The following is a 56,849-nucleotide window of genomic DNA, read 5'->3' as shown; positions in this document are numbered from 1 at the left end:
GGCCGAAGCCAATCTCCAGGTGCCCTTCCTCGGCAGCCTTGTCGTAAAAGGTGCCGACAATCCGACCCTTGAGAGCGGACCACTGGAATTCCTTGTCCGAGATTGGGTCGATATTGGCCTGACTTCTATGTAACTCGAAAACAGTCTGCTTGATGTCGCTATCTATCGGCGTCGGGATTGAGTCTGTGATGCGCACCATGATCAGGCGGTCGCAGGCCTTTCCTTCCGCCCTTGAAACCCGTGTCGGGGCTAGCCGCACTACCACGAGGGTGTTGCGGGGCACACCGCCGCAGTTGCGTTTCCACGCATCGCAGGTCACGATGGTAACATCGTCGTAAGAGAGGTTTAGGATAAAACCGAGAAGGTTTTCGTGATGTCCTGGCTGTGATCGTTCAGGTTGGTAGCTTCTGGCGATCTCGGCCACCGGACCCGCTTCACTTGTTGTCTCTTGCCCCGGCACATCCATTCCTTCAACGAGCTCCGCCTCGAAATCGCGTAGTTCTGTAAATCCTGGCATCTAGTCGTCTCCGAGCGGGCTGGCCCTCATAAAGAGTGCCTATGAAAAACAAAGCCCCCTCATCATCCGCAATGTCGTCCTGCTCTGCAATGCCAAGTAGTAAAAGTTTCCTAAGATCCTTTCGCATGTGGTTTAACGGCGGATGCTAACTGTAGCTGTTTGACCCATTTGGGCCCAGGCTTCATGCCGCCGCCTGCGATCATCACGGTCCGACAAACCCTAAGGAGCAGTGCCAAATTTAGTACTGGAAACTGTGTCCACGAGAGGCGCGAAAGATGGAGAGCGGTCGGTCCATTTCCTCTGCACCTTTTATCAGTATTCCTGAAATCGCTCACTTCGAATGAGGCAGGCCCAGAGTTGTCAACATTTTTTTGGGAATGACGGCGTTTTCTGGAAGGCCAACAAAGATTCTTTAACGAAAATTGCCGTCCTGATCCGGGCGGTTCGCCTGCCGCCCCTTCCTAGCTAACAGCCCTATGGGCTTTATAGGAAGGGGATTCTACAACCTGTTGATTGAAGGGTGCGCTTAAATAAATATCTTAAGTTGTAAAAATATCACAATCTTCCTGAGGCAAGGGCTTTCCCCACACTGCGCGGATTGCTCTTCGCAGCAGCAGCTGGGTAATCTCCGCCTATGATGCTGAACACTATCTCTCATATCACCCTCGCCGCCTGCGGACACATACGCTGATCCATCCAGGATCAGCGTGAGGGCACGTTCAGCCGTGCGGTTCCTCTGACAGCTTATTACCTCTCGAATCGTCTGCCGAAAAACGGCCGCCGGTCTGGGAATCTTGGGGGCCAGAAGCTCCCTGGTCATTGTACAAACGGAAACTTTGTGAAGGCGGCATCCGCTGTGGAGCCGTTTTCGCAAGTTTCCTGCACAGCAGCGAGGGAGCGCCAAGACCTGTAATTTGTGGGGGAATTGCAGCGAAGCACAATGTCTTCGTGTGCAGCGGGTGCGTTCTCCGAGACTATCGAAGCTGCAGTCCAATTTTCGCACAAGGCATTGATTTAAGTGAAATTATTCCATCTTCGCCCGAACCGGTGTAAACAGCCTCGCCACGAAGATCAGCAGAAGGAGAGACCAGAATGAAGACCTGAACTTCTTTAGAAACGAAAACACCGGAATGTTGGCGCATTCCGGCGTGATCGTTCGAGGCAGACCGAAACCCGCCAGCGTTGACACTGGTCCCTTAGCAAATCCTGCGATCCGTCGCAAGGCTTCTGCGTGGGCGACGGCCTTCCTCACCCAATAGGCACACTTCCCCAAATGGAAAGATGAGCGAACCGGCCCTGACCGTAAACGGCAGGGCGGGACGGACTGTCTTTGCCTGTCTTCACGGAATGGTGCCTCAGCGGGGCCAGCTTCGCGCAGCCCCGGTGTGTGACTCCCTGCGTCCGGTTGGCGGGCGGAGGCCGATACCCCATGAGGAAAATTTGCAATGACCATTCAAGAGCCCGGCTGGCTGCCGGGTCAGCAGGAAACGGATGCTGGCGAGCTGAGCCCTATTGGCTTTCTTTGCGACGGCATTCTCAGCGCTGTTCGCCAGCTTCCCAGCAGCCCTGAGGAAGCCACGGTTGAGATCGGCACACGGATCAGCAGCATTCTGTCGCTGTTCTCCGAGACTGAAGGCGAAGTCCAGTCTGCAAAACGGCGGATCTCTGCGCTCAAGAGCGATCTGCGCCGGGTGACGGAGCAATTGGCGGTGCTGCGCCAGGAGCATTTCGGGCAGAGCTCGGAAAAAGACCTCGGCGATCCCGCGGAAGATGACCTTGGCCTCGCGCTTGACGATGACCTTGACGATGAACCGAAGGAAAAACCCAAGGGTAAGCGCTCGCGCAAAGTGCCCAAGGATATCAAGGTCATCACCGTTGATCATTTCCCCGACGATATGAGCTGCGGCACATGCGGGCATGATCTCAAGACGATCAAGCGTGAGGAACGTGCCGGGAGCTTCCGGATCGTGCCGGAGCATGTGGTTCTGGTGAAAGACGTATATCACACCTGCGCGTGTAACCACGGGATCTGCAAGGAGAACAAACCCGTGGCTGCGAAATCCAAAAACTACATCATGAAGGGACGTAGTCTGGAGCCGGGATTTGCGGCCGAAGTTGCATGTCAGAAGTTTTTCGAGCATATCCCGCCCTATCGGCTGGAGCGGCGGTTCAGGAACGCCAACATCAACCTGGCCCGCCAAACGATCGACAAGGTTGTTGCTCACTTGGCAAAACATCTGGTGCCGGTCCAGGACGAGCTTCATGCGCATGTGCTTGCTGGTCATACCGCACAAATGGATGAGACCCCGGTGAAGGTTCAGGCGCCTGGAAAGGGAAAGTGCGACACCGGGTATTTTTGGGTGATCAACCGCGATGAACGCGATTGGAACTCGGAAGCCCGGCCTGCTGTGGTGTATCGCTATGCCCATTCCCGTGCCGGCGCAGTTGCAGAGGAATTGCTTTCTGGCGCGTCGCTCCGTTTCCTGCAGACTGACGGCTACTCGGGTTACAACTGTCTCTTTAAAGACAGCCGGGAGAATGACGGTCTGATGCCGGTGCGCTGCAATGCCCATGCACGGCGCAAGTTCTTCGAAGCCCATCTGGCAACCAAGAGCAAGCTGGCAGCCAAGGTCGTGCAGATGTACCGCAAAATGTATGCTGTCGAAAAGGCGGCCAAAGGCCTGCCCCCGGAGGCGCGCGAACAGTTGCGCCTCGAGAAAACCCTGCCCATCCTGACCGAGCTCAAAGCCATCCTGACGAAACATCAGGAAGACGCCACCGGGAAACTGAAAACGGCCATCAACTACACGCTCAACGCCTTTGACGGGCTGCCGCGGTTCGTGTTCGATGGCCGGCTTGAGATCGATAACAACGCAGTCGAACGCTGCATCCGCGGCATTGCTCTAACGAAGAAGAACTCGCTTTTCGCCGGGAACCATGAGGCGGCTGAAGTCTGGGCAACCTACTATTCGCTCATCGAAAGCGCGCGCCTGAACAAGGTCAACCCCCGCAGCTACCTGAACTGGGTGGTGCAGGAAATCGAGCGCAACCGCGGTGAGTTGGACTATGGCCAGCTGATGCCCTGGCACTGCCCGGTCGGCCGGATCGACGACTGACAGGCTATCACCGCCCTGCCTACAGGGCGGTGACGCATTCTCACACAGCCGGATCCCCATGCGGGGTTCCGGCCCAAAGCCGTGTCTGGACGGCTTCCCGGTGATACTTGCAAGTCTTCATAGCCTTAATCCGTTTAGCACTGCGCCCCCTTGTTCGAGCTTAGGCAGAAACTGGAACGAGTTCAGCGGCAAGCTCCAGTACAAGGCAGCTCACCGCCTCCCAGGCTTGATCCTGCGATTTCTTCCCGCGCAACTTGCGGGCCAGCGCGGACCCGCGGGCGGAGGCTTCCTGTGCCAGCAGCAGAAGGGCGATTTCCCGCATCTGATGCATGGCCAGATCGGCCTCGTTTTGCCCTAGCAGCCTTTTTAGTTCAGCCGGTGCCGCGCAGTCGAACAGCAGGCGCTTCAGGGCGGGCCCGTGTTTTGACGCCTCGGCCCAGGCAATACAGATGTCGGTCATACCCGCCATCTCGGAGTGAAAATCCTCAACCGGCATGCTTGCTGTCTGCCTGGAATAACCGGCCTGCCGCTCGACAAGGAGCTCCCGCTGGGCCGGGTCATAGGACATCACAAGCCCATCGAGCGACACGTCCGATGTAATGGGGGTTCCGAAGCGCTTGCGCAGGCTGAGCGCTTCCGCAAAGAGCACCAGCTGCAAAAGACCGGCCTGCGGCAGATCGCAGGAAATACGCTGGATGCCACTGCGGCCAGTGTGCTTGTAGTTGAGCGCGAGCCGGGCACCGCCGTCCTCCCGCGCCTCCATCGAAAATATCTTTGCAGCCATGGCGCGGGTTATATGGAAGGCTGCCGGACCTTCAAGCTGCGGCCGACAAGGTTCTGCGGTGCTAGGCAATCATGCGCCCAAGGTCCGGCAGAAAATGGAAGGGACGTGTTGCAAGAGCACCCTTGGCCATTCCGGATTCTTTCAGGCCACGCGGAAATACGGTGTTCAGCGAAGGGGAATCGCTTGGTCCGTCTTTGATTGGAGCGATAGTCTTGTGAATGCATGCCTGCAAAAAATTCGGCGGCGGCGGCAATTTCCGGGGCGGATACACCGCTTACCTTTTACCAGCAAAGCGAGGATGTGCGGATCCGTTACCAGGAAATCCGCGCTTTCGCGTCCGGCTCCGGCGGGATGTCCGGACAGGCGGCGGCAGGCCGGCATCAATACGCCCCGAGCCCGGCTCACGGCAGTTTATTTACCTATGAAAGAAAGAGACCGTTATGAATAAGAACCTTGCCATCCTGGCGGCCGCAGCCATGGCACCTGCGGCGGCCTATTTTGTCTACAGCAGCGCCGGGAGAAAAGTTGCATCCACGCAGCGCACCGTTCTGGAGTCCGGTGCCCCGCTCACCGAGGTCCAACTCCCGCCGGAGTTAAGCGAAACCGCCCCCATGAGCAGCGGCAGCATCATAGATGCTGCCTGGCGGCGGATTTCCCGGCCGAGACCGGCAGTGGACAGGGCGCAAAGGGCAGAACGGGCCAGCAGTGGGGCCCCAAGGGTGGGCAGGCGCAGGGCGATGCGCAGTGCCACGCGTGCGTTTGCACCGCGACCATAAACCGCCCATGCTGCCAGGCAGGCCAGACCGCCAAGGCTAAACATAAAGGACAGGAATTGCAGCTCGACGGCAGCAGGCAGGTTGCTTAGCAGTGCGACGGCGGCCGCTCCCGCCCATTCCCTGGCGCTTGGCCGCCGGGGCTTCATGGCCATGATCGCCGCCGAGAGTACCAGGGCAAAGACTGCAACTGAAATGCCGGGGAGCTGCTCCCAGAACAGCCAGTCGGCAATCGCAACCAATGACGCAAGAATGGGGATCGCGTGGCGCATCCGCAGCGAGGCCAGCAGCGCGCCGGCCCCATGAACTCTGTCAGACCGCCGTTGCGGCGGCCCGGCTGTTGTCTCCAGCCACCAGGCGTCGAGCCTGATGCTGTCGGGCACGCCGTGAATGATTATTTCCTGCCTCATGTCCTGTCTCCTGCTTGCAGTCTTCTTTGCCCGGCAGGATGCCTGCCCCCCTTGCAGCTTTGCCGCGCCGTCTCCGCAGGTTTCAGGGGGCTTTTGTGCAGGTTTCGTGCAGCGGCTCAGTGACCGCGCAGGTCTGGCCCGGGGCGGCAAGCTGCGCAGCCCCCGGTGGCTGGGTCCGGCCATTTACGGCCGCGACTGAGCACCCCGCCGCTCACCATTGCTGGCGCCGCACACCATGCTTGAAAGTCCGGCGGAATTCCCTGTAACTCGCGCCATGCCAGCAAAGATTTTCTCGATTGAAGCGCGGGAAGACGGCGGTGCCCGGCTCGCGCTCAACTACAAACACGCCGGGCGCAGCGGCATACAGCGTATCTCCTGCGATCTTTCGCAGGCCGGTTTGTTGCAGCTGGTGCTTTTTGCGGAAGCGCTCAGCCTGCACCAACGCTTTGGGCGCCCGGGGGCGCCGGATCTGTCCACTGACGGGTTGATCATCTCCTTTGACGCAGCGCGGGGGGATCTCAATGTTCAGCGGCAGGCCGGCTATTCCAAACAGACTGCGCGGTTGGCGGTTGAAGTCTTTCTTTCGGGAATGGCGGAGATGACTGACCTTTGCATTACCAGGGCGGAGACGTCAAAGCACGGGCCCGCTTTAAAGCGTTTGCTGGCGGACACCGCCGCGCCGGAAGGACTTGCACAGGATCTGGGGCAGGACGAGGCCGATCTGGCCATGCATCAGCTGCGCGAAATTGCGTTCCTGCTGCTGGTGCAGGACACCTCCGCCCGCAAGTCTGGCCTTGCCCGCAAGCTGCGAGGGAAGAAATCGCAGGATCAGGCGCGGTCAGCGGTCAATGCTCTGGTACTTGAGCTTGCGGCTGAACTTGTGGCGGTGTCTGCATGTGTTCCGTCAGGTGACCCGGGGACACCGCTGGAACGCCGTGCCGGCTGCTAGCGCCGCGAATTAGGGTGTTAAAGTTTTCGCGCGTCAACTAATGTGTCTGGAAGGGAGCGGCACGGCCGCACTGGCTGGGACACATCTTGTGCAATCGAAGCGAGCAACTTCATGGGTGACAAGAAGATCAAAAACATGGAGGAATTTGCGGCGGTCAGCGGCATTTCACGTCCAACGCTGTCGAAATTCTTCAATGACCCGTCCAGTGTGAGGGCGTCGACGCGGCAACGCATTGAAGCAGCGCTTGACTGCTACGATTACCGGCCCAACCTCTATGCCATCAACCAGAACCGGCGGCTGACCAAGAATATCGGGATCATTGTTCCCTACCTGGCTGACCCGTTCTTTGCGGAGATCGCGCGCAACATCGAGGAGCACATTCTGGGCACCGGATACCGGCCGGTACTGCTGGGCTCACACGGCAGCCCCGAGCAGGAGATCGAAAACCTGGAGAACCTGCGGCTGCTGAAGCCTGCCGGAGTACTTCTCGCGCCCCTGGGCCGGGCGTCGGACCAGGCGCGCATAGCTACTTTTTGCGAAGAAGTCCCCACGGTGCTGTTTGACGCCAGTGCCGGGACTTCGGGGGACGCATTCGTCGGGTCAAACAACGATCAAAGTGTTGGATTGATTGTGGATTACCTGTGCAGAACGGGAGAGCCGCCCGCATTCTTCGAGATGCAGACCCCCACGAACCCGAACGCCTACAAGCGGCGCCATGCTTATCTTGCGGCCATGGAGCGGCTGAACCACACACCGCATTTGATTCAGGCCGCAGGAGAAGGCTGGGAATTCGAAGAGATCGGTTTCCGGGAAGGAACCCGGGTGGTGCGCGACAGGAACTTGCCTACCAATACGATCCTTTGCAGCAATGACCGCTTGGCGATCGGCTTTCTGTCGGCGGCCTATGAGGCCGGAATACGGGTTGGCCTGGATGAAGACTGCAGCATGCGGGTTGCCGGGCATGATGACCATCCGTTCTCCCGATACACCTGCCCGACGCTGACGACCGTGTCACAGGATTACGAAGCCATTGCCCGCAAAAGCGCCGAGGCCTTGATGGCCCTCATTGAGGCCGGACAGGTGCCCGATTCGCGGGAGGTGACCCTGTTTGACGGCCGTCTGGTCATGCGCGGGTCCGCCTAAGCCGCTGATCTTCCCGGCAGGCATTAAAACTTTACGCGCGTAAAAAATAAATTGACGCCGGGGCACTGCTGCCGGTAACCTTGAAGGCGACATCTGAACAGGGAGGTAGAGGATGTTTGCAAAATACGCATTGAGTGCGGCAACGGCCATATCACTGATCGCGGCGGGCAACGCTTCTGCCGAGACCATCACTATCGCCACTGTCAACAATGGCGACATGATCCGGATGCAGGGTCTGACGGATGATTTCACCGAGAAGACTGGCCACGACGTCGAATGGGTGACACTGGAGGAAAACGTGCTGCGCCAGCGTGTGACCACCGACATCACCACCAAGGGCGGCCAGTTCGACATCATGACCATCGGCATGTACGAAACCCCGATCTGGGGCAAGAACGGCTGGCTGGTGCCGCTGGATGACTTACCTGCTGAATATGACGCCGATGATATCCTGCCGGCCATGCGCGGCGGCCTAAGCGTCGATGGCACGCTTTATGCCGCGCCGTTTTATGGCGAAAGCTCCATGATCATGTACCGGACCGACCTGATGGAGAAGGCGGGCCTTGAGATGCCAGACGCCCCGACCTGGGAGTTCGTCGCCGAGGCCGCCCGCGCCATGACCGACAAGGACAACGGGATCTATGGCATCTGCCTGCGCGGCAAGGCCGGCTGGGGCGAGAACATGGCCTTTTTGACCGCCACCGCCAACGCCTTTGGTGCGCGCTGGTTCGACGAGAACTGGCAAGCCCAGTTTGATCAGCCGGAGTGGAAGGAAACCCTGGAGTTCTACGTGAACCTGATGAACGACGCGGGCCCTCCGGGTGCGTCGAACAACGGCTTCAACGAGAACCTGTCGCTGTTCCAGCAGGGCAAATGCGGCATGTGGATCGACGCCACCGTGGCGGCGTCCTTCGTGACCAACCCCAACGACTCGACAGTCGCCGACAAGGTCGGTTTTGCGCTGGCGCCGGACACCGGCAAGGGCAAACGCGGTAACTGGCTCTGGGCCTGGGCGCTGGGTATCCCTGCAGGCACCCAGAAAACGGATGCTGCCAAGGAGTTCATACAGTGGGCCACCTCCAAGGAATACATTGAGCTGGTGGCCGCGAAAGAAGGCTGGGCCAACGTGCCGCCAGGTGCGCGCACCTCCCTGTATGAAGACCCCAACTACAAGGACGTGCCATTTGCCCGGATGACGCTGGAAAGCATCCTGTCGGCCGACCCCACCAATCCGACGGTAGACCCGGTTCCCTATGTCGGCATCCAGTTCGCAGCGATCCCCGAATTCGCCGGCATCGCAGGCCAGGTAGGCCAGGAATTTGCAGCTGCGCTGGCTGGTCAGCAAAGCGTCGATGAAGCCCTGGCCAAGGCTCAGGCACTGACCACCGACGAGATGGAAGCCGCAGGCTACTGATCTCCCGCACGGATACCCGGGGGCGGCCAGGCCGCCGCCCTCTGGCCCCAGCGATCCCCCAGAGCGCATAATCGTCCAAGGCGGCACGCGTGCCGTCAACGGAGGAGGTACACCAAATGGCAACGCAACACTCCCAACCCGCGGACCGGCTGACGATGGCCCCGCCCGCACCCGAGCCGGCAAGCCAGCCCGCTGCGGCGGACCACCAGAGCGGCACGAAACACGCCCGCACCGCAGCCCGGCTGATGATGGCGCCGGCCGTGATCCTGCTTCTGGGCTGGATGCTGGTGCCACTGACGATGACGCTCTATTTCTCGTTCAAGAAGTTCCTGCCGCTGCGGGGCGGCGACCTGGGCTGGGTCGGCTTTGACAACTACGTCCGCTTCGTTTCCTCCAGTGCCTTCTGGCCCAGCGTCCAGGCGACATTGGTGATCGTCGGCGGTGTTCTGGCGATTACCGTGGTCCTTGGCGTGCTGCTGGCGATCCTGCTCAATCAGCCGATGTGGGGCCGCGGTGTCGTCCGCATCCTTGTGATCGCGCCCTTCTTCGTGATGCCCACCGTATCGGCGCTGGTGTGGAAGAACATGTTCATGGACCCGGTCAACGGTCTGCTGGCGCATGTATGGCGGGCCTTCGGCGCCGAGCCGCTGGTCTGGCTGACCGAGGCGTCGACGCAGTCGATCATCCTGATCGTCAGCTGGCAGTGGCTGCCGTTCGCAACGCTGATCCTGCTGACCGCCATCCAGTCGCTGGACAGCGAACAGCTGGAAGCGGCAGAGATGGACGGCGCGCCGCCGGTGAAGCGCTTTGCCTACATCACCCTGCCGCACCTGTCGCGCGCCATCACCGTGGTGGTGCTGATCCAGACGATCTTCCTGCTTTCGATCTTCGCAGAAATCTTTGTCACCACCCAGGGCGCCTTTGGCACCAAGACCCTGACCTACCTGATCTTCCAGCGCGTGCTGGAGAGCCAGAACATCGGGCTCGGCTCGGCCGGCGGTGTCTACGCCATCATCCTCGCCAACATCGTTGCCATCTTCCTGATGCGCATCGTCGGCAAGAACCTGGACGCGTAAGGAGGCCCTCATGGCACGTGCAATCACATCGCAACGCAAAGCCCTGAATACTGCCCTGGCATGGGGTGTGGGCCTCTTGATCTTCTTCCCGATCCTCTGGACCATCCTGACCAGCTTCAAGACCGAAGCCCAGGCTATCAGCGACCCGCCGGTCTTCCTGTTCTTTGACTGGACGCTGGAGAACTACTCGGTGGTGCAGGAGCGCTCCGACTACGGCCGGTTCTTGTGGAATTCAATCATCATCGCCGGGGGCTCCACCATCCTGGGTATCATCATCGCGGTGCCCGCCGCCTGGTCGATGGCCTTTGTGCCCTCGAAGCGGACCAAAGACATCCTGTTGTGGATGCTGTCCACCAAGATGCTGCCAGCAGTTGGCGTTCTTTACCCGATCTACCTGCTGTTCATCAAACTGGGCTTGCTGGACACCAAGATTGGCCTCGTGATCGTGCTGATGCTGATCAACCTGCCGATCATCGTTTGGATGCTCTACACCTACTTCAAGGAAATCCCCGGGGAGATCCTCGAAGCGGCCCGGATGGATGGTGCCACCCTGCGCGAAGAGGTGCTGTATATCCTGACGCCAATGGCCATTCCCGGCATCGCCTCGACGCTGTTGCTGAATGTGATCCTGGCCTGGAACGAAGCCTTCTGGACGCTCAACCTGACTGCGGCCACGGCAGCACCGCTCACCGCCTTCATCGCCAGCTATTCCAGCCCTGAAGGTCTTTTCTACGCCAAGCTGAGCGCGGCCTCCACCATGGCCATTGCCCCGATCCTGATCCTCGGCTGGTTCAGCCAGAAGCAACTTGTCAGCGGCCTGACCTTCGGCGCTGTGAAATAAGGAGACGAAATCATGGGACGCATTACTCTGGACAAAGTCTCCAAAAGCTTTGGCGACGTGCAAGTCATCCCACCCCTGGACCTGACCATCGACGACGGCGAATTCACGGTCTTCGTTGGCCCTTCTGGATGCGGCAAGTCCACCCTGCTGCGGCTGATCGCCGGTTTGGAGGACGTATCCTCCGGCCAGATCCGCATCGACAAGCAGGACGCCACCCATGTTCCGCCCGCCAAGCGCGGCCTGGCGATGGTGTTTCAGTCCTACGCGCTCTATCCGCATATGTCGGTGCGCAAGAACATCGCTTTCCCGATGAAGATGGCCAAGGTCCCGGTTGAAGAACAGAACCGCCGCATCGAAGCCGCCGCCAATGCGCTGAACCTCACCGATTACCTGGACCGCCGTCCCGGCCAGCTGTCTGGCGGGCAGCGCCAGCGGGTGGCCATCGGGCGCGCCATCGTGCGGGAACCTTCGGCCTTTCTCTTCGACGAGCCGCTGTCGAACCTTGATGCGGCCCTGCGCGTGGGAATGCGGCTGGAGATCTCCGAACTGCATGAACGGCTGGAAACCACGATGATCTACGTGACCCATGACCAGGTCGAAGCCATGACCATGGCCGACAAAATCGTAGTGCTGCAAGCCGGGGTGATCGAACAGGTCGGCTCGCCGCTCGAGCTTTACCACACACCGCGCAATAAGTTCGTGGCCGGCTTCATCGGCTCACCCAAGATGAACTTCATCGAGGGCAAAGAAGCCGCTAAACACGGCGCCCACACCATTGGCATCCGTCCCGAGCATATCGAGGTGTCCGGCGAGGCAGGCACCTGGTCGGGTGTGGTCAGCGTCTCAGAACATCTGGGCTCGGACACATTCTTTCACGTCCACGGCACCGGTCTGGCAGAAACCATCACCGTGCGCGCTGACGGCGAAGTCGGGTTCCGCCACGGAGACCGCATCTTCATGACCCCGCGCGCCGATGTGATTCACAAATTTGACGCTGAAGGGCTGCGGATCGCATGAAACGGCTGGCAGGCAAAACAGCGCTGATCACCGGCAGCGCCCGCGGGATCGGCCGCGCCTTCGCGGAGGCTTATGTCCGCGAAGGGGCCCGTGTAGCCATTGCTGATATTGATTTCGACGGCGCGCAGACAGCAGCTGAGGAACTGGGTGGCGGGTCGATTGCCGTCCGGCTGGATGTCACCGATCAGACCAGTATCGAACAGGCCGTTGCCGAAACGGTCTCAGAGCTGGGGCGGATTGACATCCTGATCAACAACGCGGCCGTCTTCACCGCCGCTCCGGTTAGTGAAATCACACGCCAAGACTATGAGCGCACCTTTGCGGTCAATGTCGCCGGAACTCTGTTCACTCTGCAGGCAGTGGCCCGGCACATGATTGAACGCGGCGAGGGCGGCACGATCATCAACATGGCCAGCCAGGCGGGCCGGCGCGGAGAACCGCTGGTTGCCGTCTATTGCGCCACCAAGGCTGCCATCATCAGCCTGACCCAATCCGCCGGCCTCAATCTGATCCGGCACGGGATCAACGTGAACGCCATCTCTCCCGGCGTGGTGGAGGGTGAGCACTGGGACGGCGTCGATGCGCTCTTTGCAAAATATGAGGGCAAGGCGCCGGGTCAGAAGAAGCAAGAGGTGGCGCAGGCGGTGCCCTATGGGCGCATGGGGCGGGCGGACGATCTCACCGGCATGGCCGTTTTTCTGGCTTCTGACGAGGCCAGCTACGTCGTCGCCCAAACCTACAACGTGGACGGTGGACAATGGATGAGCTGATGGAACGCGAAACAGCACAACTTACTCCGGTTAAACTGAGCCAGGAGGCGCTGAAGGATCTGCCCGAAGGTATTGCAGGTCCCGGATACGACCGCGCCTCACTGAAGCCGGGGATCATCCACATCGGCCTCGGCAATTTCCACCGTGCGCACCAGGCCTGGTATCTGCACCGGCTGATGCAGAAGGGCCTGGCAAAGGATTGGGCCATCATCGGCGCCGGGGTACGCCCGTATGATGCCGCGATGCGGCAGAAACTGCTGGCGCAGGATTGCCTGACCACCCTGATTGAACTAGCGCCTGGCAGCGTTTCGGCCGAGATCACTGGATCGATGATCGATTACCTGCCGATAGAAGACGGGAACGGCGCGCTGATCCGCGCCATGGCCGATCCCGCAATTCGTATCGTGTCGCTGACCGTGACCGAAGGCGGTTATTTCTTGGACCCGGCAACCGGCGGGCTGGATGTGCGGCACCCCGACATTCGTCATGACGTGGAGAATCCAACCCGTCCCTGCACTGTTTTCGGAGCCATTGCAGCTGCGCTGAAAACCAGGCGCGATGCCGGAGCCGGCCCATTTACCGTTCAAAGTTGCGACAACCTCCGCGGCAATGGCAACGCCACCCGGCAAGCGGTGGTCTCGCTGGCAAGGCTCACCGACCCGAAGCTGGCGGATTGGATCGATCAGACCTGCAGTTTCCCGAATTCGATGGTCGACTGCATTGTGCCCGCAACCGGTCCCGTCGAAATTGCCCTTGCCCGTAAACTGGGCATCGAAGATGCCGTCCCCGTCACCCATGAAAACTACCGCCAATGGGTGATTGAGGATGACTTCTGCGCGGGTCGGCCCGACTGGAATAAGGCCGGGGCAGTGTTCACACCCTCTGTGCATGACTACGAGGTGATGAAAATCCGCATTTTGAATGCGGGCCACCAGGTTTTGGCCAATGCCGGAGAGATGCTGTCGGTAGAGACCATCGCCGATTGTATGGAGCATCCGCTGATTGCCGCGTTGTTCCAAAAGGTCCAGCAAGAGGAGATTGCCCCTTACGTTGCAGCGGTTCCGGGAATGAACCCGCAAGACTATGCCGAACTGATCGAGCGGCGGTTTTCCAACGCCGCCATCCGCGACACGGTCCGGCGGGTAGCCTTTGACGGCTCCTCCCGGCACCCGGGATTTGTCCATCCCATTCTGCGGGATGCGCTGGCAGCAGGCGGCCCGATCGCAGGCCTGAGCCTCGTCGAGGCGCTTTGGGCGCGCATGTGTGCAGGCACCCGGGAGGACAGCACCGGGATTGAGGCCAACGACCCCCATTGGGAAGCGCTGGCTGAGGCTGCAATGGCCGCAAGGCTGCGTCCGCAAGCCTGGCTCGAACAGCATGATATCTACGGTGATCTGGCCGGCAACCAATGGTTCGCTGTGGAGTTTTCGCGCTGGCTCAGCCTGATCTGGTCGGAAGGATGCGAAGCTGCTTTACGCGCCTATACCGGGCATGAGCAGGCCCAGGGGAGCTTGGACACATGATCCTATGCAGCGGAGAAGCCCTGATTGACATGGTCCCCGCGCCAACTGGGGACGGACCGGACGGGTTTGTGCCTCATCCCGGAGGGGCGGTGTTCAATACAGCAATTGCGTTGGGGCGGCTTGGGGTGCGGGCCGGGATGCTGACCGGCCTGTCTACCGACATGTTCGGGCGGCAGCTGGCCGAGTCGCTGAAGGCCAGTCATGTTGACACTTCGCTGGTGATCCAGTCCGGCCGCCCCACCACACTGGCCTTTGTCCGCCTGGTGGATGGCCATGCCACCTATTGCTTCTTCGACGAGAACTCAGCCGGGCGCATGCTTGAGTCTGGCGACATGCCCAAGCTCCCTCAGGAGGTCTCGGCCCTGTTTTTCGGTGGGATCAGCCTGGCCTCTGAGCCTTGCGCCGATGCCTATGCCGCGCTGCTGGATCGCGAAGCCACGGATCGCGCAGTGATGATTGACCCGAACATCCGCCCCAGGTTCATCAAGGACATCGCGAGGTACCGCGCAAGGCTGGACCGCATGGTGGCGCAGGCGGATATCGTGAAGGTTTCCGACGAAGACCTGAACTGGCTGCTGCCGGACCCGCTGTCGCTGAGCGAGAAAGTGTCCATCCTTCTGGAACGGGGGCCATCCGCTCTGATCCTGACCCGCGGCGGCGAAGGGGCGACCGGGTATCTTGCGAACGGCGGCGAAGTGCGTGTGCCTGCTGTTCGGGCCAAAATATCCGACACCGTCGGGGCCGGCGACACCTTCAATGCGGGCGTTCTTGCCAAACTGTCCGAGCTTGGCCGGCTAACGAAACCGGAGCTGGCTGCTTTGCCGCCTGACGTTCTGCAGCAGGCAATGGAGCAGGGTGCGAAAGTGGCGGCGATTACCGTGTCGCGCGCCGGCGCCAACCCACCCTGGGCCGGAGAGCTGTAAATGCACACTTTCTTGTCCTCTTTTTCGCTCAGAAATGTTAGCGCTACCGACGAGGATTCAATTTATGAACCCGCAGCAAAGCCGTCAGGAGAAAACGCCATGACCATCCAGTTCGCCGCCATTGGCCGCAAGCCGCGGGCCGGGGCGCCCTTCAAGCGGGTGGGCTAAGCTGATGGTGTCCCGTGTCATCCCCGTCGATCCCTTTGACCTGATCCTGTTCGGTGCCACCGGCGATCTTGCACGCCGCAAAATTCTGCCTGGCCTATTTCACCGGTTTGCGGTGGGGCAGATGCCGGAGGGGGCACGCATCATCGGTACTGCCCGCTCAGCGATGAACCGGGCGGAGTTCACCGAGGCGGTGCATGCCAGCCTGCTGGAATTTGCGCCGCAGGCGGCCAAACAGTCAGCCCTGCTGGAAAAGTTCCTTGCCAGCGTGGAGTACGTTCGTGTCGATGCCGGAGGCGAGGACGATTGGGACACACTTGCCGAGGCAATCAGGCCAGATGTGGTGCAGGCGTTCTATCTCTCGGTCTCGCCTGCGCTGTTCGGCTCCATCGCGTCCAATCTGAAAAGCCGGGGCATCGCATCGGCAAACAGCCGGGTTGTGGTGGAAAAGCCCTTCGGTCACGATCTGGCTTCGGCGCGGGATTTGAATGCGGATCTGCGCCGCAACTTCGACGAGCATCAGATCTACCGGATCGACCACTATCTGGGCAAAGAAACCGTGCAGAACCTGATGGCGCTGCGCTTTGCCAACGCCCTGTGGGAGCCTTTGTGGAACTCCACCCATGTGGACCATGTGCAAATCACCGTGGCCGAAAGCCTCGGCGTCGAGGGGCGCGGCGAATATTACGACCGCTCCGGTGCGATGCGGGACATGGTGCAGAACCACCTGATGCAGCTCTTGTGTCTGACCGCGATGGAGCCGCCGTCGCGCTTTACCTCCGACGCGGTGCGCGATGAGAAGGTCAAGGTGATCGAGGCGCTGGAACCGGTGGCGCCATCGGACATCGTGCGCGGCCAGTACCGCGCCCAAGGCAGCGCGGGCAGCTACTGCGACCATGCCGGCAACCCGCACAGCAGCACCGAAAGCTTCATCGCCATGAAAGTGAATATCGGTAACTGGCGGTGGGCGGGCACGCCGTTCTACCTGCGCACGGGCAAAAAACTGCGGGCGCGCTGTTCCGAAATTGCGGTGGTGTTCCGCGACCCGCCGCACATGATCTTTCCGGACATGGACGGGCGGCGCAGCAACGCAATGATTATTCGCCTGCAGCCGGATGAAGGCATCACCCTGCGCAACACGATCAAGGAGCCGGGTCCGGGCGGTTTCCGTCTGGCGGAGGTGTCGCTGGACATGACCTTTGCCGAGGCGCTGGGGGGACGCGCTGAACCCCAAGATGCCTATGAACGTCTGATCATGGACGTGATCCGCGGCGACCAGACCCTGTTCATGCGCGGCGATGAGGTCGAGGCAGCCTGGACCTGGGCGGATCCCATCATTGCCGCTTGGGAAGACGCCGGGCCTGCCCCGTCTCCGTACGATCCGGGAGGGGCTGGCCCCGAGGACGCCCTGATGCTGCTGCACCGCGAGGACCGGCGGTGGCGCGAGATCGGGGGTTGAGCAATGCATCAGGATTGCACGAGCCCCGCCCCGGCCAAACCTCACCTCCTCTGTAACGTCCCGCCAATCCGTTTTCCCAAGGGAGCGCACCAATGAGCCAGCTCAACGACATTCTTCTGCGCGTGACCGATCGCATCATTGCCCGCAGCGAAACCACCCGGGCCGCGTATCTGGATCAAATGAAGCGCGCCGCGGCAAAGGGCCCTGCCAGGGGGCATCTGTCCTGCAGCGGCCAGGCCCATGCCTACGCCGCTTCGGGTGGTGACAAAGCGCATTTGGTCGAGCGCAAGGCAGGCAACCTCGGCATCGTCACCGCCTATAACGACATGCTGTCGGCACATCAGCCCTTTGAACATTATCCGGCCCTGATCAAGCAGGCAGCCCGCGAGGCGGGCGGCACCGCGCAGGTGGCGGGCGGGGTGCCTGCCATGTGCGATGGCGTCACCCAGGGGGAGGCGGGCATGGAGTTGAGCCTGTTTTCCCGCGATGTGATTGCGCTGGCGGCCTCAGTTGCGCTCAGCCACGCGACATTCGACGCTGCGGTCTATCTGGGGGTTTGCGACAAGATCGTGCCCGGGCTGGTCATTGCCGCCCAGGCCTTCGGCCATCTTCCCACTGTCTTCCTGCCCGCGGGGCCCATGACCAGCGGATTGGCCAATGACGAAAAGGCCAAAGTCCGCCAGCAGTTTGCAGCGGGTGAAGTTGAACGGGATACGCTGCTGGCTGCTGAGATGGCCGCCTATCACGGGCCGGGCACCTGCACCTTTTACGGCACAGCCAACACCAACCAAATGCTGATGGAATTCATGGGGCTGCACCTGCCAGGCGCCAGCTTCGTGCCGCCGGACAGCGCGCTGCGCGATGCCCTGACCCAGGAAGGCGCCAAACGCGCCTTGTCGCTCAGTGCGCTTGGCAATCACTACACGCCAGTCTGCAGCATTCTTGATGAAAGGGCCTTTGTGAACGGGATCGTCGGGCTGAATGCCACTGGCGGTTCGACCAACCTTCTAATCCACCTGGTGGCCATGGCACGTGCGGGCGGGATCGTGCTCGACTGGCAAGATTTCTCGGATCTCTCCGAAGTCACCCCGCTAATGGCACGGGTCTATCCCAACGGGCTTGCGGATGTGAACCATTTCCATGCCGCAGGCGGCCTTGGTTACATGATCGGCCGCTTGCTGGAAGCCGGGCAGCTGCATCCGGACACCATGACCGTGGCAGGCGAGGGGCTGGAGATTTACACTCAGGAGCCTGTGCTGGACGATGGCGTCCTGGCCTGGCGCAAGGGTGCGGGCCGCAGTCTGAACGAGGCCATCCTGCGCCCGCCGCACGACCCGTTCCAGCCGACCGGCGGTCTGAAGCGTTTGACCGGCAATCTTGGCACCGCGGTCATGAAGGTTTCTGCCGTGGCGCCTGAACATCAGGTAGTCGAGGCGCCGGTGCGCGTCTTTGCCGATCAGAACGAAGTCAAAGCCGCTTTCAAAGCCGGTGAATTCACCGGGGATGTGATAGTGGTCGTGCGCTTCCAGGGGCCAAAGGCCAACGGCATGCCTGAGCTGCACAGCCTGACGCCGCTGCTGGCGATCCTGCAGGGCCGCGGCCAGAAGGTTGCACTGGTCACCGATGGCCGCATGTCCGGCGCCTCTGGAAAGGTGCCTGCGGCGATCCATGTCAGCCCTGAAGCCGTCGACGGCGGCGCAATTGCCCGCCTGCAGGACGGCGACCTCCTATGTGTGGATGCCATGGCCGGAACACTCGAAATCCTGACCGAAGGTGTCCGCGAACGCCCGGCGGCGTCTGCAGACCTGACCGCCAATCAATCCGGAACCGGCCGCGAGCTGTTCGCAGCCTTCCGTAACTCTGTCAGCGCCGCAACGGACGGCGCCTCCATTTTCGGAGCCTGATCCATGACCTTATCACCCAAAGATGCCAGCCAGCTGACCCGCGAGTTCTGCGGCCTCGCCCCGATAGTGCCGGTGCTGGTTATTGAAGATGCTTCCACGGCCCGCCCGCTGGCCGAAGCGCTGGTCGCGGGAGGGCTCCCCGCCCTGGAAGTCACCCTGCGCACCCCGGACGCGCTGGAGGCGATCCGCGCCATGTCCGGGGTTCCGGGCGGCCATGTCGGCGCCGGCACGCTGATCACGCCGGAGGATGTCCGCGCCGCCAAGGCCGCCGGAGCGGCCTTCGGGGTTTCACCCGGTGCCACAGATGAACTCCTGGCCGCCTGCGAGGCGGAACAGCTGCCGCTGCTGCCGGGCGCGGCCACCGCGACCGAGGCCATGCGGTTGCTGGCGCGGGGCTACGAAATGCTCAAGTTTTTTCCTGCGGAGGCGTCAGGCGGCGCCCCGGCTTTGAAGGCCATCGGCGCACCGCTGCCGCAGATCACCTTTTGCCCCACCGGCGGTATCAGTCCCGCAAACGCTGAAAATTATCTGTCCCTCAGCAACGTGCTGTGTGCGGGGGGCAGCTGGGTTGCGCCAAAGGATATGATTGCGGCCGGGAACTGGGACGGGATTGAATTGCTGGCCAGACAGGCCGCGCAACTGGGGGGAAGCGCATGATGGATATCTGGACCAAGCTGCAGGAGAACTACAGCGCGGCAGAAGGGCGGCCGATCATTTCCTTGTTCGACGACCCGCAGCGCTTTGACAGGTTTTCGGTTGAAGCAAACGGGCTGCTGCTGGACTTCTCAAAGACCAGCATCGACGGTGCGGCGTTTGATCTGCTGCTGGAATTGGCCGAGATGCGGGACGTTGCCGGTCAACGCGATGCCATGTTCCGCGGCGAGCGGATCAACCGCTCCGAAGACCGGTCGGTGCTTCATACAGCCCTGCGTGCCGGCGATGGCGGACCGCTGGTAATTGATGGCGAGGACGTGCGCCCGGGGATAAGTAAAACCCTGCAGGCGATGGAGGATTTCGCCGACGGCATCCGCTCGGGCCGTATCGCAACCGCAGGAGGCGGGGCATTCACCGATGTAGTGAACATCGGCATCGGCGGCTCCGACCTCGGGCCGGTCATGGCCGTCCGGGCGCTGAGCCCCTATCACAACGGACCGCGCTGCCACTTCGTCTCCAACGTCGACGGCGCCCAGATCTCCGACACGCTGCGCAAGCTCGACCCCCGCTCGACGCTGGTCATTATCGCGTCAAAGACTTTCACCACGATTGAGACGATGACCAATGCTCAAACCGCGATCAGCTGGCTGAAAAATGGCCTGGGAAGCGCGGCGGCGTCACATCTGGCCGCGGTTTCCACGGCGCTGGAGAAAACCGCCGGCATGGGGATCAGCCCCGAAAGGGTCTTCGGTTTCGCCGACTGGGTAGGCGGCCGGTATTCGCTTTGGGGGCCGGTGGGACTGCCGGTCATGCTAGCCATTGGCCCGGCGGAGTTCCGCAATTTCCTGGCGGGAGCGCGGGATATGGACATCCATTTTCTGACCGAGCCCGGGCAACGGAATATGCCGCTTCTGATGGGGCTTGTCGGAATCTGGCACCGCAACATCTGCCGCTATTCAACCCGCGCCATCCTGCCCTATGACCAGCGTCTGGCCAAATTGCCGGCCTACCTCCAGCAGCTGGACATGGAGAGTAACGGCAAGCGCGTTTCCATCAGCGGAGACCTGTTGGAGCGCGATTCAGGGCCTGTTGTCTGGGGCGAAGCGGGAACCAACGGGCAGCATGCGTTTTATCAGCTGCTGCATCAAGGAACCGAAATCATTCCCGCTGAATTTCTGGTGGCCGCCCGCAGCCATGAACCCAGTTTGCGGGACCATCACGACCTTTTGAAAGCGAATTGTCTTGCCCAATCCGAAGCGTTGATGCTTGGCCGCTCATTGGAGCAGGCTGCGGAAATAGCCGCAGAACTCGGTTTTTCGGGCAAGGAGCAGAGCGTTCAGGCGGGGTTCCGAACCTTTCCGGGCAATCGCCCTTCATTGACGCTCGCCTATCCGCTGCTGACGCCCTACTCACTGGGTCAGATTATTGCGCTATATGAGCACAGGGTGTTCGTCGAAGGCGCTATCTGGGGGATCAATTCCTTCGATCAGTGGGGTGTCGAACTGGGCAAGGAACTCGCCAGCACCCTTGTGCCCATGATCAAAGGTGCCCCGGCCGACGGTAAAGACCCTTCGACACGAGGGCTCATCCGGGCATTATCGGCGTAATGCGGCCCTGGTATTGCGCGATTTCCGCTGGCTGGGCTGGCAATAATGGCAGGCAGTTCCGGCAATCAGGGAAAACGTGCCACGGCACGTAGCTAAGAGATGTCGGAGACTTCCATCTCTGGCCCAACTATAATGTCAGCCGCCTGTTCCCGCCATTCACCGGCGGACACAGCCCAATCAGTAGAGCATTTTGCCTTCGGCAAAGGCGCGGGCGGCGGCCACGGCTTCCGGGTCCGGCTCGACCCCGGTGAAGCCCAGCAGATAGCCCTCCAGCCGGGCGGTACGGGCCTGCATCGGTTCGCGCACCTCCAGCGCGTGATAGCCGCACTGCATGAAATAGAGGATCCGGGCGCGGGCCTCTGCCTCATAGGCGGAAAAGCCGTGGCGTTCGAACATCGCCGTCACCGCAGCCAGCCGCTGCGCATCCGCCGCGTCGATCCGGTTGCGCACCTTGCCGTCGCGGCGCGACCATTCGCGGACCGCGAAGTCCAGGCTGGCGTCGAACAGGTCCGGGTCGACAAAACAGCGGAAGAAATTACAGACCGCCCAGCTTATGTTGGCGGCGGGCAATTCGCAGTGGTCGAGGATGGGTGCGGTGTTGCGCGCCTCCCAATCGTCCAGCAGCGCCTCCAGCAGGTGATTGCGGCCTTTGAAGTACCAGTAGAAGCTGGAGCGCGAGACGCCGAGCCGTTCGCCGATTGCCAGCACTTTGACGCCTGCGACCCCCTCGCTGATCAGAAGGTCGCGTGCCACGTTCAGCCAGTCCTCCGGCGTGACCTTCACATGTCCGCTGAGGGGTTCTTTGTCCGGGTTGTCCCGGTGCAACACCGGGGCGGCGCGTTTGGCCATGTCAGCTCTCCGGCGGGGCGCCGCCTTCTGCGGTGCGTTTGGCGATGAAGCGTTTAAGGTCTACGGCGCGTGTTTCATCCGTTGCGGGCCGGTTATCACGGGCGAGGATCTCCTTCCAGACCCGGGTGGCGCGCTGGCTGGCGTCCATGCTGCCGTGTTCGGTCCAGGTGCCGAAATTGGCGTAGTCATGCACCACAGGCTCATAGAATTCCGTGCTGTAGCGGTCCATGGTCTGGGGGGCGGCAAAGAAATGCCCCTGTGGCTCCACCTGTGTCAGGGCGCTGTCGTAGCCGATTTCCTCTGCTCTGGCCTGGGCGCCTGCGCAAAGCTCGGCAATCATGTTGAGGACTTCGGCGTCGGTGATCAGTTTCTCGTAGGAGACCGAAAGCCCGCCCTCCAGCCAGCCGGCTGAGTGGATGATCACGGTGGCGCCGGCCATCAGGCAGCCCCAGAGGCCCATCTGGTTCTCATTGGCTGCTTGCACGTCGTTGGTGTTCGAGGCCGACCCCGCCGCTGACCGCCAGGGAAGCCCGAGGAAGCGTGCCAGCTGACCTGCGGCCAATGACGCCTGAAAATGCGCCGGCGTGCCAAAGGCCGGAGCGCCGGATTTCATGTCCACGTTGGAGGTGAAGGTGCCGTAACACACCGGTGCGCCGGGGTTCGTGAGCTGGGTGAGGGTCAGGGCCGCCAGCACTTCGGCGTGGCTGAGAGTGATGGCGCCAGCGACGGTGATCGGGGCCATCGCCCCCATCAGGGTGAAGGGCGTGATGATCGAGACCTGGCCGTGGCGGGCAAAGTCAATAAGCCCCTGCGCCATCGGAATATCCAGCGTGCGCGGGCTGTTGGTGTTGATGATAGTGTAGCAGCGCGGCTCAGACCGGAACTCCGCGTCGGAAACCCCGCGGAAGTCGCGGATCATCTCGAAGCAGTCCATCACCTGCGGCGTGCCGCGCGAGAAGATGAAGGGGAACTTGTCGGTCCGGGTCATCTGCGCCTCAGTGGTGAAGTAATGGCGCAGATGGATGGGGACGTCCTGCGGCTCCACCTGGGGGGAGATCATGTGGAAGACGTCGAAGTGATGGGTGAGCTGCAGGTATTCCAGGTAGTCGCGGGCGGAGCCGGGACGGCGGCCGCGTTCCAGATCGGTGGCGTTGGGAGCACCTGCACCGGCCTGGAACACCAGGCTGCCCAGTTCCAGCGTGATGTCGCGCTCACGGCTGCCCGCCCGGCAGGTGATCGAGCGGGGGGCAGTGGCCAGCGCCGCCTCCACCATGTCGCGGCCGATATAGACCATTTCGGTGTCTTCATCGACACGGGCGCCGCCCTTGGCGTAGATCCGGCGCGCCTCCGGCAGCAGCACCTTCATACCCAGTTCCTGCAGCATTTTGAGCGCGGTTTCATGCATGTCCGCGATCTGATGCGCCGGGAAGACCTCCATCAGAGGAAAGGGGTTCTTGAGCCGACGGTAGTTTACCTTGCGCTGCGGGTCCAGGGCGGCCTCCGCCCCGCGTCCCCGCCGCCGGCGTCCGCGGGCATTGCCTTCTATTTCGATGGTCATTGGGTCAGCCTCTCATCGCTGTGCCGGACGGGTCGTAGGGGGAGGGCGCAATCACGCGGGCGGCGCGTTCCTGGCCCACGATGTGGACGGTCAGGTCTGTACCTTCTGCCGCGGCGTCGCGGTCCACCATTGCCATGGCGAGCGATTTGCCTGTGGTGTGGCCATAACCGCCGGAAGTGACAAAGCCGACGCGGGTTTCTCCCTGCCAGACCGGTTCGTAGCCGCTGGCATCGGCGTCAGTGGCGTCCACCTCCAATGTCACCACGACTTGTTCCGGGCCGCCTGCGTCACGTTCCTTCAGCGCTGCACCGCGGCCTATGAAGTCCTTGTCCCAGTCGATCCAGCGGTCCATGCCGGTTTGTGCTGCGGAGTAGCCTTGGGTGAATTCCGCGCTCCAGATGCCGAAGCTTTTCTCCAGCCGCAGGCTGAGCAGCGCGTTGAAACCGACTTCGCGGATGCCAAGGTTCGCGCCTGCCTCCAGCAGGGTTTCTCGCAGGGTGATGTGCTCGGCGGCGGTGCAGTGGAGCTCATAACCCAGCTCACCCGCAACTGACAGGCGCCCCACCTTGAGGCGCAGCATGCCGATGTCGAAGGTGCCGCAGCCCATGAAAGGCAGGTCTGCGATGGGGCCATCCGTCAGCTTTTCCAGCACCTTGCGGCTGTTCGGGCCGGAGAGGCTGAAGCCGGTGATAGCGTCGGTCACGTCGCGGACTTCGACGTCCTCGCCCATGTGGTCCTGGAACCAGCGCATGTGCCATTCGCGCAGGTAGTAGCTGCCCATGATCCACCAGATGCCGTCGCCCCAGTTAAAGACAGTGAGGTCGCCCTTGAGCTGGCCTTCGGGTGACAGCATCGGCGCCAGTTTGGCGCGGCCAGGGGCGGGGAGTTTCGACGCCATGATGCGGTTGAGCCAGGCCTCGGCGCCGACGCCTGAGACCTCGAATCGGGAGAAGGCGGAAATATCCAGCAGGCCCACGGCCTCGCGCACCGCCTTGCATTCGTCCGCGACGATATCAAAGGCGTTAGAGCGTTTCAGGGTCGGGGTTTCGGTGAAGTCTTCCGACGGGGCGAAGTAAAGCGGGATTTCCAGCCCGTAGCTGGCGCCCCAGCGGCAGCTTGCGGCAGTCATGCCGTCATAGGCGGGGGCCTTTTTCAGCGGGCGGCCTGCGGGCAGCTGCTCGTTCGGGTAGGTCATCACGAAGCGGCGGGTGTAGAACTGGCCGGTGGTTTCCTTGATGAAGCGCTTGTTCTGGGCGTAATCGCCGAAGCGGGCCACATCCATGCCAAAGACGTCTGCCTCCGGCTCGCCATGGATCATCCATTCGGCCAGCGATTTGCCGACGCCGCCGCCCTGCAGGAAGCCCGCCATCACGCCGCAGGCGCACCAGTAGCCGGGCTTGCCGCGCACCGGGCCGACCAGCGGGTTTCCGTCGGGGGCAAAGGTGAAGGCGCCGTTGACCCAGGTCTTGACGCCAGTTGTTTGCAGGGCCGGGTAGCGCTCAAAGCCGAGGGTGAGTTCGCGCTCGATCCGGTCGGGGTCTTCCTGCTGCAGCTCGAACCCGTATTCCCAGGGCGCGCCGTCCATCATCCAGTGCTCGTGGTCGATCTCGTAGATGCCCAAGAGGATGCCCTTCTGGTCCTGGCGCATATAGGTGAAGCCTTCGAGGTCGACGGTCATCGGCACTTCGAAATCGAGCTGTTCCAGCTCCGGGATGGTGTCGGAGATCAGATAGTGGTGGTTCAAGGGTGAGACCGGCAGTTCCACGCCTGCCATCCGGCCCACCTGTTTGGCCCAGAGGCCTGCGGCATTGACCACATGTTCGGCGTGGATGGTACCCTTTTCGGTCACAACCTGCCAGCCGTCCGCGACCTGATGCAGTTCCAGCACCCGGTTGTGCTCGATCACCTCGGTGCCGCGTTTCTTGGCCGCTCCGGCATAGGCGTGCACGGTACCGGTGGTGTCGACATAGCCCTCGCGGTCGGCCCACATGCCGCCGAGGATGCCCTCGGTGGACATGATCGGACACAGCTCGCCGGCCTCCTGCGGGGTGATCAGGCGGCAGTCGTCGATGCCGATGGATTGAAAGGTTCGGTAGGCCGATTGCAGCCATTCCCAGCGGTCCGGGGTGCCTGCCAGCGTCATGCCGCCGGTCATGTGCATGCCGACGGACTGGCCGGATTCCTGTTCGATCTCGGACAGAAGGTCGATGGTATATGCCTGCAAGCTGGCAATGTTGGGGTCCGCATTCAATGCGTGGAAGCCGCCTGCCGCGTGCCAGCTGGATCCTGCTGTCAGCACCGAGCGTTCGATCAGGCAGACATCGGTCCAGCCGAATTTCGCCAGGTGGTAGAGGACGGAGGCGCCGACAACGCCGCCCCCGATGACAACGGCACGATAGTGCGACTTCATGGCTTTGCTCCCTGTCTGCCGCTGCGGAACACTCGGGGAGCAGTCCCGAATCTTCACTTTGGACATTTCTGTCCAATTCATCGGCGATCCTGGACAGTCTTGTCCAGAGAAATTTGCGGGAGCTTGCCGCGGGCTGCGTTACGGGCCGGGTGCTGCGGCGCGGGCCTCGGCTTCTGCCCAGGTGCCCGTGCGCAGGGTTTGCGGGGCAAACCCGCCGGGGCCGGTTCGCCAGGGCAGGGCGGATTCCAGCCACAGGCCCTTGTTCAGGGTGACCTGCCAGCCGCGCTGCGCGCCTTCAAAGCCTGCCAGGTCCGGATGGTCTTCTTCCAGCAGGTCAACTGTGCCGGTCAGCAGCAGAAGGCTGCTGGTTTCAAAATCCGGGAAGGCCAGGCCTGCGCGCGGGTTCAGCAGGAAATTTCCCAGCGTGTTGAAGTGGTTGTTGCCGCGGAAATCCGGGATGGTGAGGGTGTTGCCCGCCACCCGGACAAAACCGGGCCGCCCGCCGCGGTGCGAGACATCGACGCCTTCGCGTTCCGGGTTTTCGGCGGCGGGGATGTGGCTGGCGACAAAGAACGTATCGGCCTGTGCGATCCGCGCGCTGTGCTCCGGCGGCAGGTCTGCAAAGGCCTGCGGGGGCGCGGCGGGCACGTCATCGGCGGGGATCAGGTCGCGCTCCTGTATATACTGCGGGCAATTGCCAAAGGACTGGTGCACTCGCAGGGTGAAGCCGTTGCGGCCTGCTGAAGTGACCCGCCCGTTCAGCCGGTTGCGGCGGCGGCTGTGCAGTTCGATCCCCAGGAGGCCCAGTGGTGCGCCTTCGCGGATCGCGGCCTGGACCGGATCCCCGGCCGCTCTGTTTGGCGTGACCTGAAGGTGTTCCGGGTCCGGCGATACAACAAAGCCAGGCGGGCCGCTGAGTAGGCTGGCCCAGGGCCAGCCGTCCGCGTCCACCGCGCCGGCGGCCAGGAACGGCAGCTGGGCAAAGAACTCCCGGTGCTGGTCTGGCATGAAGGGGCGGATCATCCGGCGGCCCAGGGTTTCTGCCATGTCGCGCCTGTCCGCGCGGCGCTGCATTTCCTGTTCGCCTGCGTGGAAGGGCGAGGGGCTGTTTGCGTCATCGAGCATGGGAATCTCCTTTAGCTGGACCGCCGCCCGCGGGATCAGGCGGCGAGGCCGGCCTTGGTGGCGGGCATCGGCTTGAAGCCTTTCAAGGCTTCGATATTCGCCAGCAGGGCGCGGACATTGGGGTAAGGCTCCAGCGAGATGCCGCCTTCCGGCGCGTGGGCGATGTAGGAATAGGCGGCCACGTCGGCGATGGTGGGGGCGTCGCCGACCAGGAAGCGGCGGTCCTCCATATGGGCGTCGATCTTGCCCAGCACGCGGGCCGCGACGGAGGCGCAGAAATCGCTATCCAGCGGCGCGTTGAAGACGTTGATCAGTCGCGCCGCCGCCGGGCCGAAGGCGATCTCACCCGCTGCAAGTGTCAGAAATTTCTGCACCTCGGCCTCTTGCACCGGATCGGAGGGTAGCCAGGACGGCGCGTATTTGCGGGCCAGGTAAATCAGGATGGCGTTGGAATCGCTGATGACGGTCTCACCGTCCTCGATCACTGGCACCTGGCCTGCCGGGTTCAGCGCCAGGAAGGGCGGCTGTTTGTGTTCACCGCCGGCGAGGTCGACGTTCAACACCTCATGGGCGATGCCGGTGAGGCTGGCGAACAGCTCCACCCGGTGGGCGTGGCCGGAGAGGGGGAAGCTGTGGATGCGGATCTGATGTGCCATGTCTGGGGTCCTTTGCTGCGGTATCGGCCGCTGGTTTCTGAAGACACCCGGTAGATACATCCTGCCAAACGTGGCGATAATATTCCAATACATGGAAAGATTATGTACACGTCGTTCATAACTATTGCTGGAGGCCCTGGGATGGACAAGCTGGACTGCATGCGGGCCTTTGCCGCCGTGGCGGCGCAAAGCTCCTTTACCTCCGGCGCCCGGCAGCTGGGGATCAGCACCAAGCTGGCCAGCAAATATGTCGCCCGGCTGGAGGAGCAGCTGGGCGCACAGCTCTTGAACCGCACAACTCGCAAGGTGACGCTGACCGATACCGGCCGCGCCTATCTGGAGCGATGCCTGCCGCTCTTGGACCAGTTCGACGAGCTGGAGGACGTGGTGCAGCTGCGCCAGCAGGAGCTGGCAGGCCCCATCCGCATCACTGCGCCCACTGGTTTTGGCAGCCGTGAGCTGGTGGAGGCGCTGCAGCCGTTTCAGCAGGCGCACCCCAAGGTGATGGTGGAGCTGGTGCTGTCCGACCGGCATCTGCCGATCCTGGAGGAGGGAGTGGACCTGGCGGTCCGGTTCGGTGCCTTGAAGGATTCGACGCTGGTGGCGCGCAAGCTGTGCGACATGCGGCTGGTGGTGGTGGCCGCGCCCAGCTATCTGGCGGCACAGGGTGACCCGGCGGAGCCGGAGGCGCTGGCGACCCACAACTGCCTGTTGCAGCTGACCTCGCCTAAGCCGGACGCCTGGACCTTTGGCAAAGGCGCGGCACGTAGGGCAGTTGCGGTCCATGGCAGCTTCCGTGCCAATTCGCCGAGGGCGGTCGCGCACATGGCCGTCAGCGGTCTCGGGATTGCCCGCTGTCCGCATTACACGGCGCTTCCTTTCTTGCGGGATGGAAGACTGCAAGTGCTTTTTGCACAACAGGAAACCGATCCCGCCGTGCTCTATGCGGTTTACCCCTCCAGCCGCCATCTTACGGCGCGGATCCGGGCGCTGATTGAACATCTGGCGGGCTGGTTCGGCCCGAGCTGACCAGCGCTCGCCGGTAAAGGGCTTGGCACACTTCTTTGGACCTCAACACGCACTTGAGGATGCGTTTGCGGCGGCCGTTGGCAACCGGAAACTGGTTGCCGGAAGGCGGCTGCTGCAATTAGGGAAACAAAATTGCCCCATATATTTTATGCTTGAAATAATAATCCAAGCCTGCGTAGGCTTATTTTGCAGGCTGGCGCAAGACCAGCTCGGGAAATGCGGGCTGACGCCGGTCTTGGCTTCTGAGTAAACGTCGGTAAAGTCGCAAGCATTTGATCAAGAACCCGGGTCCGAGGCCCGGGGCACATTCTGGGAGGATAGAACGTTATGAAGACCATTCGGATGCTCGCCATGGCGGCCGCCGTCCCGGCGCTGGCGGCCGCAGCGCAGGCAGAGACCAAGATCGGCATGATCACCACCCTGTCCGGCGGTGGCGCGGGCCTGGGCGTGGATGTGCGCGACGGCTTCATGCTGGCGATCGAGCAGGACGGCCGCGAGGGCGTCGAAGTGGTGATCGAGGACGATCAGCGCAAGCCTGAAGCAGCGGTGCAGATCGCCGACCGGATGATCCAGTCCGAGAAGGTCGACATCATGACCGGCATCATCTGGTCGAACCTGGCGATGGCGGTGATTCCGGCGGCCACGGCGCAGGGCGTGTTCTACCTGTCGCCCAATGCCGGCCCTTCGGCGCTGGCGGGCAAGCGCTGCCACGAAAACTACTTCAACGTGGCCTGGCAGAACGACAACCTGCACGAGGCCGCGGGCGCCTATGCCAATGACGCGGGCCTGAAGAACAGCTTTATCCTCGCGCCGAACTACCCGGCGGGCCAGGACGCGCTGACCGGCTACAAGCGCATGTACAAGGGCGAGCTGGCGGGCGAGATCTACACCAAGCTGGGTCAGACCGATTATGCGGCGGAAATTGCGCAGATCCGGGCTTCGGGCGCGGATTCTGTCTATTTCTTCCTGCCCGGCGGCATGGGAATTTCCTTCCTGAAACAATACGCGGGCAGCGGCGTGGACCTGCCGGTGGTGGGGCCCGCGTTCTCGTTCGATCAGGGCATCCTGCAGGCGGTGGGCGATGCGGCGCTGGGTGTGAAAAACACTTCGCAGTGGAGCAAGGACCTGGACAATGAGGCCAATGCCGAGTTCGTGGCGGCCTTCCAGGAGAAATACGGCCGTCTGCCGTCGCTTTATGCCAGCCAGGGGTTTGACACCGCCAACCTGATCCTCAGCGCGCTGGACAAGGCCGAGGTGTCCGATCAGGACGCCTTCCGCGCGGCGCTGAAGGAAGCGGATTTCGCCTCTGTGCGCGGTGACTTCAAATTCGGCGACAACCACCACCCGGTGCAGAACATCTATGTGCGCGAAGTGATCAAGGAGGGCGATGTCTACACCAACAAGATCGTTGCCACCGGCCTGGAAAACCACGCCGACGCCTACGCGGCTGAGTGCAAGATGTAAGACAGACCAACGGGCGCAGGCTCCATGCGGGCCTGCGCCGCTGGCCTCACTTCCCCTCGGACAATCAAGATGACGTATATTCTAGTTCTGGAGCAGATCCTGAACGGGCTTCAGCTTGGCGTGATGCTGTTCCTGATGGCAGCCGGGCTGACGCTGGTGTTTGGGGTGATGGGGCTGATCAACCTCGCCCATGGGTCACTGTATATGGTCGGCGCCTTTGCCGCCGCGGCGGTGGCGGGCTGGACGGGATCGTTCCTGCTGGCGCTGATTGCCAGCCTTGCCGCGGCCGCGGCGGCCGGCGCGCTGATGGAGCTGGTGGTGATCCGTCGGTTGTACCGGCGCGACCATCTGGACCAGGTGCTGGCGACATTCGCGCTGATCCTGATCTTCTCCGAAGGCACGCGCTGGCTGTTCGGCTCTTTCCCGCTGTTTCTGGACGTACCCGCCTATCTGTCGGGGCCGGTCAGCTTGCCGGGTGGGATTGAGTATCCGCTGTACCGGCTGACCATTATCCTGATCGGGCTGGCGATCGCAGCCGGGCTGTTCTTGCTGATTGCCAAGACCCGCATCGGCATCCAGATCCGGGCAGGCGAGGCCGACCGCGAGATGATTGCCGCGCTTGGCGTTGATATTTCGAAACTTTACACGCTGGTCTTTGCCCTGGGCGCGGCGCTGGCCGGGCTGGCAGGCGCGCTGGTGGGCGCGATCCAGTCGGTACAGGTGGGCATGGGCGAGCCGGTGCTGATCCTCGCCTTCGTGGTGATCGTCATCGGCGGCATCGGCTCGATCAAAGGAGCGCTGGCAGGCGCCTTGCTGGTGGGGCTGACGGATACGCTGGGCGGGGTGTTCCTGCCGCAGCTGTTTGTCCTGTTCATGGAGCCCGCTAGCGCAGCCTCTGCCGGGGCATCGCTGGCGTCGATGCTGATTTACATTCTGATGGCGGCGATCCTGTTAGTGCGCCCCTCGGGCCTGTACGGAGGGAGCGCATGATGACGCGCGAAAGTCTTCTCAACTGGGCGATGATCGGGGCTCTGCTGATCGTGCCGCTGGCGGCGTGGAGCCTGGACGAACCGTTCATCATCACGCTGGCGACCAAGGCGGCGATCCTGGCGCTGGCCGGGGTTGGGCTGAACATCGCGCTGGGGCTGGGCGGGCTGATCAGTCTGGGCCATGCGGCGTTTTTCGGGATCGGCGGCTATGCCATGGGCATTCTGGCGGCCCATGCGCAGAATTATGAGCCTCTGTTCCAATGGCCGTTTCTGTTCGAGGGCAGTAACCAGATGCCGCTGATCTGGCTGGTGGCGGTTGTGTTAAGCGCGCTGGCCGCGCTGGTGATCGGGGCGCTCAGCTTGCGCACCTCGGGTGTCTATTTCATCATGATCACCCTCGCCTTTGGGCAAATGCTGTACTACTTCGCGATCAGCTGGAGCGCCTATGGCGGCGAGGACGGCCTGTCGATCTGGGTGCGCAATGAATTTCCCGGGCTGAATACGCTGGACCCGATCCAGTTCTTTGCCATTGCCTATGTGATCCTGTGTCTGGCGCTGTTCTTTGCCGCGCGGCTGGCGGCTTCGCCCTTTGGTCTGGCGCTGGCGGCGGCGCGGCAGAACGAGGACCGGGTCGAGGCGGTCGGGCTGACACCTTTCAAGCTGCGGATGGTGGCCTTTGTGATCTCGGGGGCGATAACCGGGCTGGCGGGGGCGCTGTTTGCGGATCTGAACCGCTTTGTCAGCCCGACGATGCTAAGCTGGCACACAAGCGGCGAGATCATGATCTTTGTGATCCTTGGCGGCGTGGGGCGCTTGTACGGCCCGGTAGCGGGTGCCGCGCTGTATATCCTGCTGGAGCATCTTCTGGGCGGGATCAGCGATTACTGGCAGATCTTCCTGGGCGTTCTGCTGCTGCTGATCGTGCTGTTTGCCCGCGGCGGGTTGATCGGGGCTATTGCCGGACGGGAGAAAGCCCATGGCTGAGGTGGTGCTGAGAACCGAGAACCTGTGCAAGAGCTTTGGCGCGTTGGAGGCCAGCAGCGATGTCTCGCTGGATCTGCGGGCGGGGGAGATCCATGCGCTGATCGGGCCGAACGGGGCCGGGAAGTCGACTCTGATCAAACAGATCGCCGGTAACTTCCGGCCGGATAGCGGCCGGGTGGAGCTGCTGGGGCGTGATGTGACGGTCCTGGACACGGTGGCGCGGGCGCGGATGGGGCTGGGACGGACGTTCCAGATCTCGGCGCTGGCGATGGAATACACTGTTCTGCAGAACGCGGTCTTGGGCGCGCTTGGCGGGCAGGGGCGGGTATTCCGCCTTTTCCGCAACGTGATGAAGGATCCGGCGCTGCTGGCGGTTGCCCGCGACGCGCTGGAGCGGGTCGGGCTGGCGGATGCCGCCGGACGCCGAACTGCCGATCTGTCGCACGGCCAGCGCCGCCAGCTGGAGGTTGCGGTGGCGCTGACGCTGAAGCCGAAGCTGTTCTTGATGGATGAGCCGATGGCGGGGCTGGGCGCCGACGGCTCGCACCGGCTGACGGGGTTTCTGGACGGGCTGCGGCAGGAGGCGCCGATCCTGCTGGTCGAGCATGACATGGACGCGGTCTTTGCGCTGGCGGACCGGATCAGCGTGCTGGTCTACGGCCGGATCATCGCCACCGGCACCGCGGCTGAAATCCGCGCCAACGCCGAGGTGCGCCGCGCCTATCTGGGAGAGGAGGACGCCGCATGAGCCTGCTTAAATTACAAGGGGTTGAGGCCTTCTACGGTCCGGCGCAAGCGCTGTTCGGCGTCGACCTGGAGATCGGCGAGGGAGAGGTTGTGGCGCTGATGGGCCGCAACGGCATGGGCAAATCCACCACCATCAAGACGATCTGCGGCATGCTGCCCGCCTCCGCGGGGGCGCTGCAATTCGACGGGCAAGATCTGCGCGCGCTGCCATCACATAAAATCGCCCGATTGGGCATCGGGCTGGTGCCGGAAGGGCGGCGCTGCTTTGCCCCGCTGACGGTGGAGGAAAACCTGACCGCAGCCGCCCGCCCCGGCCCCTGGGACCTGCAGCGGGTGGCAGAACTGTTTCCCCGGCTGGAGGAGCGGCGCCATCAGAATGCAGGCTCGCTGTCGGGCGGCGAGCAGCAGATGCTGACCATCGGCCGCGCCTTGATGACCAACCCCCGGCTTCTCATTCTGGACGAGGCGACTGAAGGCCTGGCGCCGGTGGTGCGGCAGGAAATCTGGGCCGCCATAGCCCGACTGAAACGCGAGGCTGGGTTGTCGATCCTGGTCGTGGACAAATCGCTCAAGGAACTTTCAGCCGTGGCGGACCGGGCGGTGATCCTAAATAAGGGCGGCAACGCTTGGGAGGGTCGGATTGCCGAGCTGCCCTCTGGCATTTCGGACCGTTTCCTCGGTGTGTGATTGCGACCTGTAATGAGACTTATGTTAAATTTATAAGCCCAGCCGCCAAAGCGGCAGGCTGACGGACTGAAGCCTGGCTTCAGCCCGCGTTCTGGCCTCAGGCACTCAGCAGCTGCGGTTCGGCCGCAAAACCTGCACCCGCAGAGACATATCCGCTGCCCAGGTCGAAGCGGCCAACAATGTCTGTCAGACTTTGCGATTCATTCTGCAGCAACTGGCTGGCGGCGGCGGCTTCTTCCGACATGGCGGCATTCTGCTGGGTCATGCTGTCCAGCTGATGCATCGCGCCGTCAATCTTCTCCAGCCCTTCGGACTGGGCGCGCACGCCGTCGGCGATCTCGGTCACCAGTCCGGATACGGCCGAGACCTGATCGATGATGCTGGTCAGCGCGTCACCGGCGCGGCCCACCATGGCGACGCCATTGGACACATGCTCTTCGCTGGCGGAGGTCAGCCCCTTGATCTGCCCGGCGGCGTTGGAGGCACGCTGCGCCAGCGCCCGGACCTCGGATGCAACCACGGCGAAACCTGCGCCTGCGGGCCCCGCACGGGCAGCCTCGACGCCGGCGTTCAGCGCCAGCAGGTTGGTCTGGAACGCGATGTCATCGATCATATTGATAATCTTGGAAATCTCCGCTGAAGCCTCTTGGATCTGGTCCATTGCGGCGACGGCAGAAGTCACCACATCGGTGCTTTGCTCTGCCTCGCTGCGGGCGCCGCGCATGGTTTCGTCCATCCGTCCCGCCCGGTCGGCAGTGTCGCGGATGCCACCGGTCAGTTCGCGGATGGCGCCGGCTGTTTCCTCCAGAGTAGCTGCCTGGCTTTCGGTCCGATGCGCCATTTCAGTAGCGGCACCGCGTTGTTCCTCGGAAAAGCGGCCAACGTTTTCAGCGGCGCCGACGACCTCCGCCATGGAGCTTCGCAGCCGCTCCAGGCTGCGGTTGAAGTTCTCACGCAGGGTTTCATAATGGCCGTCGAACGGTGCTTGGATGTCGCAGGCCAGGTTGCCGCGCTGCAATTCTGACAACGCCGCGCTCATGCTCTCGACCACGGCTTCCGTGTGGCGGGCAGCCACCACCTCGCGGGCGGCGGCTTCATCCGCTTCTTTCAGCTTGCCGCGGAAGGTGTCGAGGCTGCGGGCAAGGTCGCCAAGTTCGTCGCCACGGGCGAGGCCCTGAATTTCCAAGTTGTAGTCCGCATCGGCCAGCGCATTGGTTGCTTCGCGTAGAGCGTGGATCGGACGGGTTACGCTACGCGCCGCCAGCCAGGAAACCCCGATCGCGGCAAGGAGCGCTGCGCCGATCATTCCGGCAGCAATCAGGCGGATGCGCCCGACCACGGCAAAGGCGGCGTGCTCATCGGTTTCCAGCACCAGCGACCAGTCAAGGCCGGGCAGCTCCAGGGGCATTACTTGGGCAATGGCGCGTTCCCCCAGAGAGGAGGGCACACCCTCGAGCTGGGCCGCTTCGCGCAATGCCACAGCCTGGATTTGCGGCGTGTCCGGCATCTGCTGCAGCACCGGGAACAGGCCCTCGACCGAGGACGGGCTGCGGGCAACGCCGTCGCTGCTGACCACGAAAATATTCTGATGGGTGCCGCCGGACAGGTTGCTGGTCAAAGCCTGGACGACGCCGGCAGTGCCCAGCTGGATGGCAATCACCCCAGCAGTTTTGCCGTTCTTGGCGAGCACAGGCGCGGCCATGAAGGCCACGGCATCCGGGCTGTGGCCATAGGGGGCAAAGTCCGCGACAGCGACAGTCCCCACCTCTGTCTCCAGCGCCGCCTGAAACACTTGCGCCAAGCCGCTGTCCGGAGCTTCCTGAACACTGGTCAGGAAATCGTCCTGCTTCTTCACTGAGTAAACCACCTGCCCGGCGGGAGTGATCAGATAAAGGTCCTGATAGCCGTTGAGGCGCAGGCTTTGCAAGAAGGTGGGGTGATAGGTGACATGCGACTGATTGTAATAGGAGCCGTCACCTGCATCCGTCAGCTCTTCCCGCTTGTCTGCGGCGTTGGGGTTTCCGGCGGCATATATCTGTTTGAGATAGGCAACGGGGTCGTCTTCTTCGACCATGCCGATCACCCGTTCAAAATTACTGATAGCGCGGAACACCGCTGGCTGGCCCGCAAGGCTGGACACATCAGATCGTGCAGCCTTGATCAGGAACGCCAGTGCCTGAGCGCCGGATTTGGCCTCGATTTTCTGTGCGGCAAAGGCGTTTTCGCGAATGCTGCGTTCTGCCATGGAATAGACCAGCAGCGACACGGTGACGAGAAAAACACCGGTCAGCGCCACCATGATCAGCGGCAGTTTCAGTTTCAGCGGCAGTTTCGTCAGTCGGGGCATTGGTCAGAGTCTCCTGCGGTCGGCATGACCGGTGACGGCGGGCATTGAGGAGACTTAACCGGGAAAGTCCTGAGAAAGTGTATACCGCAAGGACAGCGCAAATGAAGTTTTCTGAAATTCCGCGAAAATGATGCCGCAAATTTGAATTTGGCGCTCCGTTGGCGGTGGTGGCGAAGGGTTTCCTTATTTTAGGGGTTCGGATGTTCTCCGTCGACGTGCTTCCGGGTGCAAGGGTGACGCAAACCGGCACATGCATTTGTACTCACATTCGGCGATTTTACATTCGCAGGCCTGCCGCGGAGCAGGTGCCAAACAGGAAGGCGGCAGGTTTTCAAGTTGTCATTCCCACCGAACCGGACCAAAAATCAGCCATGGACAAAAAAGATCGTGAAATCCTGCGGCGGATCCAGGCCAACGCCCAACTAACCGCTGAGGCGATCAGCCAAGAGGTCGGCCTGTCAGCCCCCGCGGTACAGAAGCGGTTGAAAAAACTGCGCGATACCGGTGTCATTGAAAGGGAGATCGCGATCCTGTCTCCGGCCAAGCTGGGCCGCGAGATGACAGTTATTGTGCAAGTGGTGCTGGAGCGGGAAAGCCGGATGCATCTGGATGCCTTCAAGCGCAAGATGCGCAAGGCACCGCAGGTCCAGCAATGCTATTACACCACTGGAGAGGCGGATTTCATCCTGATGGTCATCGTAAAGGACATCAAGGAATACGAGGCCTTCACCCAGGAATACTTCTTTGATGAATCCAATGTCAGCCGCTTCACGTCCTCGGTTGTTATGGACCGGGTCAAGGTATCTTTGGACATCATCTGACTCGTCCTGGGACGGCGGGGGTCATGCATCGGGCGCTGGCCCGGTATGGGCCTCGGTCAGGGTATCGAGGAACAGCTTGGTGGTACGGTTCATCGCCGGGCGCTTGCGGGTGACGGCGGCAAACTGGCTCCGGTAGAAGATTTTGCCGGGCATCACCTTCTTCATCATCCCGCCGCGCACAAATTCATCTGCAAGATGGTCAGGCAGAAACCCCAGATAGCTGCCGGACATGATCAGGATCGCCAGCGCCTGTTCGTTCTGAACTTTGGCGGCGCGGCGGAAGCCCAGCGTCTGGCCAACATGCAGGTTGGGGGAGTTCACCCGGATACCGGCATAATTGGCTGCCCGCACATCTGCCAGGCTGAGAGCGGATTGGTCGCAATTCATGAAGGGGTGCCCTTTTCCGCAGTAAAGGAACATGTTCTCACCATAAAGCGGGGCGTAATCCAGGCTGGGGGAGGGCCGGTGCAGCGCCAGGATGCCAATGTCGATCTTGCCGCCAATCACATTGGTTTCGATCACATTAGGCGGCTCCAGCGACAGGTCGATTTCAACCGCAGGAGCGGCTTTGTTGAAGGCGCGGATGGCGCCGGCGACATAGGCTTCGGGATTCGAGGCGCATTGATCAAAGAGTGCAATGCGCAGGGTGCCTGCCAGCTGCCGCTTGATTTCATTCACCTCGGCGCGGAAATCTGCAACCGACACGAGAAGCCCGTCAGCCGATTTCAGGACTTTGCTGCCTTCATCGGTCAGCGAAAATCCGGCCGGGCCCCGGTTGCACAGCTTCAGGTCCAGCCGCAGTTCCAAGTCGGAAATGTATTTGGATATGGTGGATTTGCCGATGTTCAATTCGGTTTCCGCCGCGGCCAGGCCGCCGCTTTCGGCCACTGCCTTGAACACCCGGAGCAATTTCAGGTCGGCATCGGCAACATGCTTGAGGTGGGTTTTTCGCGCCATTTATAGGTTCGTTAAATGTGAAACTTTGCTTTCAAAAGTTTACATTCAAGAAACACAAAGCGCAATGTAGCTTCCCGCAGACCAAGGCTGGAACAGGCTGGCGGATGCGCCGTTGAGAGTGCGCCGGCCCGGACCTTGGACCCAGAATGACGATACGGGAGGAAGTTATGTCATTTCTCAAAAAGGTCTGCACCCTGACCGCGGCCGTTTCCGCCGCAGCAATGCTGTCCGCCGGCGCCGTTTCCGCCAAGAACTTCAAGATCGCCGTGGGCGACAGCGCGGGCAGCCCGCAGGAAGCCACCGGCAAGTTCTTCGTCGAGGCACTGGAAGCCAAATCCAACGGTGAGCATACCGCAACCCTGTTCCTGAACGGCCAGCTGGGTTCTGAGCAGGACACCGTCAACGAGGCGGCCATCGGAACCCTGGACATGTCGCTCCTGGCGATCAACAACGTCACCCCCTTCTCCCCGACTGTCGGCGTATTTACCCTGCCTTACGTGATCCTGTCGCTGGAGGACGCGGAAACCCTGACTCAAGGGCCAATCGGCCAGGAGCTGACTGAGAACACCCTGCGGGACGCGGGCGTGCGCATCATCGCTTGGACCTACACCGGGTTCCGCCGCCTGACTAATTCCAAGAAGCCGGTCGAAGCGGTTGCTGACCTGCAAGACCTGGTGATCCGAGTTCCCAAGAACGAGATCATGATCGAGACCTACAAGGCCTGGGGAATCAATCCGACCCCGATGGCATGGTCGGAAACCTTCACCGGTCTACAGACCAAGGTGGTGGACGGTCAGGACAACCCTTACATGACCATCAACGCGATGAAGTTCTATGAGGTGCAGGACCACGTCACCAACCTGCGCTACATCTTCTCGATCGAGCCGCTGATCGTGTCAGAGGCCGTGTTCCAGAACCTGTCGGAAGAAGACCAGCAGATCATACTCGAAGCGGGCAAAGAAGCGACGTTGAAGTCGGCTCAGTTCCTGCGCGACTCTGAAGCTGCGATCAAGGAAGAGCTCGTTGCCAAGGGTATGAAGATAGTTGACCCCGAAAATGGCGAGGCGGAATTCATTCAGCTGGCAACCGAAGCTGTGTGGCCGAAGTTCTACGACTCCATCGGAGGCGTTGAGAAGCTGAATGCTGTGCTGTCCGCCATTGGCCGCGATCCGGTCCAGTAAGCCCCTGGCCTGACAATCTGAAAACGACGAAGCAGCGCCGCGGCGCTGCTTCGCGCAGGGGAGGAGTACGTCATGTTCTGGAAATTCCTGGACAATATTGAAAGCTATATCTGCCGCCTTTTGTTATCCGGCTTTGTCGTTCTGCTGTTTGTGCAGATCGTCTCGCGCGAGGTGTTCGGCCATTCGTTTTCCTGGATCGAGGAGCTGTCGGTCTACATGTTCGTCTGGTTCGTCTACTTCGGCGCTTCGTACGCGGCGCTGAAAGGCGCGCACAACAGGGTCACTTTCCAGTTCAAGTTCCTGCCCGAGGGCTGGATCAAGTATATTGAGGCCTTCGCAGACCTCTTCTGGCTGTTCTTCAACTGTTATTTCCTGTGGCTAGCTACCGATTTCGTCTTCAACAAGATGAACAAGTTCTGGAAATCGCAGACCTTGGGCGTCGAGATGAAATACATCTACATGGTGCTGCCCATCGCTTTTGCCCTGATGACGATCCGCATTCTGCAGGTGAATTACCGCAAGCTGATTCTTGGCGAAGATATTCACGATCCCGACCAGATCGACCTTGATGAAATCAAGGGTGCTGCTGGCGCGGACAACCGCATGTAATCGCGAGGGACAGAACCATGGAAACCGAAATCGTCACGATCCTGTTCGGATCCTTCCTGCTGCTGCTTTTACTGGGCGCTCCCATTACCGTTGCGCTGGGGGTGTCGTCGCTGCTGTCGTTCCTCTATCTCGACGAAAACCCGATTAAATTCGTGCAGATCGCCTTTACCTCTGTCGGCTCCTTCCCGCTGATGGCGCTGCCTGCCTTCATCCTCGCGGGTGCGCTGATGGAGGCCGCCGGGATATCGAAACGCCTGATCAACGTGGCCGAAAGTCTGGCGGGGCCGTTCACCGGCGGGATTTCCGCCGCCACCGTGATGGCCTGCCTGTTCTTCGGCGCCATTTCCGGCTCCGGTCCGGCCACCACAGCGGCCGTGGGGATGCTGATGATCCCGGCCATGATCAACCGCGGTTATGAGAAAGGTTATGCCTCTGCTGTGACCGCTTCTTCCGGCGGCCTCGGCATCATCATTCCGCCGTCGATCCCGATGGTGATCTTCGGTATTGCCGCGCTCGGCTTTACCGCCCCGCCTGAAGCGGTCGAGAAATTCGGCACCTTCCAGTCGGTGTCGATCTCGAAACTGTTCATCGCAGGCTTTGTGCCTGCCTTCCTGATCGCCGCCAGCCTGCTGATCCTGAACTTCTTCATGTCCAAGAAGCGCGGCTACAAAGGTTCTGCCGACGGCTGGTCGATCCGCAATGTAGGTTGCGAGATGTACCGCGGCTTCTGGTCGCTAATGGCACCATTGGTGATCCTGGGCGGTATCTACACCGGCTTCTTCACCCCGACCGAGGCAGCCATCGTGGCAATCTTCTATACCTTGGCGGTTGGCGTTTTCATCTACCGTGAGCTGACCTGGTCATCGCTGTTCCAGTCTCTGGAAGCCACGACATGGCTGACCGGCCGGGTGCTGCTGATCCTGTTCACGGCTACCGTTTTCGGACGTCTGCTGGTGGAAAACCAGATCCCGGCGCTGATTGCGGACAGCATGCTGAGCTTCACCCAGAACCTTTACGTGATCTGGGCGCTGATCATCTTCTTCCTGCTGTTTGTCGGCATGTTCATGGAAACACTGGCCACCATCCTGATCCTGGTGCCGGTGATGCTGCCTGTGGCCTATTCAGTGGGCATCGACCCGATCCACTTCGGCGTGGTGATGGTCTGCACCCTCGGCATCGGCTTCCAGACGCCGCCGCTGGGTGAGAACCTGTTTATCGCCTCAGGCATCTCGAACATCTCGATCGAGACGATCTCGCTGCGCGCCCTGCCCTTTGCGGCGGTCAACACCATCGCGATTTTCATCATCGCCTTCTTTCCGGAGCTGTCGCTGTGGCTGCCGCGGCTGTTCGGCTATTAATCTGAAGGGGGACTAGCATGAAGCCGATGATCACCAGCATCCTGTTTGCCACCGACCTGTCGCATAACTCCACGCTGGCGCTGCGGCATGCCGCCAGCCTGGCACATGCGACTGGTGCGGAAATTCATGTGCTGCACGTGAACGAGCCGATTTCCGAGGATGCGCGCATCACCTTTGAAATGTTTGTGCTGAACGACGAGACCCGCAAGACGGCGGCCAAGCGGCGGCATGAAATGGTGAAACAAGTGCTGGCAGAGCGGCAGGCGCGGTTCTGGGCGGCTTTCGATGGCGATGACGCAAAAATCCGCGATCAAGTCACTTCGATTGAGGTAACCGACGGCCACCCGGCGGAGGTGATCCTGCGCCGCTCGAAGGAACTCTGCTGCGATCTGATTGTTCTGGGTGCTCATGACCACGGTTTTTCCCACACCTTTCTGGGCACCGTGGCAAAGCGAGTCCTGCGCCGGTCGCAGATCCCGACGCTGGTGGTGCCTTACAAGAACAGTGGCGGCGAAGACTGATTAAAAGCGCAGGCGGCTTCCCTCGGCCGCCTGCAAAACCAGCTTCTGTGCCGAGTATCAGCCCTTTGCAGGGGCGGTTCTGACGTCCGGGTGCAGGTTCTTATAGGGAAATCTGCCCAGATCGCAGGGAAAAACTCCGGGGGCCGCTACCGGATAAACCGCGCTGGCAATTGGCTCAAAAGCGGCGCGGAAGTGGGCGGTGCTTTTCACGCAGATTGTATCGAACGTCTCGGGCTTCAGCCCGATATGGGTGAAATGCGCCAGGTCGAGGCACTGGTTTCGGATGCTGGTCACAACCAGGCTGATGTCAGCCTCAGCACCTGTCAGCCGCAATGCCGCTGTGGGACCCAGAGCCGCCACCCCGCCTCCGTACATTTCTCCGCTGTAGCGGCAAATGCCATCGCCAAGCGCCAACACCTCGAAATTTGCCTCAAACGGTTTATCTCCCGCAACACCCGAACGCCCGCCAAGGGCCGTTCGGAACAGACCGCCCTGCCCGGCCTTACGCGCCGCCGCGGCGGTTTCCGGATCGTGGAACAGCCCCATCAGGACGTTCTGCGCCCCGGCATCAGCCAATGCGGCCAAAAGCCCGGTGGTGTCAGAGGTGCCGCCAGCGCCGGGATTGTCCTGCACATCCGCCAACACCACAGGCATGGCCGCCCGCGGTTGGCAGGCGATTTTAGCCGCTTGCTCAGGCGACAGCATCGGGTGGGCCGATTGCGCTTCCAGCCGAGCAAACAGGCTGGCGATATGGTCCGCCGCCTGCGCGGCGGCCACGGCGGTCCGGGCATAGGCCACGCAGGAGGGCCTTGTGTCCGGAAGATCCGCGGCAGTAAAGCCAAGCGCGATATCGGCCAGCACACCGGCTTCCTCCAGCCGGGGCAGCACGGCATACAGATCCCGTCCCGGTGTGGCACTGGTGTATTGCGCATGCAGCGGGATCAAATAATCCATCTGCCGGAACACCTTGTGCAACCTTTCGCCGGCCAGCAGGTGCTGCAGCACGGGCACGCAGCGTTCGCCGGTTTCCGCCATATCCAGATGCGGATAGGTGCGGTAGATCGCGATGTAGTCCGCCAGATCCACCAAATCTTCAGAAATATTGGCGTGCAGGTCCAGGCTGACTAAGATGGGCAGCTCCGGCCCTGCCCAGGCGCGCAGACGCCGCAGCAGTTCGCCTTCACCGTCTGCGTGGCTTTCTGTCACCATTGCCCCGTGAAGATCGAGAAAAATCCCGTCGACCGGCCAGGCGGCGCCCAGCCCGTCCAGGATCTTGCCGCAAATCGCGTCAAAGGCATGGTCTGTCACATGCGCTGACGGCTCCGCGGCACACCACAGGATGGGTACCAGCTCCATCCCGGCTTCTTTTGCCGCGTTGGCGAAGCCCGCGATGGGCAGGTTCATGCCGCGGGTCTCAGTAATTACTTCTTCACCTTGCAGCATGGCGGGCCAGGAATCCGCCATCTCGAATTCCGTCAGCCCTGCCTTGGTGGTGCCGAAACAGTTGGTTTCGTGCTGGAAGCCCGCAATGGCGATCCGCGGATAGGCTCGCATCATTTGTGTTCCTGCGCCCAGACGGTCTGCCCGCGGCGTATGGTGCGGGTGACCTTTGTGGTTTCGATGGCTTCCGGGTCTGGCAGCGGATTACGGTTCAGCACTGCAAAATCCGCCAGTTTGCCAGGCTCGATGGAGCCGCGGGTGTTCTCCTGAAATACTTGCCAGGCGGCATCTATGGTCTGGGCCCGCAGCGCCGACAGCGCACTGACCCGCTGCGCCTCACCCAGTCGCCGACCGCTGGCAGTCAGACGGTTCACCGCGCAATGTGCCAGGTGGATCGGCCGGGTCGGCGTGACAGAGGCGTCATTGTGGATGGTGTAACGCACGCCGAAGCGTTCGGCTGAGGCGCAGGGCGAAATCCGCTCCGCCCTCTCCGGACCCAGAAAGGTGTCGTAGTGGCGGTCGCCCCAGAAGTGGACATGGGCAGGGAAGAAACTGACGGTCATCCCAAGGTCTGCCATCTGCTGCAGCTGGTCATCACGCAAGGCTTGCCCGTGGATGATGGTGTGGCGGTGATCGGCGCGCGGGATGGCTTCCAGCGCTGCCGCCACCGCGTCGATGAACATCTGCGCGCCTGCGTCGCCGTTGCAGTGACAGTGGATTTGATAGCCCAGGCTATGCAGCTTCATGACTTCCGCGCGGTGTTCGGCGGCATCGGCATACGGCATTCCGCAGGGATGCGCCGGATCCGCGGGCTTGTGATAGGGCGCGCTGAGGAAGGCTGTCTGCAACTGAAACGCCCCGTCGGTGAACAGCTTGCGGGGCCCTAGGGTGAAATGCGGGTTGCGGGGCCAGTCGAGCGCATCAGGCCCTTCGGTCAACGCTGGTTCCAGCCCGCCGATCGGTAGCAGCATCAGATCGTAGCCCGGGTCCTGGTCCGCGGGCAGAGAAGCGAAGTGCTCCAGCATCTTCCGCGTCGCCCAAGCATTCTGAGCATAAGTGACTCCATAAGCCAGGTACTCGTCCCGGCAACTGTCGAAGCCGGCCCAGAACCTCTCCCTGTCGATCAGAAAATCAGTATCGCCCAACTCGCCCATTGCCGACAGGCCTTCGATCAGCCCGGTCAGCGCTCCGGTTTCCGGGTCCCGCCCGAAACGCCCGCCAATGGGGTCCGGCGTGTCCCGGTTTACCCCATGCCGCGCCAAGGCCAGCGAGTTCGCCGCTCCATTGTGGCCGGAGGCGTGGATCACCCAGACGGGATGGTCCGCGGAGACGCTGTCCAGCTCTTCCCGCGTCGGCATCCGGCCTTCGGCGATGGCGGTATTGTCGAAAAGCACCCCCATCACCCAGTCTCCCGCTGGGGTATTCGCCGCCTTGGCCCGCAGCCGGTCCAGCGCAGTGGGGATGTCCGGGCAATCGCCGCTGGGGGCGGAGGCGAGGTTCACCCGGAACAGCCGGATGAAGCCGGGATCGGGAAAATGCCCGTGCGGGTCGATGAAGGCGGGGATCAGGGTCTGGCCATGCAAATCCACCTCCCGCGTGCCCGCGGGCATCCGCGCGCGCAGGTCGGCCTCGAGGCCTACAGCGCGGATGATCTCGCCTTCGGTCAGCACCGCCTGGGCGCAGGAATCGGCCGCGTCCATCGTCAGGACAACGCCGTTGAAATACAATGTGCTTGTCATGGTCTTTCGGATGTTTAGGGGTTTCAGGCAGAGGGCCGTCAGCTCAAGGGCGCCAGGCAGCGCAACCCGTGGCCGTTTGCGACCTCCCATTGCGGGGTTTGAATGCAGATCTCCTGCGCGAATGGGCAGCGCTCGCGGAACTCGCAGCCTTTGGGGCGGCGCAGCAGGCTGGGCGGTTCGCCTTTCAGGGCGATGCGTTCCAGCCGGGCGTCGGGATCGGGTTCCGGGTTCGCCGACAACAGGCAGCGGGTATAGGGATGGCGCGGCTCCTTGAAGATCGCCTCGGTGGTGCCTTCCTCGACCAGGCGGCCCAGGTACATGATGCCCATCCGGTCGGCCACGTGGCGCACGACGTTCAGGTTGTGGGTGATGATCACCATCGCCAGCCCCAGCCGTTCGCGCAGGTCGTTCATCAGGTTCAGAAGCTCCCCCTGCACCGACACGTCGAGGCCCGCGGTGGGCTCATCCGCCAGGATCAGCTTCGGCTCCAGTGCCAGCGCCCGGGCCACGCCCACCCGCCGCGCTTGACCGCCCGACAGTTGATACGGGTAGCGGTCGGCGAAATGCGCAGGCAGGTTCACCATCTCCAGAAGGCGTTTGGCCTCGGCATCCAGATCGCGCTCCTTCATACCCTGGATGCGGTAGGGTTCGGTGATCAGGCTGCGGATCGTCAGGCGCGGCGACAGGCTGCCGACAGGATCCTGGAACATCATTGCGATGTCTTTGCGCAGCGGGCGCAGCTCGCGTTCCGAGGCACCGCGGATCTCCCGGCCTTCGAATTTGACCGAGCCTTCCTGCGCCGGGGCCAGCCCTGCGATTGCGCGGATCACCGTGGTCTTGCCGGAGCCGCTCTCACCCACCAGCGCATAGGTCTCGCCCTGCTCCACGGTGAAGCTGACACCGGCCAGCACGTTGACCGGGCCGTAGCTGGTTTTCAGGTCTTTCACATCCAGCAGGCTCATTCTGCGGCCTCCTTGTGGTTCAGCCAGCAGGCGGCTTGGTGGCCGTCTTTCAGTTGTTCGAGTGGCGGCACCTCAGCCGCGCAGCGTGGCATCGCCTGGTCGCAGCGGTCGCGGAAAATGCAGCCGCCGGGCAGGTTGGCCAGATCCGGCACCTCGCCGGGGATCGTTGGCAGCACGCGGGCGCGCTCCTTGATGTGGCCCGGGTCACAGTCGATCAGGCGGCGGGTGTAGGGGTGCTTGGGATCGTGGAAGATCTCGCGCACCTCGCCGCTTTCGACCACGGCGCCCGCATACATCACAACCACCCGGTCGCAGAGTTCGGCAATGACGCCCAGATGGTGCGAGATGAACAGGATGGCGCAGTCAAACTCTTGCTGCAGCTCTTGCAGGCGCTCGATGATCTGCACCTCTAGCGTGGCATCCAGCGCCGTGGTCGGTTCATCCGCGATCAGCAGGTCCGGTTCCGACATCAGCGCCATGGCGATGGCGATGCGCTGGCGCATGCCGCCGGAGAACTCATGCGGGAACTGGTCCAGCCGCGCTTCAGGGTCGGGGATGCCGACCGCACCCAGCATCTGCGCTGCGCGGGCGCGCTTGTCGGCTTTGGACGCCTTGGAGCGGTGCTGGATATCCAGCATCTGCTGGCCGATGGACAGCACCGGGTTGTGGGTTTGCATCGGGTCCTGGAACACGATGGAGATATCGGCACCGCGCAAATCGCGCATCTTGCGTTCGGGCAATTGCAGGAGGTCTTCGCCTCTGAACCGCACCTCTCCCTGCCGGAACCTTGTATTCGGCGCGGTCAGCCGCAAGATCGAGGAGATCAGGGTGGACTTGCCGCAGCCCGACTCGCCGACGATGCCGACAATCTCGCCTTTGCGGACGTCAAAGGAGATATCGCGCAGGGCCTTCAGGTCGCCGCGGGCGGTTTCATAGTCGACGCTGAGGCGGTCGATTTCCAGTAGAGTGTCGGTCATCGCTGTTTCCTCAGTTTCGGGTCAACCACGTCGCGTAAAGACTCGCCCAGGAACGTGAAGCCAAGCGTTGCCAGGATGATCGGCAGCCCGCCGCCCACCACCAGCCAGGGGGTTTGGCGGATCAGCGAGTAGCCGTCTTTCAACAGCGCGCCCCAGCTCGGCGTCGGCGGTTTCACCCCGAGGCCGAGGAAGGACAGCCCCGCCTCCAGCGCGATCACGGTGGGGATGTCCATCGCTGCCAGCACTGCCAGAACGCCAACGATATTGGGCAGCATGTGCACGCCCAGAATGCGCTTCATGCTGGCACCCATGGAGCGTTCGGCCAGGATGAACTCGGAGTTGCGCAAGGTCAGCGTCTGGGTCCGCGCCACCCGGCCATAGGTCGGGATCGAGGTCGCCATCACCACAAACACCACCGTCTGCAGGCTTGGCCCCACCAGCGCGACCACGGCCAGCGCGAACATCACGGTCGGGAAGGAGCGGATGGTGTCAAAGAGCAGCATCAGCAGATTATCGAGCCATTTCGGCCCGTAGCCAGCGATCATGCCCAGCGTCAGGCCAATGGCCATGGCGCCGAAGACAGCCGGCAGGGCAACCTGCAGCGCCACCTGGCCGCCCGCAATCACGCGGGAAAACGTATCGCGGCCCAACTGGTCGGTGCCCAGAAGATGGGTCCATGATGGTCCCTGCAGCCGGTCCTTGATGTTCATGCTAACCGGATCGAAGGGCACGATCCAATAGGCGAAGATTGCGCAGAACACGATGGTGCCGACGATGATCAGACCCATCAGCCCTAGCGGGTCGCGGGCGACGCCGGTGACGATCTGGCCCAGTTCGGAACGGGATTTTGCCATATCTCACACCCTCCTTATGCTGCCGTGCGGGCACGTGGATCGAGCCAGGCGTTGATCAGATCAGCCATCGCGGTGGACACTACAAACAGGCCGGTCGAGATCAGCACCGATCCCATCACGATCGGGTAGTTGCGGGTGGTGATGCTGTCGATCACTAACTTGCCCAGGCCCGGGCGGGCAAAGACGATCTCGGCAAAGACGGCAGAGGACAAAAGGAACCCCATGCCGACGCCGATCACCGTGACCACCGGCAGGATGGCGATGCGCAGCGCATAGACCATCACCACCCGGCGCTCATGGATGCCAAAGGCGCGGGCGGTGCGGATGTGGCTTTCACCCATCACCTCCAGCATTGAGGCGCGCACCAGCCGGGCGATATAGCCGACCCAGCTGAGGCCGATGGCAAAGGCAGGCAGCACCAGGTGGTCGAAGCGGCCCCAGAACCCTTCGCCGGCGCCGATGGCCGGGAACCACTGCAGATGCACCGCAAAGATTAGCAGCGAAAGCAAAGCGACCACAAAGGCAGGCGCGGCGACGAAGCTGACGGAAAGCGCGGCGGCGATACGGTCGATCAGCGTATTGGGATGCGCCGCGGCATAGGCGCCCAGCCCGATGCCCAGAAGCGCCGACCACAGGATCGAGGCAAAGATCAGCGCCAGCGTATGCGGCAGCTGTTCAAAGACTATTGCTGTTACCGACCGGCCCGAGAACACGTCGATTCCCAGATCGCCCTGCATCAGGTTGCCGTAGAAGATCAGCAGCTGTTTCCAGATCGGCTGGTCCAGCGCCAGTTCCGCCGTCAGCCGCGCCTGCAGCTCTGGCGTGGCGCGCGGGCCCAGCATGATCTGGACCGGATCGCCGGGCACGGCGCGGATCATCAGGAACATGACGGTGACCGCCACGATCAGGATCAGCAGTGCCAGCCCGAACCGCCGGGTTGCGTAAAGTAACATGGCCGCATGGCTCCCTTGTAATCGCTGTGCGGTAGAAAGACGGCACGGCTGCGCCGCATACTGCAGCCGTGCCAGGTCAGGCCCGGGGGGAGGACCGGGCCTGCGGGGAGTGTCAGGCCGTGCCGAAGTAGCGCAGCAGTGCCAGTCCGTCGGGCCGCAGTGCCGGCACCACGCCAGCCGAATGGATCACCGGCGTTGCCTCGTGCGTGAGGAACCGGTAGGCGCCGCTTTCTTCCATCAGGTCCTGCGCGCGCCGGTACATCTCATCCCGTTTGGCCAAGTCGGTCAGCTGCGAAGCTTCTGCATGGATCTTGTCGAACTCGTCGTTGCTGAACTGCTCCCAGTTCCAGTGTCCGACCTGCTCAGTTGTGAACCAGGAGGTCGCGTAATACGGGTCCGGGGTCATCGAGTAGCGGTTCAGTACCAGCTGCAGGTCCTCGTTGTCGGCGCTGGCCCAGAAGGCCCCTGATTCAAGCACGTTGACCTCAACCGTGATGCCGATCTGCGCCAGCGTGGCCTGGATCACCTGGGCGGCAGTGGTGAAGGTGGTCTTGTTCAGCGTGTCGAGCTTCAGCGTGACGTTGGTCTCACCGGATTCCGCCAGCAGTTCCGCTGCTTTGGCGAAGTCTGCCTGCGGCGGCACCAGCGATTGCGGACGGTGGCCTGCCAGGCCTGGCGCGATGATACCGGTCGATGGCTCCACGGCACCGAAATAGGCAGCTTCCAGAACCGAAGGCACGTCAATCGCGTGCTGGATCGCTTGGCGCAGCTTCTTGTTCTGGAGCTTGGGGTGGTCCAGGTTCATGCCGAGCCATGCATAATATAGCGAAGGGTATTCAAGCAGAGTGCCGCCGTTGGGCACACCGGCGCGGTAACGCTCGACAGAGCCCAGTGACACGCGGGTGAAATCCAGTTCGCCGGCCTCAAATGCGATTTCTGCAGTGTTTTCGTCATCAATCGGCAGGATTTCGATGGTGTCCCAAGCGGGGGCTTCACCCTTCCAGTCCGGGTTGCGCTTGAGCACGGTCTTTTCCTTGGGGCTCCAGCTGTCGCGCAGATAGGGGCCGGATTCCGCCAGCGGATCGGTGGTTGCTTTGCCGCCCGCGGCCTCCCAGGCATTTTTCGATACGATGTTGCCGGTGATATAGGGCAGCGCGATCGACCACAGCGGCGCAAAGGGCTCTTTCAGCACGATGGTGCCTTCCCGCTCGCCGGTCACTTCGACATGGCTCAGCGGTCCCATATCGGGCTTGTTGGGGCTGTCGGTGGCCTCGTCCACGATCCGTTCAAAGCTGAATTTCACGTCTTCGGCGGTCATCGCGCCAAAGCCGTTGGTGAAGCCGATATCGTCCCGTAGCGCGAATTTGATGTGGGTGTCGTCGCCCTGCTCGATCATCGCGGCGGCGTCCATCTGCCAGTCCCACTCGCGGCCCGGCTTGTACTGGATCAGCTTGTTGTAGATCGCGGCGTGGATTTCTTCGTCGATCACGCCCTTGGAGTATGCCGGGTCAATGCTCTGCATGTCGCCATAAGAGCGCACCCGCACGGTGCCGCCCTCTGCGGCCATGGCCCGGCCGCCCAGGCCTACCGGCAGTGCCGCCGCAGCCCCCAGCGCGGTGGCCCCCTTAAGAAATCCGCGGCGCCCCAGTGCCGTCTTGGTCCATTCGATCTTCATTGTGTCCTCCCTTGGATCAGATCCGCCCGTGCCCCTCCGGCCTTCATAAGCCTGACAGCCCGGCCCTTGGCGGGCCTGTCAACAGGTTTTCGGCTCCCCAAGCCCAGGCGGCTTGTCCTCTAAAAACGCCTGTTTCGCTGATCACGGAACTGTGCAAACATGCGCGAACCAGCGCGGATCGCATCAATACCGCGTCACTTCGCGAAGGAAACCTGGCCGTGTCTGAAAATTTTTCCGAAAACCTGCGCTCGCTGTGCGCCGAACATGGCAGCATTGCCCAGATCTGCCGGGAGGTGGGAATCAACCGCCAGCAGTTCAACCGGTACCTCAACGGCTCCAGCCTGCCCGCGGCCCACAACCTACGCCGGATCGCCCGCTTTTTCGAGATCCCGGAAGCGCGCTTGTTTGCGCCGCAAGCAGAATTCGAGGCCCAGCTCAGAGACGCTGCCAGCACTACGCCAGCAGGGCCTAGTGACAGTTTTCTGGAACCTTTCCGGGCCCAACACCGCAATTTGAAACGTTACCTCGGCTTCTACCATGCCTATTTTCGAACCCCTTCTTGGGGGGAAGGCATCTTCTGCGCGCTGACACGCTTCATCGAAAAGGATGGCTTCATACTGTCACGCAACCTGGAAATTGCCCATGATCCGGAGCAGAGCATCCGGCAGATCTCGCGCTATCAGGGGCTGGTGACACTGCGCGGCAACCGGCTGTTCATCACCGAGCATGAGCGCGCTCATGAAGGCAGTGTAGCGCAGACTATCCTGTTCTCCGCCCATCGGCAGCAGCTGAAGTACCTGCGCGGCATGACCATGGGGGTGGCCTGGCGCCCTTTCCCTCGCCCTTATGCAGCCCGGGCGATCTGGAAGCGGCTGGATGAGAGGGTTTCGGCGCGCGAGGCGATTGCCGCCTGCGGCGTCTATCCGGTGCGCAGCCCGCGGATCGATCCCACTGTGCGGAACTACCTCGAAACCCCTGCCAAGGAAGATATGCCGGATATGCCCGGCAGCGTGCTGCTCTGAACAGCCCCGGTCCACTTGCGCTTCTGCGGAGCGGGAAAGTTTTTTCCGCGGGAGGTCTGAGCGATTTCCTATGCAAGGAGTTTGGGCCGCGCGGTCAGCGGGCGGCGGCTTCGTCCTCATCCCTGCCGGGCATCTCCTCGATCAGCCGGGTCTCCAGCAGCTGTCCGTTCTGGTAGAGCACGGGATAGGCCACTGCGGCGATGTGGCTGTTGAATTCTCGCAGCGCACGCAACGTCTCCAGATGGATGTCAGAGGTCTCGAAACTCTCCTGCGCACCGTTCTGCAACCGCTTCAGGTGGCGCTTGCGGCTGTCATGCTCCATCCGTTTCAGCTCGGTCTTCTCCAGGCTCAACAGCCGCGCACTTTCAAGATCGTCGGAGATCAGTACGTTGGAAGCCAACTGCATGCTTGCCAGGATGGCCTCATGCATTCGGGTGATCTCCAGCCATCCGTCCCTTGAAAAACTCAGGCCCTTCTTGTTCAGCTCCCCTGCCAGCACCGTCAGCCGGCGTGCCACCACATCGCCTGCAGTCTCCAGCCGGATGGCGTACTCCATCAGGCCGCGGGCAGTTTTCAGCTGGGTTTTGCTGAAGGCTTCTTCTGGGATCGCCGCCACATACTGACGGATACCGGAGAGGCAGGCGTTGACCTCATCGTCCATCCGCTGCACGGCCTTGATCTGTTCCCGGCTGCCGCCCTGATACAGCTCCAGCACGGGCCGGAACATGGCTCCGACCTGGTCGGCCATGCGCAGCAGCTCGCGCTTGAGGTTGGCAACCGCCTGCGCAGGTGAGCCATAGCTGCCCTGCTCCAGCGCGCTGACGGGCTTGCCGGGCTGGGCTGCGTCCGGCTGCGGCGGATCGGGGAAGGCCCGTTCAAACACCCCCTGCAGCGGGGTGCAGACCGGCAAGGCCAGTAACAGGAGCGAGGCGTTGAAAGCCAGATGTGCATTCACCAGCATCTGGCCGCCCTGCGGATCGCCGAGCCAGCCCTGGCGCAATGCCAGGTTGGCACCGAACAGGCATATCACCGCCCAGCTCCCGCGCAGGGCGAGGTTGGCATAGGGGATGCGCCGTGCCTGCAGGTCCATACCGCGGCTGAGCCATACCGGGATGAAGGCTGAGCCGAAATTTGCCCCAAGCACCAGCGAAAGGCCCGCGGCAAAGGGGATGGCGCCAATCTGCACCAGTGTCACACACATCAGGATTGCCGCCACCGAGGAATGCATCACAAAGGCCAGCGCCCCCCCGACCAGAAAGGCGGTGATATAGTCGCGCGCCAGGTAGCCTGCGACCGCGGGCAGAAAGGCGCTGTCGCGGATCGGGTCCATTGCCTCACGCAGAAAGCGCAGCGATATAAGGATAAATGCCACCCCCATCAGGATCCGACCGAGCTGCCGCGCCTTTTTGGCCTCGGTCTTGACGAACAGGTAGCCGCCTACGGCCAGCAGCACCGGAACCAGCCAGTCGAGCTCGAACGACAGGATCTGGATGATCAGCGCCGAGCCAAGATCGCCGCCCAGCACGATCGCCAGCCCTGTCGGAAAGGCGAGGTATCCGCTGGCCGCAAAACCCGACGTCAGCAACGCCACCGCTGCCGAGCTTTGCAGCACGATCGCCAGGATCAGTCCCATCATTCCGGCCTGCAGATGGCTTTGCCGTCCGGTCAACAGCCGCTGGAACGAGGCGCCGTAGCTGCGCTCAATCCCCGTCCGCACCATCCGCACCGCATACAGCAGCAGCATTGTCGCGCCTGCAAGGCTGATCAGAAAAGTCAGTATCGCCATGGGTTTATCCCTTGATCAGCGCCAGTAGTTCGGTGTGCAGCCGCGGTGTCGCGGCGGCGGCCACCCGGCCATCCGATTCTAGCCCCAGCGGCTTGCCCTGCCAATCGGTGATTACCCCGCCTGCGGCCTCCACCACCACGGAAACCGGCAGATAATCATAGGGCTGCAGGTCATAGTCAACCACCGCGTCCACATGGCCCGCCGCCAGCAGAGCATGCGGATAACAGTCGTAAGAAAAGCGCCGGGTCTGGCCCGCCCGCATCAGCCGGGCGAACAGGCCGGGGTGGTCGCGGTGGATCTTGTCGCCTTCGTTCACATAGAGGACCGACTGATCCAGCCTGGTCTGACCCGACACATGGATAGGCTTGTCATTCAGCGTTGCCCCTTGACCGCGCAAACCAAGGAAAGTCTCTCCGAGGGTCGGCATTCCGATCACCCCCAGCTGCGGTTGACCGCCTTGCAGAAATCCCAAAAGGAACCCAAATAACGGGTGTCCCGAGAGGAAGGAACGGGTGCCGTCAATCGGGTCGATGATCCAGACATCATCGCGATCCGTGCCCGCAAATCCGTGCTCCTCACCCAGAATTCCATGTCCCGGAAAATTCTGTTCCAGATAGGCACGCACCTCGGCCTCGACGGCTTTGTCGGCCTGGGTGACTGGGCTTTCGTCTTCCTTGAACTCAACACCCAGCCGGCCGCGGAAAAAACCGCGAACAGTTTCCGATGCGAGTTCAGCGATCAGCAAGGCATGGGCGGTGATGTCATCTGTCTGGGGCACGGCTTCGGCCTCCGTCTTGAGGTCTGGTCGGGGCAGCCCGGTGACCGTTTCGCCGTTTAACATTTGCGAAAATGTGGATTTAGTCAACAAGCAACCGTCAAAATGACCGAAAAACGGAAGATTTGACCGAAAACCTGCGAATTTCCAAAGAAATATTGACCCGCTTCGGGGCCCTGCGGGTTGGCGAGCGCTACCCTGCGCCCGCCAGATGCCGTGTGGCCATGGAAAACAACTCTGCCTGCGAAGCGATGCCCAGCTTGGAATAAGCGTGATGGCGGTGAACCTTTACGGTGCCCTCGGCAATCCCAAGATACGCGGCAGCGGAGGGGGTGGAATGCCCTTGCAGGATCAGTTGCACCACCTCGCGCTCCCGCGGGCTGAGGACACCGGTGCCGAAGGTCTGCATCCGGTCCTCCCAGTCTGCCTGCTGGAAACCTTCCGCAGCCGCATCAGCCTTCCCCCATTGGCGCCGGATCGCGGCGGAGATCATTCCGAACACCGCATTCAGCCGCTCGCTGTCTGCGGCCGCAAACCGCTGCTGGCGCGCAAAACGGGCCAGCGACACGATGAACCAGCGCTCTGTCCCGTCCTGAACCAGAATACCGATTTCGTCACTGATACTGATCTTGCGGTAGAAAGCGCGGTAGTATTCGGAGCGGTAGAAAGCCTCGGGTGCCAGTTCCATCAGCCGGTACGCGCCAGGCGTGCAGCCGTTGCGGCAGGCCTGATAGAGAGGGTCCAGCAGATAGGGCCCGCTGGCATAGAACTCCACTGTGATTGCTGCCTGCAGCTCATCCAGATCCTGATAAAGCGGCACCGGCGGCTGCGCGCCGGCATAGTAGGAGATGACCATGGAGTCGAAGTTGCAGCACAGCGACAGGATCTGCCGAAATGCGCCGGGGAACCGCTCCGTCGCGATGGTTTCCGCCAGCGTTGCCATCGCCTTTGCCCAGCCAGCGGGCAGCGGAGAGAAGGGGGTTTCGTCCAATTTTTATACCTAAAGATATATATCTTTGGCCAAGTTTACCGGCATAAGCGCGGAAATCAAACTGGGTCCAAGAAAATTTTCAACATGACGGAGACCCAGGTGACCGATTCTTCCAGCGTAAACCCCGTGCAGGGCGATCTGGCCTTCACCCGCAAAAGCGACCGCGGCGTGGTAGCAGAAGCGAGCTATGCCGGCGCGCTCAGCTTCATGCGCCGCCGCTATGCCCGCGACCTCAGCGGAGTTGACGTGGCGGTGATGGGAGTGCCCTTCGACCTTTCGGTGTCCAGCCGCTCCGGCACGCGGCTTGGGCCGCGGGCGGTGCGCTCCGGCTCCAGCCACATTGCATGGTCCAAACCCTGGCCGTGGGAGGCGGATCCCTATGAGGTCCTGCGGGTCGTTGACTACGGCGATTGCGAGTTTGACTACGGCTACCCGCACAAGGTGCCAGGCGAGATCGCCCGGGCTGCGCGGGAAATTCTGGCGACGGACACAGCACTGCTGTCAATCGGCGGCGATCATTTCATCACTTATCCGCTGCTGCAGGCGCATGTAGAAAAGCACGGGCCGCTGAGTCTGATCCAGTTCGACGCTCATTCCGACACCTGGGCGGATGAGGAAGGCCGCATCGACCATGGCACCATGCTGTGGCACGCCGTCCGCGAAGGGCTGGTGGACCCGGCCCGCTCAGTTCAGGTCGGCATCCGCACCCACAACCCCGACCCGCTGGGCATGAACATCATCGATGCCATCGAGGTCCAGAAAACCGGGCCGGAAGCGGTGGCAAGAAAGATCCGCGGCATCGTCGGAGATCACAAAACTTATGTGACCTTCGACATTGACGCGCTTGAACCGGCCTCTGCTCCCGGCACCGGCACCCCGGTGATCGGCGGCCTCTCGCCATTTCAGGCCCAGGAAATCATCCGCGGACTGGCGGGCACCGATGTCGTGGGCATGGATGTGGTCGAAGTCGCCCCAGCCTATGACATCTCCGAAATAACTGCCATCGCCGCGGCCACTATCGCAAACGATCTGCTCTGCCTATACGCCGCCGGCCCCTCCGGCCAGCGTTGAGGCCACCGGCAAGGCGTCGCATCAAGATGTTTCCAGGAGGCCTAAAATCAGGGGCTGCTATTGCAGCCCCGCTTCCCTTGCTTTGGCCGAATCGCGCCAGCGAGCGAGAAATGCGCCGGGAACATTGCTGCCAGGAAGCGGAAAACGATTCGAGCGGCCTCCTCCCGGTCGAAACGGTCGGGATGCAGTAGAAAGTCGGTCCACATGCCTTCAAGCAGTGCCAGGGTGCCATGGGTGGCATCGCGGGCCGCGCCGGAAGCATCCGGCGTTCCAGCCTCCCGCACGATCCGGGCAAAGGCGTTGTGGATCATGCCCCGCAGCCGTCCGTCGCGGGTGTCTGAGTATTCGGCGATGGCCTTGCGGTTCCTGGCTTCACCGCGGAAAGCATACCAGATGCTGACATTCCGTTGGTTCAGCACGCGTTCGCTTAGGTCGCCGCGCACAATCATTTCAACCCGCTCCTGCGGGCTGTCACCCGCAGTCTGCAAGAGCGTCTCCAGCCCGTCGTAATATGCTTCGGAAGAATGATGCGCCGCCGCCTGAACCAGGTTGTCCTTGCCGCCGAAATGCAGGTGGATCATCCCGCGAGACAAACCCGCGCGCTGGATGATCTCGCTGACGGACGTCTCGGATATCCCCTTTTCTGCCACCGAATCCAGCACCGCGCCAATCAGCGCTTGGCGGTTTTGTTCGCGGTTCTGTTCCCGTTTCCCGGCCATCTGCCTTCAGTGTCCTGATCATTGACGCCGTTGTTGCGCCGTTCACCTGCCCGTCGCAAACAACGTCGGCTGCCCAGTTTAGGCACAGATGCCCGGGTTTCTCCAGATAAAATGGACGTTTGTACATTTATTTTAGAAAGCTGTTGACAGCGCCCCCTATCAGCCCTCAGATTTTGATGGACGCTTGTCCATTTTTGGGGCGGCGAAACTGCACGCAAACCCTGCAAACAACGGAAAGACATGGCCGGATTTCTCAGAACCGAGGCTGGCAAAGGTTATTTGCTCAGTGCTCCTGCGTCGCTTTATGTTGGCGTATTGGTTGCTGCGCCGCTGGGGATACTGGTGGCCTACAGTTTCTGGACGCAGACCTATGTCGAGATTGACCGGACGCTGACCTGGGCGAACTACCTGGAGGCGGCGACCGATCCTCTGGTGCGGCATCTGATGCTGCGCTCGATCGCGATTGCCGGCGCGGTGACCATGGCGACGGTGGCGCTGGCCTATCCGATTGCCTATTTCATCGCCTTCCGCACCCGCAAGAAAACCCT

General features: G+C 62.0%; 48 protein-coding genes and 1 pseudogene (1 of these 49 running past the window's edge). 28 read left to right on the top strand and 21 right to left on the bottom strand.

All coding sequences use genetic code 11. The annotated features are described in order from the left end of the window. Positions 1–517, bottom strand: partial view of an ATP-binding protein gene (locus tag KUV26_RS21740; protein WP_222509984.1) — the start only. Its footprint begins 1,568 nt before the window's first position; 517 of the gene's 2,085 nt are visible here — the first part of the coding sequence; its start codon is at positions 515–517; its stop codon lies beyond the left edge, outside the window. Positions 518–1,962: 1,445 nt separating this feature from the next. On the opposite strand from KUV26_RS21740, the gene tnpC reads away from it, so the two are divergent. Further along, positions 1,963–3,633, top strand: a complete 1,671-nt coding sequence (gene tnpC, locus KUV26_RS21735) for an IS66 family transposase (protein WP_222509983.1) — start codon at positions 1,963–1,965, stop codon at positions 3,631–3,633. A 160-nt stretch (positions 3,634–3,793) separates the two neighbouring features. Here tnpC and KUV26_RS21730 read toward each other — a convergent pair whose 3' ends face one another. Both KUV26_RS21730 and KUV26_RS21725 read right to left on the bottom strand, forming a co-directional pair. Further along, positions 3,794–4,417 (bottom strand): hypothetical protein, encoded by a 624-nt coding sequence (locus KUV26_RS21730; RefSeq protein ID WP_222509982.1) that lies wholly within the window; start codon positions 4,415–4,417, stop codon positions 3,794–3,796. Between the two features lie 502 nt (positions 4,418–4,919). Further along, a complete protein-coding gene (locus tag KUV26_RS21725) occupies positions 4,920–5,600 on the bottom strand; it encodes a hypothetical protein (protein WP_222509981.1) in 681 nt (226 codons plus the stop codon). 274 nt (positions 5,601–5,874) lie between these two features. Here KUV26_RS21725 and KUV26_RS21720 point away from each other — a divergent pair, with 274 nt between their 5' ends. The 13 genes from KUV26_RS21720 to pgi all read left to right on the top strand — a co-directional run bounded on the left by KUV26_RS21720 (position 5,875) and on the right by pgi (position 21,045). Beyond that, positions 5,875–6,549: a hypothetical protein gene (locus KUV26_RS21720; protein WP_222509980.1), complete on the top strand. Its 675-nt coding sequence runs from the start codon at positions 5,875–5,877 to the stop codon at positions 6,547–6,549. 111 nt (positions 6,550–6,660) lie between these two features. Further along, positions 6,661–7,692, top strand: coding sequence for a LacI family DNA-binding transcriptional regulator (locus KUV26_RS21715; RefSeq protein ID WP_222509979.1), 1,032 nt, complete (start codon positions 6,661–6,663; stop codon positions 7,690–7,692). 112 nt (positions 7,693–7,804) lie between these two features. Then, on the top strand, positions 7,805–9,106 hold the full coding sequence (locus KUV26_RS21710; protein WP_222509978.1) for an ABC transporter substrate-binding protein: 1,302 nt from the start codon (positions 7,805–7,807) through the stop codon (positions 9,104–9,106). Positions 9,107–9,351: 245 nt separating this feature from the next. Beyond that, positions 9,352–10,182, top strand: coding sequence for a carbohydrate ABC transporter permease (locus KUV26_RS21705; RefSeq protein WP_222482410.1), 831 nt, complete (start codon positions 9,352–9,354; stop codon positions 10,180–10,182). A gap of 10 nt (positions 10,183–10,192) precedes the next feature. After that, positions 10,193–11,023 (top strand): carbohydrate ABC transporter permease, encoded by an 831-nt coding sequence (locus KUV26_RS21700; RefSeq protein ID WP_222509977.1) that lies wholly within the window; start codon positions 10,193–10,195, stop codon positions 11,021–11,023. Between the two features lie 12 nt (positions 11,024–11,035). Then, positions 11,036–12,040, top strand: coding sequence for an ABC transporter ATP-binding protein (locus tag KUV26_RS21695; protein WP_222509976.1), 1,005 nt, complete (start codon positions 11,036–11,038; stop codon positions 12,038–12,040). Continuing rightward, on the top strand, positions 12,037–12,810 hold the full coding sequence (locus KUV26_RS21690; protein ID WP_222482400.1) for an L-iditol 2-dehydrogenase: 774 nt from the start codon (positions 12,037–12,039) through the stop codon (positions 12,808–12,810). The genes KUV26_RS21695 and KUV26_RS21690 overlap by 4 nt, the downstream gene beginning before the upstream one ends. Continuing rightward, positions 12,798–14,333 (top strand): mannitol dehydrogenase family protein, encoded by a 1,536-nt coding sequence (locus KUV26_RS21685; RefSeq protein WP_222509975.1) that lies wholly within the window; start codon positions 12,798–12,800, stop codon positions 14,331–14,333. The genes KUV26_RS21690 and KUV26_RS21685 overlap by 13 nt, the downstream gene beginning before the upstream one ends. Continuing rightward, positions 14,330–15,256, top strand: a complete 927-nt coding sequence (locus tag KUV26_RS21680) for a carbohydrate kinase family protein (protein ID WP_222509974.1) — start codon at positions 14,330–14,332, stop codon at positions 15,254–15,256. The genes KUV26_RS21685 and KUV26_RS21680 overlap by 4 nt, the downstream gene beginning before the upstream one ends. 172 nt (positions 15,257–15,428) lie before the next feature. Then, positions 15,429–16,880 (top strand): glucose-6-phosphate dehydrogenase, encoded by a 1,452-nt coding sequence (gene zwf, locus KUV26_RS21675; RefSeq protein ID WP_222509973.1) that lies wholly within the window; start codon positions 15,429–15,431, stop codon positions 16,878–16,880. 92 nt (positions 16,881–16,972) lie between these two features. After that, complete coding sequence (edd, locus tag KUV26_RS21670) at positions 16,973–18,784, top strand: phosphogluconate dehydratase (protein WP_222509972.1); 1,812 nt, start codon at positions 16,973–16,975, stop codon at positions 18,782–18,784. Positions 18,785–18,787: 3 nt separating this feature from the next. Then, positions 18,788–19,441: a bifunctional 4-hydroxy-2-oxoglutarate aldolase/2-dehydro-3-deoxy-phosphogluconate aldolase gene (gene eda, locus KUV26_RS21665; protein ID WP_222509971.1), complete on the top strand. Its 654-nt coding sequence runs from the start codon at positions 18,788–18,790 to the stop codon at positions 19,439–19,441. After that, positions 19,438–21,045: a glucose-6-phosphate isomerase gene (gene pgi / locus KUV26_RS21660; protein WP_222509970.1), complete on the top strand. Its 1,608-nt coding sequence runs from the start codon at positions 19,438–19,440 to the stop codon at positions 21,043–21,045. The genes eda and pgi overlap by 4 nt, the downstream gene beginning before the upstream one ends. 177 nt (positions 21,046–21,222) lie before the next feature. Here the strand turns inward: pgi and KUV26_RS21655 are convergent, their stop codons facing one another. The 5 genes from KUV26_RS21655 to KUV26_RS21635 form a co-directional block, all read right to left on the bottom strand. Further along, positions 21,223–21,894 (bottom strand): TetR/AcrR family transcriptional regulator, encoded by a 672-nt coding sequence (locus tag KUV26_RS21655; protein WP_222509969.1) that lies wholly within the window; start codon positions 21,892–21,894, stop codon positions 21,223–21,225. Between the two features lies 1 nt (position 21,895). Continuing rightward, the gene (locus KUV26_RS21650; protein WP_222509968.1) at positions 21,896–23,452 is read right to left on the bottom strand and encodes a trimethylamine methyltransferase family protein; all 1,557 of its coding nucleotides are present in this window, start codon (positions 23,450–23,452) and stop codon (positions 21,896–21,898) included. A 4-nt stretch (positions 23,453–23,456) separates the two neighbouring features. Next, complete coding sequence (locus KUV26_RS21645; RefSeq protein WP_222509967.1) at positions 23,457–25,862, bottom strand: FAD-dependent oxidoreductase; 2,406 nt, start codon at positions 25,860–25,862, stop codon at positions 23,457–23,459. Between the two features lie 138 nt (positions 25,863–26,000). Then, positions 26,001–26,987 carry a pyridoxamine 5'-phosphate oxidase family protein gene (locus tag KUV26_RS21640; RefSeq protein WP_222509966.1) on the bottom strand — a complete coding sequence of 329 codons (987 nt, stop codon included), beginning with the start codon at positions 26,985–26,987 and terminating at the stop codon, positions 26,001–26,003. A 35-nt stretch (positions 26,988–27,022) separates the two neighbouring features. Then, positions 27,023–27,643: a glutathione S-transferase family protein gene (locus tag KUV26_RS21635; protein ID WP_222506476.1), complete on the bottom strand. Its 621-nt coding sequence runs from the start codon at positions 27,641–27,643 to the stop codon at positions 27,023–27,025. Between the two features lie 141 nt (positions 27,644–27,784). Here KUV26_RS21635 and KUV26_RS21630 point away from each other — a divergent pair, with 141 nt between their 5' ends. The 6 genes from KUV26_RS21630 to KUV26_RS21605 all read left to right on the top strand — a co-directional run bounded on the left by KUV26_RS21630 (position 27,785) and on the right by KUV26_RS21605 (position 33,543). Continuing rightward, positions 27,785–28,672, top strand: coding sequence for a LysR family transcriptional regulator (locus KUV26_RS21630; protein ID WP_222509965.1), 888 nt, complete (start codon positions 27,785–27,787; stop codon positions 28,670–28,672). A 327-nt stretch (positions 28,673–28,999) separates the two neighbouring features. Next, positions 29,000–30,136: an ABC transporter substrate-binding protein gene (locus tag KUV26_RS21625; RefSeq protein WP_222509964.1), complete on the top strand. Its 1,137-nt coding sequence runs from the start codon at positions 29,000–29,002 to the stop codon at positions 30,134–30,136. Between the two features lie 69 nt (positions 30,137–30,205). Then, complete coding sequence (locus tag KUV26_RS21620; protein WP_222509963.1) at positions 30,206–31,126, top strand: branched-chain amino acid ABC transporter permease; 921 nt, start codon at positions 30,206–30,208, stop codon at positions 31,124–31,126. Beyond that, positions 31,126–32,109: a branched-chain amino acid ABC transporter permease gene (locus KUV26_RS21615; protein ID WP_222509989.1), complete on the top strand. Its 984-nt coding sequence runs from the start codon at positions 31,126–31,128 to the stop codon at positions 32,107–32,109. Before KUV26_RS21620 ends, KUV26_RS21615 begins: the two co-directional genes overlap by 1 nt. Next, positions 32,102–32,857 carry an ABC transporter ATP-binding protein gene (locus tag KUV26_RS21610; RefSeq protein ID WP_222509962.1) on the top strand — a complete coding sequence of 252 codons (756 nt, stop codon included), beginning with the start codon at positions 32,102–32,104 and terminating at the stop codon, positions 32,855–32,857. Before KUV26_RS21615 ends, KUV26_RS21610 begins: the two co-directional genes overlap by 8 nt. Continuing rightward, positions 32,854–33,543 carry an ABC transporter ATP-binding protein gene (locus KUV26_RS21605; protein ID WP_222509961.1) on the top strand — a complete coding sequence of 230 codons (690 nt, stop codon included), beginning with the start codon at positions 32,854–32,856 and terminating at the stop codon, positions 33,541–33,543. Before KUV26_RS21610 ends, KUV26_RS21605 begins: the two co-directional genes overlap by 4 nt. Positions 33,544–33,640: 97 nt before the next feature. On the opposite strand, the gene KUV26_RS21600 is transcribed toward KUV26_RS21605, so the two are convergent. Next, complete coding sequence (locus KUV26_RS21600) at positions 33,641–35,890, bottom strand: methyl-accepting chemotaxis protein (protein WP_222509960.1); 2,250 nt, start codon at positions 35,888–35,890, stop codon at positions 33,641–33,643. Positions 35,891–36,261: 371 nt separating this feature from the next. On the opposite strand from KUV26_RS21600, the gene KUV26_RS21595 reads away from it, so the two are divergent. Then, complete coding sequence (locus KUV26_RS21595; RefSeq protein WP_222506566.1) at positions 36,262–36,711, top strand: Lrp/AsnC family transcriptional regulator; 450 nt, start codon at positions 36,262–36,264, stop codon at positions 36,709–36,711. A 21-nt stretch (positions 36,712–36,732) separates the two neighbouring features. On the opposite strand, the gene KUV26_RS21590 is transcribed toward KUV26_RS21595, so the two are convergent. Further along, positions 36,733–37,668: a LysR family transcriptional regulator gene (locus KUV26_RS21590; RefSeq protein WP_222506567.1), complete on the bottom strand. Its 936-nt coding sequence runs from the start codon at positions 37,666–37,668 to the stop codon at positions 36,733–36,735. Between the two features lie 167 nt (positions 37,669–37,835). On the opposite strand from KUV26_RS21590, the gene KUV26_RS21585 reads away from it, so the two are divergent. The 4 genes from KUV26_RS21585 to KUV26_RS21570 all read left to right on the top strand — a co-directional run bounded on the left by KUV26_RS21585 (position 37,836) and on the right by KUV26_RS21570 (position 41,337). Further along, entirely contained in the window at positions 37,836–38,849 is a 1,014-nt protein-coding gene (locus tag KUV26_RS21585) for a TRAP transporter substrate-binding protein (protein ID WP_222509959.1), read from the top strand. 72 nt (positions 38,850–38,921) lie between these two features. Next, positions 38,922–39,458, top strand: coding sequence for a TRAP transporter small permease (locus KUV26_RS21580; protein WP_222509958.1), 537 nt, complete (start codon positions 38,922–38,924; stop codon positions 39,456–39,458). A gap of 17 nt (positions 39,459–39,475) precedes the next feature. After that, complete coding sequence (locus KUV26_RS21575) at positions 39,476–40,816, top strand: TRAP transporter large permease (RefSeq protein ID WP_222506570.1); 1,341 nt, start codon at positions 39,476–39,478, stop codon at positions 40,814–40,816. Between the two features lie 17 nt (positions 40,817–40,833). After that, entirely contained in the window at positions 40,834–41,337 is a 504-nt protein-coding gene (locus KUV26_RS21570) for a universal stress protein (RefSeq protein ID WP_222509957.1), read from the top strand. A gap of 57 nt (positions 41,338–41,394) precedes the next feature. On the opposite strand, the gene KUV26_RS21565 is transcribed toward KUV26_RS21570, so the two are convergent. From KUV26_RS21565 to KUV26_RS21535, 7 genes are all read right to left on the bottom strand, one after another. Next, positions 41,395–42,894: a M81 family metallopeptidase gene (locus KUV26_RS21565; RefSeq protein WP_222509956.1), complete on the bottom strand. Its 1,500-nt coding sequence runs from the start codon at positions 42,892–42,894 to the stop codon at positions 41,395–41,397. After that, complete coding sequence (locus KUV26_RS21560; RefSeq protein WP_222509955.1) at positions 42,891–44,516, bottom strand: amidohydrolase; 1,626 nt, start codon at positions 44,514–44,516, stop codon at positions 42,891–42,893. Before KUV26_RS21560 ends, KUV26_RS21565 begins: the two co-directional genes overlap by 4 nt. A 38-nt stretch (positions 44,517–44,554) precedes the next feature. Further along, positions 44,555–45,478: an ABC transporter ATP-binding protein gene (locus tag KUV26_RS21555; protein WP_222509954.1), complete on the bottom strand. Its 924-nt coding sequence runs from the start codon at positions 45,476–45,478 to the stop codon at positions 44,555–44,557. Beyond that, on the bottom strand, positions 45,475–46,455 hold the full coding sequence (locus KUV26_RS21550) for an ABC transporter ATP-binding protein (protein ID WP_222509953.1): 981 nt from the start codon (positions 46,453–46,455) through the stop codon (positions 45,475–45,477). Before KUV26_RS21550 ends, KUV26_RS21555 begins: the two co-directional genes overlap by 4 nt. Then, the gene (locus tag KUV26_RS21545; protein ID WP_222509952.1) at positions 46,452–47,309 is read right to left on the bottom strand and encodes an ABC transporter permease; all 858 of its coding nucleotides are present in this window, start codon (positions 47,307–47,309) and stop codon (positions 46,452–46,454) included. Before KUV26_RS21545 ends, KUV26_RS21550 begins: the two co-directional genes overlap by 4 nt. 14 nt (positions 47,310–47,323) lie before the next feature. Beyond that, positions 47,324–48,262, bottom strand: a complete 939-nt coding sequence (locus KUV26_RS21540) for an ABC transporter permease (protein ID WP_222509951.1) — start codon at positions 48,260–48,262, stop codon at positions 47,324–47,326. 112 nt (positions 48,263–48,374) lie between these two features. Next, positions 48,375–49,937 carry an ABC transporter substrate-binding protein gene (locus KUV26_RS21535; RefSeq protein WP_222509950.1) on the bottom strand — a complete coding sequence of 521 codons (1,563 nt, stop codon included), beginning with the start codon at positions 49,935–49,937 and terminating at the stop codon, positions 48,375–48,377. A gap of 11 nt (positions 49,938–49,948) precedes the next feature. Here KUV26_RS21535 and KUV26_RS21530 point away from each other — a divergent pair, with 11 nt between their 5' ends. Continuing rightward, a complete protein-coding gene (locus KUV26_RS21530; RefSeq protein ID WP_261400054.1) occupies positions 49,949–50,959 on the top strand; it encodes a helix-turn-helix domain-containing protein in 1,011 nt (336 codons plus the stop codon). A 94-nt stretch (positions 50,960–51,053) separates the two neighbouring features. Here the strand turns inward: KUV26_RS21530 and KUV26_RS21525 are convergent, their stop codons facing one another. The 3 genes from KUV26_RS21525 to KUV26_RS21515 form a co-directional block, all read right to left on the bottom strand. Beyond that, positions 51,054–52,745: a Na/Pi cotransporter family protein gene (locus KUV26_RS21525; protein WP_222509949.1), complete on the bottom strand. Its 1,692-nt coding sequence runs from the start codon at positions 52,743–52,745 to the stop codon at positions 51,054–51,056. A 4-nt stretch (positions 52,746–52,749) separates the two neighbouring features. Then, the gene (locus tag KUV26_RS21520; protein WP_222509948.1) at positions 52,750–53,586 is read right to left on the bottom strand and encodes an inositol monophosphatase family protein; all 837 of its coding nucleotides are present in this window, start codon (positions 53,584–53,586) and stop codon (positions 52,750–52,752) included. A 127-nt stretch (positions 53,587–53,713) separates the two neighbouring features. Then, entirely contained in the window at positions 53,714–54,511 is a 798-nt protein-coding gene (locus KUV26_RS21515; protein ID WP_261400053.1) for a helix-turn-helix transcriptional regulator, read from the bottom strand. Positions 54,512–54,595: 84 nt separating this feature from the next. Here KUV26_RS21515 and speB point away from each other — a divergent pair, with 84 nt between their 5' ends. Continuing rightward, positions 54,596–55,582 carry an agmatinase gene (speB, locus tag KUV26_RS21510; RefSeq protein ID WP_261400052.1) on the top strand — a complete coding sequence of 329 codons (987 nt, stop codon included), beginning with the start codon at positions 54,596–54,598 and terminating at the stop codon, positions 55,580–55,582. A 47-nt stretch (positions 55,583–55,629) separates the two neighbouring features. On the opposite strand, the gene KUV26_RS21505 is transcribed toward speB, so the two are convergent. Next, on the bottom strand, positions 55,630–56,301 hold the full coding sequence (locus KUV26_RS21505) for a TetR family transcriptional regulator C-terminal domain-containing protein (protein ID WP_222509947.1): 672 nt from the start codon (positions 56,299–56,301) through the stop codon (positions 55,630–55,632). Between the two features lie 240 nt (positions 56,302–56,541). Between KUV26_RS21505 and KUV26_RS21500 the strand changes: the two are divergent. After that, positions 56,542–56,849 (top strand): annotated as a pseudogene (locus KUV26_RS21500) (ABC transporter permease); the annotation flags it as partial.

Origin of the sequence: Leisingera daeponensis, from assembly GCF_019801465.1 — a bacterium.
GTDB classification, from domain to species: Bacteria; Pseudomonadota; Alphaproteobacteria; order Rhodobacterales; family Rhodobacteraceae; genus Leisingera; species Leisingera daeponensis_A.
This window is presented reverse-complemented; position numbering and strand designations above follow the sequence as displayed.

What these genes read in the sequence shown, in the direction of transcription:
- KUV26_RS21585 (WP_222509959.1), top strand. Translation starts at nt 37,836, where the DNA reads ATGTCATTTCTCAAAAAGGTCTGCACCCTGACCGCGGCCGTTTCCGCC.
- KUV26_RS21650 (WP_222509968.1), bottom strand. Translation starts at nt 23,452, where the DNA reads ATGACCATCGAAATAGAAGGCAATGCCCGCGGACGCCGGCGGCGGGGA.
- KUV26_RS21705 (WP_222482410.1), top strand. Translation starts at nt 9,352, where the DNA reads ATGATGGCGCCGGCCGTGATCCTGCTTCTGGGCTGGATGCTGGTGCCA.
- KUV26_RS21730 (WP_222509982.1), bottom strand. Translation starts at nt 4,417, where the DNA reads ATGGCTGCAAAGATATTTTCGATGGAGGCGCGGGAGGACGGCGGTGCC.
- KUV26_RS21570 (WP_222509957.1), top strand. Translation starts at nt 40,834, where the DNA reads ATGAAGCCGATGATCACCAGCATCCTGTTTGCCACCGACCTGTCGCAT.
- speB (WP_261400052.1), top strand. Translation starts at nt 54,596, where the DNA reads ATGACGGAGACCCAGGTGACCGATTCTTCCAGCGTAAACCCCGTGCAG.
- KUV26_RS21535 (WP_222509950.1), bottom strand. Translation starts at nt 49,937, where the DNA reads ATGAAGATCGAATGGACCAAGACGGCACTGGGGCGCCGCGGATTTCTT.
- KUV26_RS21525 (WP_222509949.1), bottom strand. Translation starts at nt 52,745, where the DNA reads ATGGCGATACTGACTTTTCTGATCAGCCTTGCAGGCGCGACAATGCTG.
- KUV26_RS21640 (WP_222509966.1), bottom strand. Translation starts at nt 26,987, where the DNA reads ATGCTCGATGACGCAAACAGCCCCTCGCCCTTCCACGCAGGCGAACAG.
- KUV26_RS21595 (WP_222506566.1), top strand. Translation starts at nt 36,262, where the DNA reads ATGGACAAAAAAGATCGTGAAATCCTGCGGCGGATCCAGGCCAACGCC.
- KUV26_RS21685 (WP_222509975.1), top strand. Translation starts at nt 12,798, where the DNA reads ATGGATGAGCTGATGGAACGCGAAACAGCACAACTTACTCCGGTTAAA.
- KUV26_RS21575 (WP_222506570.1), top strand. Translation starts at nt 39,476, where the DNA reads ATGGAAACCGAAATCGTCACGATCCTGTTCGGATCCTTCCTGCTGCTG.
- KUV26_RS21690 (WP_222482400.1), top strand. Translation starts at nt 12,037, where the DNA reads ATGAAACGGCTGGCAGGCAAAACAGCGCTGATCACCGGCAGCGCCCGC.
- KUV26_RS21555 (WP_222509954.1), bottom strand. Translation starts at nt 45,478, where the DNA reads ATGAGCCTGCTGGATGTGAAAGACCTGAAAACCAGCTACGGCCCGGTC.
- KUV26_RS21560 (WP_222509955.1), bottom strand. Translation starts at nt 44,516, where the DNA reads ATGACAAGCACATTGTATTTCAACGGCGTTGTCCTGACGATGGACGCG.
- KUV26_RS21590 (WP_222506567.1), bottom strand. Translation starts at nt 37,668, where the DNA reads ATGGCGCGAAAAACCCACCTCAAGCATGTTGCCGATGCCGACCTGAAA.
- KUV26_RS21720 (WP_222509980.1), top strand. Translation starts at nt 5,875, where the DNA reads ATGCCAGCAAAGATTTTCTCGATTGAAGCGCGGGAAGACGGCGGTGCC.
- KUV26_RS21630 (WP_222509965.1), top strand. Translation starts at nt 27,785, where the DNA reads ATGGACAAGCTGGACTGCATGCGGGCCTTTGCCGCCGTGGCGGCGCAA.
- KUV26_RS21645 (WP_222509967.1), bottom strand. Translation starts at nt 25,862, where the DNA reads ATGAAGTCGCACTATCGTGCCGTTGTCATCGGGGGCGGCGTTGTCGGC.
- KUV26_RS21600 (WP_222509960.1), bottom strand. Translation starts at nt 35,890, where the DNA reads ATGCCCCGACTGACGAAACTGCCGCTGAAACTGAAACTGCCGCTGATC.
- KUV26_RS21680 (WP_222509974.1), top strand. Translation starts at nt 14,330, where the DNA reads ATGATCCTATGCAGCGGAGAAGCCCTGATTGACATGGTCCCCGCGCCA.
- KUV26_RS21580 (WP_222509958.1), top strand. Translation starts at nt 38,922, where the DNA reads ATGTTCTGGAAATTCCTGGACAATATTGAAAGCTATATCTGCCGCCTT.
- KUV26_RS21635 (WP_222506476.1), bottom strand. Translation starts at nt 27,643, where the DNA reads ATGGCACATCAGATCCGCATCCACAGCTTCCCCCTCTCCGGCCACGCC.
- KUV26_RS21610 (WP_222509962.1), top strand. Translation starts at nt 32,102, where the DNA reads ATGGCTGAGGTGGTGCTGAGAACCGAGAACCTGTGCAAGAGCTTTGGC.
- KUV26_RS21520 (WP_222509948.1), bottom strand. Translation starts at nt 53,586, where the DNA reads ATGTTAAACGGCGAAACGGTCACCGGGCTGCCCCGACCAGACCTCAAG.
- KUV26_RS21695 (WP_222509976.1), top strand. Translation starts at nt 11,036, where the DNA reads ATGGGACGCATTACTCTGGACAAAGTCTCCAAAAGCTTTGGCGACGTG.
- KUV26_RS21550 (WP_222509953.1), bottom strand. Translation starts at nt 46,455, where the DNA reads ATGACCGACACTCTACTGGAAATCGACCGCCTCAGCGTCGACTATGAA.
- KUV26_RS21540 (WP_222509951.1), bottom strand. Translation starts at nt 48,262, where the DNA reads ATGTTACTTTACGCAACCCGGCGGTTCGGGCTGGCACTGCTGATCCTG.
- KUV26_RS21625 (WP_222509964.1), top strand. Translation starts at nt 29,000, where the DNA reads ATGAAGACCATTCGGATGCTCGCCATGGCGGCCGCCGTCCCGGCGCTG.
- KUV26_RS21545 (WP_222509952.1), bottom strand. Translation starts at nt 47,309, where the DNA reads ATGGCAAAATCCCGTTCCGAACTGGGCCAGATCGTCACCGGCGTCGCC.
- eda (WP_222509971.1), top strand. Translation starts at nt 18,788, where the DNA reads ATGACCTTATCACCCAAAGATGCCAGCCAGCTGACCCGCGAGTTCTGC.
- KUV26_RS21565 (WP_222509956.1), bottom strand. Translation starts at nt 42,894, where the DNA reads ATGATGCGAGCCTATCCGCGGATCGCCATTGCGGGCTTCCAGCACGAA.
- KUV26_RS21710 (WP_222509978.1), top strand. Translation starts at nt 7,805, where the DNA reads ATGTTTGCAAAATACGCATTGAGTGCGGCAACGGCCATATCACTGATC.
- edd (WP_222509972.1), top strand. Translation starts at nt 16,973, where the DNA reads ATGAGCCAGCTCAACGACATTCTTCTGCGCGTGACCGATCGCATCATT.
- zwf (WP_222509973.1), top strand. Translation starts at nt 15,429, where the DNA reads ATGGTGTCCCGTGTCATCCCCGTCGATCCCTTTGACCTGATCCTGTTC.
- KUV26_RS21715 (WP_222509979.1), top strand. Translation starts at nt 6,661, where the DNA reads ATGGGTGACAAGAAGATCAAAAACATGGAGGAATTTGCGGCGGTCAGC.
- KUV26_RS21615 (WP_222509989.1), top strand. Translation starts at nt 31,126, where the DNA reads ATGACGCGCGAAAGTCTTCTCAACTGGGCGATGATCGGGGCTCTGCTG.
- tnpC (WP_222509983.1), top strand. Translation starts at nt 1,963, where the DNA reads ATGACCATTCAAGAGCCCGGCTGGCTGCCGGGTCAGCAGGAAACGGAT.
- KUV26_RS21505 (WP_222509947.1), bottom strand. Translation starts at nt 56,301, where the DNA reads ATGGCCGGGAAACGGGAACAGAACCGCGAACAAAACCGCCAAGCGCTG.
- KUV26_RS21725 (WP_222509981.1), bottom strand. Translation starts at nt 5,600, where the DNA reads ATGAGGCAGGAAATAATCATTCACGGCGTGCCCGACAGCATCAGGCTC.
- KUV26_RS21620 (WP_222509963.1), top strand. Translation starts at nt 30,206, where the DNA reads ATGACGTATATTCTAGTTCTGGAGCAGATCCTGAACGGGCTTCAGCTT.
- pgi (WP_222509970.1), top strand. Translation starts at nt 19,438, where the DNA reads ATGATGGATATCTGGACCAAGCTGCAGGAGAACTACAGCGCGGCAGAA.
- KUV26_RS21605 (WP_222509961.1), top strand. Translation starts at nt 32,854, where the DNA reads ATGAGCCTGCTTAAATTACAAGGGGTTGAGGCCTTCTACGGTCCGGCG.
- KUV26_RS21700 (WP_222509977.1), top strand. Translation starts at nt 10,193, where the DNA reads ATGGCACGTGCAATCACATCGCAACGCAAAGCCCTGAATACTGCCCTG.
- KUV26_RS21655 (WP_222509969.1), bottom strand. Translation starts at nt 21,894, where the DNA reads ATGGCCAAACGCGCCGCCCCGGTGTTGCACCGGGACAACCCGGACAAA.